The sequence below is a fragment of the Anaerococcus groningensis genome (assembly GCF_046365465.1).
Taxonomy (GTDB): Bacteria; Bacillota; Clostridia; order Tissierellales; family Peptoniphilaceae; genus Anaerococcus; species Anaerococcus groningensis.
Window position 1 is genome coordinate 230,686 of the sequence record NZ_JBGMEG010000003.1, and the last position, 57,671, is coordinate 288,356.

The window sequence follows — 57,671 nt, forward strand, 5'->3', positions numbered from 1 at the left end:
GTTCGTATTTTTTCATTGGACCAAAATCATTATCAAAGGCTATAATATTTACTACGAAAACCAAGGTCAAAATAGAATAAAAATTAAAGGGAATTGATCTTACAAATAACTCTATACCTGACATATGACTACTTTCGGCATATCCTGAAACAGCGGCTGCCCATGAAGAAATAGGAGCTATCATGCAAACAGGGGCAGCAGTTGCATCTATTATGTAGGCAAGTTTTGCTCTGGATACTTTGTGAGAATCAGTTATAGGCTTCATCACAGATCCACTTGTTAAACAATTAAAATAATCGTCAATAAATAGCATTATACACATACAAAATGTAGCAAGTTGTGAACCTTTCCTAGTCTTTATTTTTGAATTAGCCCAATCTCCAAAGGCTTTGGATCCTCCTGAATGATTTATAAGCACAACCATTATTCCAAGAACTACTAAGAATATAAAAATCCCTGAACTTGCTGAAATAGAAGTAATAAATCCTTCTTGCACTAAATTATTTAGAAAAACTGCAAATGATCCTCCTGATGCTAAAATCGCACCTGTAACAATCCCTAAAAATAAAGATGAAAATACTTCTTTAGTAAATAATGCCACAAAAATAGCTACTAAAGGTGGAAAAAGTGACCAAATACTCGCCTCAGTAGCCTCTCCTGTTATTGCAATATATATGGCAAGCCCTAGAGATAGCAAGGCGACCCCAAGGGCTGGTTTTAATTTTTTGGTATCCATAAAAAACCTCTCTATGAGTTTTAAATATTTATAAGAGTACTATTTTATATAATTAGCAAAAGCTACTGTTTGATTTGCTAAACCTATAATCACTTATAATTAAACTCAAATATTTTGACGTATGTTTTACATTATACTTATTTTTTTTATATATAAAAGACATCTAGCATTTAATAATGGAATAAAATTGCTCTAACAATTTCATAGCTTTTATAATAGGAATTATATACAAAAAAAGAAGACCTCTGGTCCTCTTCTTTCATTTCTATTAGCTTTTCTGCATTAAGGGAAATAAGTCCAGTATAAAAAATAACTACAATAGTATCACTACTTTTAAGATAGCTACCGTAATTACATTTTTTATACTAAAATAGGCTTATTATTCCTTAGATAGAGTAGGCCTACTATCACCTGTTGGATTTAATCCATCTTGACTTTCTCTAAATCCTGGTTCATCCAAAGTATCTGTAACATCAGGATCTGAGATAATATCTTTTACTTTCATAAGTCTTGCGATAGTTGCTCTCTCATTTTCTTCTAGTTTTGCTCTAATATACTTGATAGTTTCTTCCAAGTCTGGGATAGTACGGTACTCTAGAGCATTTACACGTCTACGTGTAGATTCTATTTCATCTGCCATAAGCTGGGTAGTTTTTTCAAGTTCTGCAAGTTTTAAAAGTTTTTCTGTAACTTCATTTAGCCCTGCAATTGCTTGGTCAAGGCCTGCAGATGTTTCTGCATAACCATAAGAATACATACTTGCATCCTCATTTTGCTCTACTTGAAACTCCATTTCAGGAATTCTAACACTCATGACATTTTTAACACCTATATCAACACCAACTTTTTGTGTAGGAAAGCTAACTGCTGCTTCCATTGATTCTGGGCTCATAAAGGCACTTGCAATAAGGAAGTCAGAAAAAGAATCAGACAGTTCTTTTTCTACTTCTTCTCTTAAAGTTTTATTTTCACGGATTAAAATCATAAATTGACGCATAAGCTCATCTTGCTTATCTTTTAATAATTTATAACCACGTTTACTAGTGCCAAGCCTTTCTTTTAAGGTGTTAAGATTCATCCTAGTTGGCGTTACTTTTAGTCTTGCCATTTTTATCACCTAATCCATATATTTTTCAATTAGGGCATCATCAATTCTCTTAAGTTCTGATTTTGGAATTAATTTTAGTAATTCCCAACCAAGATTTAGAGTTTCTTCGATAGTTCTATTTGTATAATATCCTTGGTTTATATATCTTTCTTCAAATTGCTTAGCAAATTCAGCAAATGCAAGGTCTGCATCTGAAAGTGCTGAGTCACCTAAGATTTTTTGTAGCTCACGAGCATCAACCCCTGATGCATAAGCTGCATAGATTTGGTTCATAGTACCAGCATGGTCTTCACGAGTTTTACCCTTACCTATACCCTTATCTTTTAGACGTGATAAGGATGGAAGGATAGAAACTGGTGGTTGAACACCTTGGTTATATAATTCACGGTTAAGGATAATTTGTCCTTCTGTGATGTATCCTGTAAGGTCTGGGATTGGGTGAGTGATATCATCTTCTGGCATTGATAAAATAGGAATTTGTGTAATAGTTCCTGGTTTACCACGAAGTTTACCAGCTCTTTCATAGATTGTAGAAAGGTCTGTATATAGATATCCTGGGTAACCACGACGTCCTGGTACCTCTTTACGAGCAGCTGAAACTTCACGTAAGGCTTCTGCGTAGTTAGTCATGTCTGTCATGATTACTAGTACTTGCATGTCTTTTTCATATGCTAGGTATTCTGCACAAGTTAAGGCCATTTTTGGTGTAGATAGACGTTCGATAGCTGGATCATCTGCAAGGTTCATAAATAATACAGAACGATCTAAAGCTCCAGTTTTTCTAAAGTCATCTAAGAAGAATTGTGCTTCTTCAAAAGTAATACCAATAGCTGCAAATACTACCGCGAAACCTTCATCATCATTAAGTACACGTGCTTGACGGGCAATTTGTGCTGCTACTTGGTTGTGTGGCAGACCATTTCCTGAGAAAATAGGAAGCTTTTGTCCACGTACAAGAGTATTTAGTCCATCAATGGTAGAAATACCTGTTTGGATAAATTCTGATGGATAATCACGGCTTACAGGGTTTATAGCTGTACCGTTTACATCACGTTTTTCTTCTGGAATGATAGCTGGGCCATCATCGATTGGTTCACCAAGTCCGTTAAAGGCACGGCCAACCATATCTTCTGAAACGCCAAGTTCTAGTGGACGTCCTAAAAATCTTACAGAAGTAGATTCAAGGTTAATACCTGTTGATCCTTCGAAAAGTTGGACCATAGCACGGCCTTCTTCTATTTCTATAACACGACCACGGCGGCGTTCGCCAGTATGCATTTCTATATCTACAAGTTCATCGAAGCTTACACCTTCAACACCTTCAACAAGCATTAGAGGCCCAACAACTTCGGTTACTGTTTTATATTCTTTTAACATTATGCCTCCCTTGATAATTGACTAATTTCATTGTCAATTTCTGCTTTGATGTCTGTAAGTTTTCCTATATCATCTTCGCTTACAAATTTCGCTCTTGTAATTCTTTCGTGTACTGGTAGATTTTCTAGTTTTTCAAGCTCCACTCCATTTGATAAAGCTTCTAGGGATCTATCATAGTTATAAAGAATTAAATCAAGCATGATGTTTTGTTTTTTAAGTGAACAGAATGTATCTACATCATGGAAGGCGTTTTGTTGTAAGTAGTCTTCTCTGATTGATTTTGTAACATTTAGTTTTAATTTATCATCATCACTTAGGGCATCACGACCAACTAGTCTAACAACTTCTTGAAGTGATTGCTCTTGAGCTAGTAAGCTCATAGCACGTTTTCTCATAGTTGAGAATTCTTCGTTGATATTTTGGTCAATATATTGGTCCATCTTATCTTGGTATAAAGAATAAGATGATAACCAGTTAATAGCTGGGAAGTGACGTTGGTAAGATAGGTCATAATCTAGTCCCCAGAATACTTTTACTATACGTAAAGTAGCTTGGGTAACTGGCTCTGAAAGGTCCCCACCTGGAGGGCTTACAGCTCCAATAACTGTGAGTGATCCTACTTCATCTCTATTTCCTAAAACTTCAACTTTACCACTTCTTTCATAAAAGTCTGCGATTCTAGATGCAAGATATGCTGGGAAACCTTCATCCCCTGGCATTTCTTCTAGACGACCAGACATTTCACGAAGGGCCTCTGCCCAACGGCTTGTTGAGTCTGCCATCATCGCTACGTTATAGCCCATATCACGGAAGTATTCTCCAAGGGTAATACCTGTATAAATACTTGCCTCACGAGCTGCTACTGGCATGTTTGATGTGTTTGCAATAAGGATTGTTCTCTCCATTATTGATTCGCCTGTTCTAGGGTCTATTAGTTCTGGGAATTCGTTAAGTACATCGGTCATTTCGTTACCACGTTCCCCACAACCTACATAAACTACCATGTCTGCATCGGCAAATTTTGCAATTTGGTGTTGTACTACTGTTTTACCAGATCCAAATGGTCCAGGGATAGCAGATGTACCACCTTTTGCAACTGGGAAGAATGTATCAATAACTCTTTGACCTGTAATAAGTGGTTCATTAGGGTCAAGTTTTCTTCTTGATGGACGAGCCTGTCTTACTGGCCATTCTTGAATCATATTGATTTCTTTATAGCCATCTTCTGTTTCAATTACTGCTACAGTTTGATCTACAGTAAATTCGCCAGATTTTATATCTTTAATTCTTCCGCTAGTTCCGTATGGAACCATGATTTTATGTGTAAGTACATGTGTTTCTTCAACTGTACCTAGGACATCCCCAGCAACAACTTCATCGCCTTCATTTTTAGTTGGGACAAATTCCCATTTTGTTTCACGATTTAGTGGTGATGCTGTAACTCCTCTTTCTAAGAATGATCCTGCAAGGTCTTCAAGTTTTTCTAGAGGTCTTTGGATACCATCGTACATGTGACGAAGCATACCAGGTCCAAGTTCAACTGATAGAGGGTGTCCTGTAGAAACTACTGGGTCTCCAGGTCCTATTCCTGTTGTTTCTTCATAAACCTGAATACTTGCAACATCTCCTCTCATCTCAATTATTTCGCCGATGAGCTTATCTTTTGATACCTCAACCACGTCATAGATATTCGCATCAGATAATCCGCTAGCTTCTATCAATGGTCCTGATACTTTAGTAATTTTACCTTCTTTCAAATTAAGCTCCTTTAATTTAGAATATTGGCTCCAACAGCCTTTTCTACTGATTTGTTGATATCAGCAAGACCTATGCCCATTGATCCCTTATTTCCAGGGATTAAAATGATAGCTGGAGTCATTTGATCTCTATATTTATCAATTGTAGATGGGATTTCTTTAGCAAATTTTTCTGTTATAAATATTACACCAACATCTTCTTTGGCTAAATTATTTATAGTATCTGCTGCTTCTTCGCCATCTATAACTGTATATACTTCTACACCGAGTGCCTTAAAGGCAAGGATAGAATCCTTATCCCCGATTACTGCTACTCTATGCATAAGTCTCACGCAACCTTTCTAATGTAAATTCTTTTGGTAATGAATTTAGTTTTGATACTAGAATGATCCTTAAGTTTTTAATCTCTGCTTCTTTAGAAATGATATAATTCATTAAAACTTCAGGGCCATAGGTCATAGATTTCGCAAGTCTTGAGTAATCCATTTGGTGATCATCAATTGCTTTTTCAAGGTCTAGTAAGTTTTGGTCTAATGTTTTATCATCATCTAAAGACCTTACTAGATATTTATTGATATTTTCATTTGATAGTTTTACCACAAGATGGTTTATATCTGCTGGTGCAAGTTCTACTAATCTTTCAGGGTCAATATAACCACCATCGATTAGGGCATCTTTTAAATCAGTTGCCTCTGTACCTTGAGCTTTGATACGTAAAAGTGTTTTAATATTGATTAAATCAATTCTTTCTTTTGTATATTTTGTAAGCTCTTCTAGGTCTATTTCCTTAGCATCTTTTAAAAGTTTTTCATAATATGACTTATCAAGGCTAATATCTATATCTTTTGGATTGTTAGTATCCCTAAATTTTGCTAGGGCAGTTTTACCATAATCTACATAAATATCATTGTCATTTACTGATTTATTAAATGGCTGATAGCCTTCGATTTCTAGACCTTCTAAAAAGCCTAGTTCGATATTATCACTTGATAAGTGTCTTTTGATATAAGCTAGGTCTATATTTCCTATATCACTATATAAATTTGCATAAGACTCATTTTGAACAATTTCTCTTACTAATACTTTAAGGTTATGAAAATTATATCTTTCTCTAAAGTATTGGAGAATATTGTCATCTCCTGCTGTTTGTTCTATAAGTTCATAGGAATTTTTTAGCTCTTGATCTAATATTTTTTCATATTCTTCTGGACGTCCTAGCTCTTGAATGGACTCTCTATAAGAAGAATCGTTTAAAGCACCTAGGACTTCACCTACTGAATCATAATCATTTAATCTTTCTAGGTCATTTCTAGTAAGGAGGTTATTTTCGCGTATTCTAGTTGAGATAGATCCACCTATATAGTTATCTCTATTCATAAACCCTCCTTAGTTAAATATTTCATCTGAAATTTGTTTTCTTATATCATCAATATTGTATTTTATTATTGAAGAAAATCTGTTATCATATTCGATTTTGCCAGATTTTACAACAAAACCATCTTCAACTGTTTCATCTGAGACTTTTAGTCCGCCAAAATCTGCATTTTTTAAAGCATCTTTATGGCCATCTGATAAGATAAGTTCTCCATTTGAAATACCAGATTTTTTCAAGGTGCTATCTATAAAAGTTTTATAGGAGTTGCTATCTAGATTTTTTAAGTTTTCTAAAAGTGCATCTACTATTTCATCGATTACCTTATTTTTTGCTGCTATTTCTATATCACGAGATTCACGGTTTGCTGAAACTTCTTCGTTTTTTATGATGGTTTCTGCTTCTTTTTGGGCTGAAGCTAAAATCTCAGCTGCTTTTTTATCTGCTTCGCTTTTTTTTGCATTTACTATTTCATATGCTTTTGCGTTTGCATCATCTAATATATTTTGACTTTCAGTTTTTCCTTCACTAATAATTGATTCTAATATTACTTCAAGATTATTCATAATCTTTTCCTAATATTAAGCGTTTAGTACTAGTAGTAGAGAGATTACAAAGCCTAAGATTGCGTATAACTCAACCATTACTGAGTAAACAACACCTTTAACGAATTCATCTTCGTTTTTAGCAAGAATGTTTACACCGGCAATAGCTACTCTAGCTTGTCTTTGTGCTGATGCATATCCAACAACTGCTACTGGGATAGCTGCCATTAGTAGGTAAAGTCCTTTTTCAAATGTGATTGCATCTCCACCAATGATTTGTTGGTAAATAAAGAATCCAATTACGAATCCGTAAAGACCTTGAGTACCTGGTAAAAGTTGTAGTACAAGTGCTTTACCAAATTTGTCTGGTTCATCTACTGTTAGTGCTGCTGTTGCCTCACCTGCCATACCTACACCTTTTGCTGATCCAATTCCACCAAATAATGTTGCAATCGCTGCTGCTAGTACTGCAAAAATTGTTCCACCGTTTTCAATAAAAAATTCACTCATTATTTTTCTCCTTTTCTAATGATATTTACAAAGTTTGTGTCTTCAACCATCTCACGGAACTTAATTCCGCCACCTTCATAGAACTTGTTAAACATTTCTACATAAATTAATCTAAGTGAGTGTACATAAGCTGACAAGTATGAAAGGAACATGTTAAATAGTTGGAACACTATAAATACTATAATTCCTCCAATAAGTCCGCCTATACCACTGCCTGCCATCATTTCTACAATTAAGTTTACAGAATAGGCTACGAATCCACCAGATAAAACTAGGGCCATAAGTCTTAAGAATGATACAAAGTCCCCAATCCATGAGGTGATTCCATAAAGTTCATAGGTACCGCTTGCAATTCTAGCTCCCCATGATTTCATAGCACGTCCTGCAAATAAAACGATGATTGCCATTCCTGCAATCATAACCCATTTTGCGATTGGGCTACCTGTAAGTGCTAGAGCAATTGCTCCACCTACTGCCATATACCAACTTATTACATCAAAGAATAAACCATCTGGGTGGCCATCTCTAATAGCCATGAATCCTTTTACTCCTAGGGCAAAGAATAAACTTATTGCCCCTATAACTATACTTAAAGTTATAAGCTGATTTATATCTTGGGTTGTATCAACCCAACCAAACGGTACATCTATTATTCCGCCAAATACGGATCCGAATATGAATCCAAATACACATGCTGAAATGGATATTCTAAGGAATAGCTTTAAAGTTTGTTCTGTTTCTTTTGGGAAATCTTTTAGTTTTAATGCAAGAAGTATTGCAATAACTCCAAGAAGTCCATAACCTAAGTCACCAATCATAAATCCGGTAAAGATTGTATAAAAAGGTGCTACGATTGCTGTTGGATCTAGCTCGCTGTATTTTGGTAAAGCATAGGTTGCAACAACATTTTCGTATGGTTCTATTAATTTATTATTTTTTAGAATTATTGGTACATTAGGATCATCTTTCTCTGCTGGTTTTACATCTAAGATGTATTTATCTGCTAAAAGTTGATCTAAGTCTTTTTTAAATTCTGCACTTTTATCACTAGGAACATAGCCTTCAATGATATTCATTTGACGAGTTTTTAGGAAGTTCTCACTTGAAGCTTCTTTTTTTCTGCAGTTGGTAACATAAGATTGATAAATGTAAAGGTCTGGCAAGTATTTTTTAAAGTCAGTTATTTGCTTATCTACTGCCTCAATTTCAGCATTTAATTCATCTTTTTGGCCACTTAAATCGGTTAAGTATGTATTAACTTCATTATCTGCAGCAATTTTTACTCTAGTAAAGCCAAATTCTCTTAAAATTTCAGAAAATTTTTCTGCTTCTTTGTTAGTTGAAATAGCAACTACATAATAATTGCCATCTTTTTCACTTATTTTATAAACCAAGGTACCATCTAAGTTTCTTTCTACAAGAGCATTTTGCAAATCTTCATAAAATTTGCCTGATATTGTTCCTGTCTCTAAGAAAAACCTGTCTGATTTATAAAGCTTATCTACATTAACATTTATATCTTGCCATGGAGATAAATCATTATACCTTTGGTTTAGGCTATCCCTACTTTGTACTAGTTTTTCACGTTTGGTAACCAACCCTCTTAATTTCTCATAAATCAAATCAAAAGTGAAGTTTGATCCACGTTTATTGACCTCATCTAAGGATAAGTCACTTACTTTATCATAAACTTCATCTGGTAAATCTTTTGTATAATCTCTTATTACATCAATTGCATAGTTTACCTTATTAAGTGATTCATCGATTTCAGCTAGTCTTTTTGTTTCACGGACTTCAGTTAAGTAATCATCATTTGGTTGTTTTACCAAATCGTTAAAATGTACGTAGTTAAAACCTTGCAAAGTGTCTAACAGAGTTGCTCTATCAGAGTCAAAGCTTAGCAAGTTAAACTTATCCATTTTAACTATTGCCATCTCTTACAATCCTTTCTGTCAAAGTATCGATAATAACTTTAACATTTTTGTTATCGGTGTTTAAAATATTACTTGAAGCCTCGCGTGCTTTTTGCAAGATAGGTTCTTTCTCGCTTAAAGCCTTGCGATTTGCTTCATCAATGAGACCGTTTGCTTTAGTATTTGCATCAGAGATTATTCTCTTATACTCACTGTCAGCTTCATCTTTGGCTTGTCTAATGATTTCTTGTGATTTTGCTTTTGCATCACTGACTTCATTAGAAGCAGCCTGTTCAGCCTCTTTGATTTTTAATAAAATATCATCTGCCATTTTTCACCCCCTAATTAACATTACCTCAATTATACCACAAATTTTCGTGTAAAAATAGGGCTAATTAATTATTTATCAATATTTTTTTTGAATTTTTTGTGGTAAGTGTCAGCTTATTTATGTGTATAACACACATATGTTTTTAATACCCAATATAATTAACACTTAAAATAATACTAAAAATTATTTATATAAAATTTAAGCAGGCCCAAATTTTCTATTATTTAGGCCCACTTTTTTTACTCACTATTTAATTTTTTGGATTATTCTTGATCTTGTTTCAAAGTCATCTGTACTTCCAGAGATTGAGTTATTTTCTTTGGCAAGTTTTGACATTTGATCTAGGATGTCACTTACTTTTTGTACATCACCTGTTTTATTTGATAGCTCATCAATACCTTGAGCTTTATAATCTTTTAAGCCTTGGGCAAATTCATGGTAACCTGCTTCGTATTTATCGCTACCTGCTTTTAGTTTACCTGTTGATTCGTTTAATTGGTTTAAGCCTGTGTTTAATTGCCTTAAGGCATCTGCTAATGGGTTAATAGCTGTTTGATTTATATTACTTAGTTGATTTAAAGACTTAGATTTATTTTTAAATTCTTCTAAGCCATTTGAAAGTTTTTGTGATCCATTAGCTAATTGAGCTGAGTTTTGGTCAAGTTCATTTATAGCACCTGATAATTTTTCGACACCTGCTGTATTTTGGATGGTTCCTTCTTTTAATTTACTTGATCCTGCTTTTATTTGGCTAGTAGCATCATCTAGCATGGCAATGGATTCTTGTAATTTTATTAGGTTTGATTCTGAAAAACCTTTACTAATTTTTTCTACACCTGCTGAAAGACTTGTTGATGCATCTACTAATTGATCTTGGGAATCAGAAAGTTTTGTAGAAATTTCTTTTGAACCTGCATTTGCTTTTTTAATACCAGCTGTAAGCCCTGTCGATGCTTGGCTTAGTTCAGATAAACCTGCTTGTACTCCAGCGCTAACTTGAGCACTTGCTTTTAAATTTTCAGCTTCTGCATATAGACTATTTCTAATTGCTGCAAGATTTTCGATTTGTCCACTTAAAGATCCATCTTCATTATTTGCTTCTAGATTTGCAATTACTGCATCAATAGAGTTTGCTTGGGCATAAATATTTTCTAAACTTCCTTGGACATTTATACCATTCGCTGTTTGGCTAAGGCTTGCTATACTTTCATTCATAGTAGCTGATGCATCTGAAAGTTCAGATAAGCCACCATTAAGTTCATTAACACCACTTGCAAGTGGGCTAAGACCTTTTCCTAAATCATCTAAGCCTTTTTGTAATTGGCCTAAAGAATCTGTAAGTGAGCTTGCTTTTTCATCTCCTTTTTGAGAATTCATAGCAGTTTTTTCTTTTAATTCACTAGTTGCTTTATTAAGTTTTGCTAGACCATTATCAAGTTCTGTTGCTCCAGCTTGTAGGCTTTTAGCTCCTTCATTTAGGGTTGGCATATTTTGATTTACTTGATTAACTCCTGCTGTGTATTTATTGATACCAGCATTTAAGTTATTTGATCCATCACTTAATTGATTTACAGCATTGGTCATTACTGAAACTTTGCCTGGAAGATCAGAAAATGCGGCTGAAAGTTTTTCAAAGTTTGCTAGAATTTGGGCTGAACCATCTGATAATTTTCCAGCACCAGCACTCAATTGATTGATACCATCATTTATTTGATGACTTCCATTTGCTAGCTCATCTGAAGCATCCACTAGTTTTGCCATATTATTTTCTAGTTTATCAATGCCGTCATTTAGATCATCTAGAGAAGCTAAATTAGCATCTTCTTGGAAAAACTCGTTAGATATTAGAGTATAAATTTCAGTTGGTTTATAGTCTGTAACATCCATTTCTACTTCTAATTTTTCTTTAAACTTATCTAGCTTATCTTCTTCTAGTATGTCAGAGAAATTTTCTCTAAGTCCTGGAGTAAGTAGACCTGTTACGATTTGATTTTTACCATCTTTTACAATTTTTCCATCACTTGTTGTGATATTTGCTACCTTATCTCCATCAAAGACCATAGCAGTAACTACTGCATATGGAGAATAGACATTTGTTTCTTTGCCATCAATTTTTGCTGTCTCAGACTTTTTATTTGTAGCTTCTGCCACAATTTTTAAATGGCCAGATTTTCCTTCAAGTTCACTTGCATTTACTTTTTTGCCATCTAGAAAATAAATTATTTTTACATCTACTGGCAGTTCTCCATTTGCTTTTCCTTGGTAGTAGATATCTTTATCTTCTGCATCCCAAGTAATATATCCATCATTTGCTTGGATTTTTTCATCTGTTTCTAGGTTTTTGATATCTTTAAGGTTTGATTTATCTTTTATTTTTATATTTTCATCTGAACTTAGCCAAACTGATGCAGTCTCATCTGTTATCTTGCCATTTTCTTGAGTTACATATATGGTTTCATTTTTCTTTACAGGTTCTGTAGCCGCATATGATACGTTGCTAGCAAGTACTGAGCCTACAGTTACTGCTGCAAGAACTTTTACAAATTTTTTATTCATATTTCCCTCCTAGTTTAATCCTTTTGTTGTTTTCTTTATGAATGGGAATGTTACACTAATTATTGCAGGTAGGAAAAGAATAATTACTAACATAGAAATTATTGCTCCTCTTGCTAAAAATATACATATAGTAGATACTATCTCCATTTTTGAATACATACCTACACCAATAGTTGCTGCAAAAAATGCAAGGGCTGATGTAACAATTGATTTTGCTGTCTCTTTTGTTGCTATTTTTAAAGCCTTGTTTTTATCCTTGTTTTTCTTGTATTCGAATAAAAACCTATCTGTCATTAGGATAGAGTAGTCGATAGTAGATCCTAGTTGAACTACACCGATTATTATTGATGTGATAAATGGTATGGTTTGGCCCATATAAAATGGAAGCCCCATATTTATAAGTATAGCTAGCTCTATTGCCGCAATTAATACAATTGGTAGGGCAAAAGATTTAAATACTATTGCTATAATTATAAATACCACCCCAATGGATGCAATATTTACCATTTTAAAGTCACGGTCAGATATTTCTGTTAGGTCATCAGTAAGAACTGCTTCTCCTGTCAAATATCCATCTGGATCGTGGTCTTTTATAATTTTATTTATCTGATTTATTTGATTTTTCACTTCTGGTGATGCTGTTTGATACTTAGAATTTAGCATCAGCATTTGGTAGCCATTTTTTACAAAGTTATCTTTTAGTTTATCTGGCAATACACTAGATGGTAGGGTAAGACCTGTAGCAGAATTGACACTAAGGACATTATTTACTCCATCCACATCTTCTAATTCTCCTACCATGCCATTTATAGATTGCTTGCTCAAATCATCTTTTACTACTATAAAATGAGTAGACGCCATGTCATAATCTTTTTTCATTTTGTTTAGGGCAACTATAGAGTCAAGATCTTGAGGTAGTGACCTATCTAGGTTGTAGTAAAGGTCTGTATGGGTTGACCCATAAATTGCTGGTATGAAAAGAGCTAAAAATACAATAAATAAAGTTTTTTTGTATTTTAAAGTAAAGTTTGAAGTCTTCTCGAAGGATGGCAGTAAAACCTTGTGGTTAAATCTATTGACCCATTTTTCTGTAAGCAAGATCATTGGAGGTAGAACAACCACTGTTGATACTAATCCTAAAAGCACACCCTTACTCATTACAAGACCTATATCTTTACCAAGACCTAGTCTCATTAAAAGTAAAACTAAAAATCCTGCAAAGGTAGTAAGTGATGAAGCAAAGATAGATGCTACTGTAGATTCAATAGCCTTAGCCATAGCTTCATTTTTGTTTTCATTTTTTTGTTTCTTTTCTACATATCTATGATATAAGAAAATAGAATAGTCTGTTGTAACAGCTAATTGAAGTACTGCCGCAATAGCCTTGGTAATATAAGAAATCTCTCCTAAAAAGATATTTGTACCAAAGTTATACAAAATTGCATAGCCAATGTTTAGCATAAATAAAAATGGTATGATTGTAGACTCATTGGTAAAACTTAAAACTATTAGGGCAAGAACTACCGCCAGTGCTACATATATAGGTGTTTCATGGTCTATTAAGTCCTTGGTATCTTTTACCAAGGAAGAAATACCTGATAAAAATTTTTCTTTAGATTCGATTGCCTTTATCTGATCTATTGCCTCCATAGTCTTAAAAGAAGATGAAGACTCACTAAATTTAACCATCAAGAGAGTAGAATCTTCTGCATAAAATGCATCTCTTATCCCATCTGGTAAAAATTCATTTGGTACTGTATCTCCCACAATAGAAGATTTTGAAATAACATCTTCTACCCCATCAATTTCTAGAATCTGCTTTTTTAACTGGTCTGCATCATGGTCATCACCCTTTAAAATCAACATGCCAGTTGCAGCATTTTTAAAATCCTTATCTAGAATTTCTTGGCCCTGGGTAGACTCAAGGTCAGCTGGTAAGTAGGAGAGAATATCATAATTTACACCAGTATTTTCATAGCCAATCCAAGAAGGTATAAGTAATAAGGTCATTATAATTAAGACTAATTTTGGATGGTATGAAATAAATCTTGATATTTTTTTCATTTTATTTCTCCTGTCTATTAAATATTTTTTTTATAACAGCAAATAAAACAGGTTTCATTTCATTTATAGATAGAGTGGAATCCTCCATCAGGGCGCTCTTACAAGTAGACATCATGATATCAAAAGTCATAGCAAGGATATAAAGTTGTTGGGACTGGCTATAAGATTTAGAAAATAAATTTTCGTACTTATTTAAAATAAATTGTAGGGTCGAATCAGCCTCAGTCAGTCTTTCATCATGCTCTATTTTTGTATATAAGGCCCAAGTGATATTGCTACTTAAAAGCTCAAGCTCAAAAGGATTAGCAATTAGATAATCAATTATGTAATCCACAAATGAGATATATCTTTCAACAGGGTCTTTACCCTTACAATTTTCTTCTGCTTTTATAATAATATCCATGGCCTTATTTAAAACAATTTTTTCTTCTAGGTCATTTTTATCCGTGTAATAAAGATAAAAAGTTCCTAGACCATATCCTGCCTCCGCCATTATCTCTCTTACAGAAGCCTTGTCTGGCCCTTTTTCCTTAAAAACTTTTAGAGCAGCCTCCATGATATCTGCTTTTTTTCCACCGATAGATTTAGTGGTCACATCTAACCCCCTTTTTAATAATGAACGTTGTTCATTTGTTGTTACAAAATATATTTTACGCTTAAATGAACATTGTTCAACTATTGGTTTAAATATTTTTATTATAATTTTATTTTAAAAATTTTTGGTGAATAAGTATATTCCTTCTACGTTTGATAAGTAATCTAAAAGGTATCTTTGAAATTTCTGGTAAGTTTCTCTTTTATAAGAACTAATGTTTTTAGAAACTAATTGAAAGCAGTATTTATTAGGTATTTTTATATCCAAGTCAATAATTATTACTTTATCTATACCCCATGACTTAATTACGCTTAGAGGAGCTATCGTCCAACTTCCATCTACATCTTCTAAATATTTAAATAATAAGTTTCCTGTGTTAACATTTATATAGGGATTCACTTTTATATTCCAATGATTTGAAAACCATAAATCAAATTGTGGAGACCACTTTAAATATATATTTTTAGATCTTTCAAATTCTAAATAAGAGCGAGCTTTCTCTTCATCTTCTTTTCTTTTAGATGTTACTAAATACATGGGTTCACTAAATAATGGTTTAGATATTATCTCCTTTGAAGGATATCTAGAGTAAGTAAATGCCATATCTAATTTTTTAGTTTCCATCAAGTTAAAAAGTTGATTTGAATGATGAGTAAAAATATTTAATCTTATATTTTTATTCTCCACTAAATCTTTATAGAATGAATAAAATATATGAGAATTGACAATATCTATCCCTCCTATAGTTAAATGATCAAAATGATTTGTTACTTGTATTGACTTTATTCTATCGAATATATAGATATATTGATTAGCTAATATTAAAAATTCTTCTCCTTGCTTAGTAATATTTATATTTCTAATACCTTTCTCTCTTTCAAATAACTTAATATTAAACTCATTCTCAATATTTTTTATTCTTTGGCTTACAGTAGATTGCGATACAAATAAAGTTTTAGAAGCATCTGTTATATTTTTTTCATTTGCAACAGTTAAGAACGTTACTACCTCATCGTAATTCATATAGTCTCCTTAATATCGGTTTTTTCGATATTATAATTTTAAAAGAATCATTTTTCAACAGACTTATTATATGTTATATTTTTGTTATCAAATTAACGGAGGTATATATGATTAAGAAAACGATTTACAACGACTATGAAAGATTGAGCTTAGAAAAAATTGATGAGCTTAAAAATTTAGAATCAGCTCATATTGATGACGTATTAGGTAGAAATAGAGCCATAAGCTCTGAATTTAAACCAGTTAACAATAAAAGACTTGCCGGAAATGCTTTTACCGTGAAAACTTCAGCTGGTGATAATTTATATATTTATGCTGCATTTGATTATGTCAAAGAAGGAGATATCTTAGTTGTTGATGCAGAAGGATACAAGAATCGTGCTGTTATGGGCGAAATCTTAATGAGATTTTGTATAGCTAAAAAGCTTGGTGGTGTTATAGTTAATGGAAGTATAAGGGATTATGAAGCACTAAAATCTCTAGACATTCCAATTTATGCTACTGGGGTTAACCCAAATGGACCATACAAAAATGGACCAGGAGCCTTAAATGTACCAGTAACTTTAGGAAGTATCGCTATAAATCCTGGAGATATTTTAATTGGAGATGGTGATGGTGTGGTAGTAGTAAAACCAGAAGAATTGGATAAAGCTGTTAAAGAAACATACATATTAATTGAAAAAGAAAAAGATATTATCGCAAATTTTGAAAACGGAATATTGCCTGACACATCATTTGCGCACGAAAAAATAAATGAATAGGAGGCTTTATGGAATTAGAATTAGATATGCTACAAACACTCTCAGTAGCTGTAATAGTTTACTTACTAGGAGTATTCATAAGAAACAAAATTAGTCTTTTTAGAAAATATTTTATACCAGCTCCAGTTATCGGAGGTATTATTTTTAGTGTATTATCATTAATTTTTACTAAATATCTAAATTTTACAATATCCCTAGATACAACTCTTCAAGATTTTTTCATGAATATATTCTTTACTACAGTAGGTTTTACTGTTTCTGTTAAGATTTTAAAACAAAGTGGTAAGCAAGGTTTAGTCCTTGGGATTATTGCAGTAATTCTTTTAGTGTTTCAAAATCTAATTGGTGTTGGTCTTACAAAAGTCTTTAATATCCATCCACAACTAGGTGTAGCAATGGGATCTACTGCTATGAGTGGTGGTGTAGGATCGGCTGTAGCATTTGGTCCAACCTTTGAGGCAAATGGAGCTTTAAATGCAACTACTATTGGTACTGCAGCTGCAACATTTGGCTTATTGATGGGATCATTAGTTGGGGGACCTGTTGCGAAAAGATTAATTGATAAATACCAATTAAAAAGTGCCTATACTAATAAAGAAATTAAGAATGATGATGTAAATAAAGAAATTGTAACTGATAATGTAAAAATCTTTAATTCAGCGATATCTATCTTAATAGCTGCTGGTATTGGAACAGTTGTCGGTAAAATTTTAAATATGACTGGAGTAACTTTTCCTTACTATGTAGGTTGCTTATTTGGTGGAGCTATAGTCAGAAATCTATCAGATATAAATTTATTTGAAATAAGGATGAAAGAAATAGATATGATAGGGAGTGTATCATTGAACCTATTCTTATCATTGGCTCTAATGTCATTAGATTTGCAAGCTTTAGTAAGCTTAGCTTTACCAATGATAGTAATCTTACTATCTCAAACTATTTTTATGATGCTATATGCTTCATTTGTAACATTTAAAGCTATGGGAAAAGATTATGAAGCTGCTGTTATGGTCGCTGGTCATTGTGGAGTTGGTTTAGGACAAACTCCTAATGCAATTGCAAATATGTCAGCAATAATTAATCAAAATGGTCCAGCACCTAATGCTTGGTTCGTTTTGCCAGTTATTACAGTTGTTTTAATCAATCTTGCGAATCCACTCATTATAACATTTTTTATAAATATGTTCTCATAAAAAAATCCACCTTTTTGGTGGATTTTTTTATCTATAAGTCATCTTCTATAATAGATGATTTGGAATATGCGGTAACTTTTGCTTCGAAAAAGTCTGTTTTTACTTGGTTAGGGTCAGCGTATTCTTCTACCCATTTCATAGAATCTGGTACTTCTGTATAGCCTTCGTAAAGATTTCCAAATCCTAGACCCTTAGCCCTTAGATTACCTAGGTATTTTATATAATCTTCTATCATTTTTCCATTTAGTCCTGCTATATTATCACCAATAGCGTATTTTCCCCAGGCAATCTCTTGTTCTACACCTTCTTTTAGCATAGCTGTGTAGTATTTGATGTGCTCTTCAGTAAATAAGTCTGGTCTTTCTTTTTTAAGATCATTTATAAGAGACCTAAATAACCATAGGTGGGTATTTTCGTCACGGTTGATGTATCTAATTTCTTGGACTGTTCCTGGCATTTTTCCGTTACGGCCTAGATTGTAGAAGAAAGAAAATCCTGAGTAAAAATAAATACCTTCTAGGATATAATTTGCTACTAGGGCTTTCATAAAGTTAAATTCATCATCTTCTTCTAAGAAATCATTGTATTGCTCACCTATGTATTCATTTCTACGTAGCAAATGGTCATCATCCTTCCACATGTAAAGAATGTTTGTTCGCTCCTCTGGTGAACAAATTGTATCTAGGATATATGAATAAGATTGGGAGTGGATGGATTCTTGGTAGGTTTGGATTGATAGGCAAAGGTTGATTTCATTTGCTGTAACATAGGTTTGCAAATTTGGGAGATTTGCAGTTTGGATTGAGTCAAGATATGTTAAAAATGAAATAATCCTATCAAAGGCAAACTTTTCGTGTTCATCAAGATTTCTATAGTCTTTGATGTCTTGGTTTAAATTTATCTCTTCTGGTATCCAAAAGTTATTCATAGCTTGGCGGTACCAATCGCTAGTCCATGTATATTTTAAGTTGTTAAAGTCGTTTAGATTTGTAGTATTTCCTTGGATGATTTTTCTTTTAGCGAGGTCTAGGTCACCCTCTTCATTGAAAATACCACGTTTTTCAACTTCTCTTTTTTTGCTATCTTCCATTTGTCTGCTCCTTGTATTTTATATTAAAGAGTACCTAATAATAGATTTATTTTATTTTTGCTCTTATACCTGTACTATACAAGTCTATTAAAAAAAGACTATTATTAATTACTTTAAATTAAAGGAAATGAAGAGAAGTCCGATAGGAACAATTATCAATATTTGAATAAATATTATAAATTTATTAGCTTTCTTTATGATATTTATTAGTTGTGTAGCTATTTTAAAATTCTTAAGGCTGGTTTTAGTAATTTTGCTTTACTTGTATTCACTTTTCTTATATTCAAACAAAGATAAAAAAATGGTCATATCAAGCTTTCATATGACCATTAATGTAGGAACTCTAAAATTTTTAATTTATCCTATTTATTTTTCTAAATGCCTATCGTAAACTTCTTTAAATCTCTTTAGGGCATCTTCTATTACCTTAGTAGGAGCTGCCAAATTCCATCTTTCAAAGCATTCCCCCTCTTCTCCAAAAATATATCCTTCATCTAAAAAAATTTTAGCTTCTTTTTTGTTCATTTGTTCCAATTGTTTATGGGTAAATCCTAATTTTGAAAAGTCCATCCACATTAAATAGGTTGATTCAAGATCAAAGACCTCAATTTTAGGGTAGTTTTCATTCATAAAATCTTTAATAAGTTCATAGTTCTTATAAATGATTTCTATACATTTATCTAGCCATTCCCTACCTTCATTATAGGCTATTTCAGTAGCCTTGTATCCTAGGATATTACATTTAGGGTTTGATGTGGTTGTTCTTATATGCCCATAAAACCTATCTCTTAAGTCTTTATTTGCTATTATCACACTTGAAGTTTGTAAGCCTGCAATATTAAAACTCTTACTTGCTGATGTAAGTATGACTGATTTATCCTCATATTCCTTGCCAATAGTTGCATAAGAAACGTGGGTATGGCCTGGCATTATTAGATCATTGTGGATCTCATCGGAGATAACTAAAACATTATATTTATTACAAATATCTCCTAGTTTTTTTAACTCTTCTTTGCTCCAAATCCTACCTGATGGATTGTGAGGGCTGCATAAGATAAACATAGTATTGTTCTCATCTTTACATTTATTTTCAAAATCTTCAAAGTCTATCTCATACCTATTGTTATTTAGTTTTAACCTAGATCCTACAATTTTCCTATCGTTATTTTCTATGGCTTCATACATAGGATAGTAAACAGGTGTTAGCAAAATTACACCATCACCTTTTTGGGTGTAGCAGTTAACAGCTGAGAAAAAGGCATCTACTACTCCATGGGAAGGAAGTATCCATTCTTCTTCAATTTCCCAATTATGGACATCTTTTTGCCAATTTATTACAGCTTCTTTAAACTTCGGGCTTGGGTTAGAATATCCTAGGGCTGTATTTTGTACAAAATCACATATGCCATCCTTTATCTGTGGGGCTAATTCAAATTCCATGTCGGCTACAGAGAAGGGAACTATATCATTATCTCTTCCATATAAGCTTTCTACTTCATTCCATTTGCCAGAACCAAGTCCATATCTAGGGCTTATAGTTTCAAAATCATATTTTGTCATATCGTCTCTATCCTTTCTTAATTTTCTATTGCTCCAGTATAGTTAACCAACAAGTCATCTTCTAAGATAACATTTTTGCCATAAGTCTTTACAAATATTACGACAAATAATACTAAAAGACCAATAAATAAGGCTACATATAGTGGCAAGTTTAACAATAAGGAAGAAGATAGTAATATTAAGATGCTTATACCAGCTACCGAAATTATTTTAGCTCCCTTTGCTGTAATCTTCATTGTGGATTTGTTGAGTATTTCTGGCCTATCACTTGCAAGTTTATATAAGGCTAAGCAAACTAATATCTTTGATAACAGAGAGTTGGCTGTTACAAATTTAGTTATAAATGAAATATCATATCCTATTAGTAAAGGTATGATTCCTATTAGGTAAAAAAATGTTAATAGCTTGTATGGTACACCGTTTTTAGAAACTTTTCCTAAAGACTTTGGTAGTAATCCATCATCACAAGCTACTAAAAGTGGCTTGGTTACCCATGAAAATGATGAATTGATTGTAGATGCTGTTGACCCTAGGGCTGCTCCTATTACAAATATATAAAAGGCTGCCCTTGGCATTGTCTTTTCAGCAACTAATGTAAGTGGTTTATCTGCCACTACTTCTATAGGTAGGTTTCCAGCAGCCACCATAGATATTAAAACATAAAACACTCCTACACCTAGGGTAGATAGGATGATCGCCTTTGGTATATCCTTACCTGGATTTTTTACTTCACCTCCATATTCTGCTAGACATTGGGCTCCTGCTGTAGCTGATGATAAAAGAGCTAAGGTTGATATGAATGCAAAGCTACCATTCTTAAATAGATTACCTGGATCAAATACATACGAAAAGTCTGTTTTTGGCAAACCAAATGCTACAAACATAGCAAGTCCACCTATGAGGATGAGCGTTATAACCTTATTAAAGTTAGCAGCAGTTTTGGTACCAACCAGATTTGTTAGAAAAAATATAGTTAGTGTAACTATAGCTATTATATGTTGATCCCATCCTGAAACTAAACTTACAAAGTAAGATGCAAAGCTTAGCGCCCATTGAGCAAACGATATATTCATAGTTATATGTAACAATAAGTATATCATTCCTGGAACTTTACCTAATAGCCTGCTGGTATATCTATAAGGTCCACCTGTTGCTGGTACTGCTGATCCAAGGACTGTTGAAGGGAATATGCTAATAGTTGTTAGAATCGGAGATAGTAAGAAAGCAAGCACAACTCCTGTACCAGTCATCCCTATAGCAACTCCCGTTGTCGACATAATTCCCGCTCCTATAATTTGGCCTATTGCAATGGCCATTAGGTCCCAGAAGCCCAGATTCCTAATTAATTTGCTTTCCTGTCTCATTTTAAATTCTCCCTTAGTTACTCAATAATTTCGACACACTCTTTTTCCGTATCGATGAGAACTTTATCACCTGATTTTATCTTTTGGTAAAATTCACTATCCACATCTGTTATTAGAGGTATTTCCATAACAATAGCTGCAGAAACTAGAACTGTACTAGCATGCTCAATTATTAGTCCTTTTGGCATATTTCCGTGTTTATTCATCTGATATAGGCTATCCATTTGAACTACAGAACTTCCCTTATCACTTGGAAAAACTAATATCTTATCAGCTATACTTTCTCCCTCTAGATTGTGGCCCGCTTCAAACAAAACCCCACTTTCAGGCTTGACTATATAAAAATTAATAGGATCTTTTGAAATTAAAACTTCTCCTTTTGCCCTACCTTCTGAGATTGGAAAAGCTTTGTATTTTAAATTGCTCATCTTATTTCTCCTGATAATACAGCTTCTATACACTCTGGGATGCTTCTAACCTTAAACTCTAAATCTCTTCTTGTAGTATAATAAGCACACTTTGGTGATTCAGTAACACCACTACCACCTTTTAGATGGCCCCAGATAGGTTGGTCAACACATGAATTTATAATAATATGTCCACCTGCATCCTCAATTTTCTTTAATAGACCCATCCTATCAGCTAAGTCTTTTGTAGTTGATGACGTAAATAAATACAATTCACCTACCAGCTTTCTACCATCAACCATATTAGCAATTTCCTTAACAGTGTTGATAGTTAGGTGAGGGCAACCTAAAATAGCAAAATCTACTTTTCCGGTTCTTCTTGAAATTTGATTATAGGCTTTTTCCATATCTTCGTTGGTTATCTCTATTACATGTTTAGGATTACCGTCTACAAAAGCATCTTTCATCGTATTAGCTTCAGGAGTAACTCCTAAAATCTGAAACATAGGCACTACTCCATGGATGTTTAACTGTGTACCTATATCCATCAAGGCCTCATCAGATGCTGTAGCCTTATCTATGCCTGAAAATACTGGCATATTATACTCAGGTCCCATCTTAATTGATGTGTAATATCCTAATAGCTCATAATCAAATTGAGTCTTTATATCTGCCTTAACATCTATTAGAATATCTCCCTTTCTATTTTCATCTAAAAGCATGCCATACTCTGGTGTGTATCCTGTGATAGCTGAGCACATGGCTGATTGAGCCGCTTCTCTATTTGTCCTAGCTCCTATTACTGAGTTAACATATACAGAACCCCCCGATGCAGAAAAGGAACAAATCTCTCCAAATCTTGGAACGTTTTGCTCGAAAAATGGTGTACAATCAAAAGTTAATATAGCTCCCAATTTTCTATAAGTATCTATAGTTCTTACAATGACATCCTTATCATGTCCGTCTATATCGGTGATTTTACTGAAATACTCATAATCATAGGCTGGATTTACTGTAGGTGCTACTCTACAATGTGCTCCTGCCTTATATAGTTGTTCTACAAACCACAAGTCTCCTTCTTGGTTGGATAATGATATATGGGCCTTGGAAACTTCAACCATCCTTTTGGCACCAAAGGCTTTTCCTATTCCCATAAGTATTTTGAGAGCCTTAGAAGCCCCCTCTCCAAACTTGCCATCATACATTTCTTTTTGATCTTTAGTTAGAATCATATATGATAATCCCCCTATTTTTTATTTAATAACTACATCATATCATGTTACTAGTTATTATCAAAATTTTTTTAATAATATTTTATATATATAAATTTACATATCTTTTTTTTGTAAAAGTTAGATTTACATTATTGTGATAAAGTGCTAGTGTGATAGGTCGTAATATAAGCTGCTTAGCTAGATTTTATAAAAGATCTTAAATATAACGATATCTATGAATAAAATAGGAACACAGACCTTTAGAGAGCTAAACCACAGTTTCATTTAAGGCCTATCTTTTAATAAAAAATTCCTAAACTATGAGTATCTGATAAAAACTTATATAAATATTTGGGGTAGAACTCAAAATAGGGACTTTATGGGCCATATATTATTTATTTAGATCTAAAACTAAGTTATCAATAAAATATTAATATAGTACTAAGATTTGGATTAAGAAAAATTAGCTTATTAAAAAATCCCCTACAATCTCTAATTAAAGATTGTAGGGGATTAGTTTTGCTTATTCGTTTTTATCTATGAATCCTAATACTAAACTTACTATAGGCATCCATATATAGCTTCTAATATTCCATTCTTTCAAGTAAATGTAGTCAAGTCCTACACAAAGGATAAAGGATGCCATTAATAATATTATTGAAATCTTACCTATTTTTTTTAGATAAATCTACTTCTCTCATAATTAGCTCGCACAAGAATCGCAATCTTCTACTTCAAGGCTTTTGCCTCTTACGTAGTAAATACTTTTTACTCCTGCTTCCCATGCTTTGATATATACATTTAGTATTTGACGCATGGTGTATTCGTTAGTGATATAAATATTTATTGATTGGGCTTGGTCTATATGTCTTTGTCTTACTCCTGCCATTTCCATTGAGATATTTTGGTCAATATCGTGGGCATTTTCATATAGCCAGAATGTTTTTGTAGTTAGACCTGGGGCTACTCTTGGTACTATGGCTCCTTTTTTCTCTTCTAGGAAGTATCTGCTCATGATTGGGTCAACTCCTGCAGATGTTCCTGAGATAATTGATGTAGACCCTGTTGGTGCAATTGCCATTAGGTAACCATTTCTTAGGCCATTTTCAGCAACTTGATCTTTTAATTCTTCCCAACGCTCACTGTTATAATCTCTTAGGTCAAAATATTCACCTGTTTGCCAGTCAGATCCTTCAAACTCGTCATAAGAGCCTTTTTCTTTAGCAATTTCCATTGATTCTAGGATTGCATAATAGTTTATATCTTCATAAACCTTGTCTACAAATTCTGCATGGGCTTCTCGGTTGGACCATTTGATATCATTTTTAACTAGCATATGGTGGTAGCCACTTGTTCCAAGACCGATGGCACGGTATTTTTTGTTGGTTACTTCTGCATATGGGGTTGGGTAGTAGTTTAAATCTATTACATTATCTAGGGCTCTTACCACTGTTCTAACAGTTTCTTCTAAATCTTTTTGATCTGTTACATCAAACCTACCTAAAGTTAAACTTGCTAGGTTACATTCTACAAAGTCACCTGGTTTTGTTTTATTTACTATGATTGTATCGCCATTTTCATCTACTATTTCTGTAGAAATTGTTTCTGATGCACTCATATTTTGGGCAATTTCTGTACATAAGTTTGATGAATAAATCATACCCTTGTGTTTATTTGGGTTATATTTATTTACTGCATCTCTATTAAATACAAATGGTGTTCCTGTTTCTGTCCAAGATTTGATTAATAGACGCACCATTTCTTTTACAGGCATAGTTCTTCTTGAGATATTTTTATCTTCGATAAGTTTTAGGTAAAATTCTTTCCACTCATCACCATAGGTATCTTCTAGAGCCTTACCGTATTTTTTCTCAACCTCGTGTGGGTCAAACATATACCAAGTTGCATTGATATCATCACGGCTTAGCTCCCAGAAATAGTCAGGGAAACAAACACCAGGGAATATATCGTGGGCTTTCATCCTATCATCACCGTTGTTTGTTTTTAGTCCTAAAAATTCTGGCATATCTTTGTGCCAAATATCTAGGTAACAAGCAACTGCCCCTTGGCGTACTCCTAATTGGTCAACTGCAACTGCAGTATCGTTGGCAAGTCTTATCCAACGGATAACTCCACCAGCAACTCCTTCAAAGCCACGGATATCAGATCCATTTGCACGAACTTTTCCAAAATATAAACCCATGCCGCCGCCGTGTTTAGAAACTTCAGCGAAGTTTGTGATTGAACGATAGATTCCTTTTAAAGTATCTGGAACTGTATCTATAAAGCAAGATGAAAGTTGGTTAAATGGCTTTCTGGCATTGGTCATAGTTGGTGTAGCCATAGTTGCTTTAAGACTTGATAAGATATCATAAAGTCTTTTTGCAAAGGCTACCCTATCTTTTTCTGGGATTGCGAGATGCATGGCAATACCCATAAACATTTCTTGAACACTTTCTATAATATCACCTGTAAAGGTGCGGATTAGATAGCGTTTTTTAACAAGATCTAGGCCAGAATAGGTAAATAAATCATCACGGTCTTTTTTTAGATAAGCTTCTAGCTCATCAATGTCATCTGATGAATAGTTTTCTTTGATATACTCACCGTAAAGGCCAGCATTAGTTAGATAATCAATCTTTGATTTGAAATCTACTATATCAAATCTTTCTTCATTTCTTTTTATTTCAAGGTCAATCTCATGCATCAAAAATCTGGCTGCAATAATTTCCCAGTCTGGAGTTTCCTTGCTGGTTAGCTCACTTGCTGCACGAGTTAGGGCGCTTAATAGTTCTTCATCGCTCATATTTGCCTTGGTAAATGACTCGAATTTAAAATATAGAGAATCTATTGGATACCTTTGGTTATCAAATTCGTTTTGTACTTTGGTAAGTATATCAAGGATTTCTTTATCTGTTATATACTCTTCAAAATCACTCATCACCTTGCGGTCCATATTGTGTTTGGCACGGTAAAGGATAAAGGATTTTACTTCCCTATAATAGTTTTCATCTATAAGAGTAAGCTCTACCAAGTCTTGGACTTCTTCTACACTTACTGTGTGATCTTTAGGATATTTTTCCTTTATAGTAGCTACAATCTTATCACCCATTTGCGATAATTTTTCATCAGAAACTAAACTATCAACAGAAGCAAAAGATTTTGCTATAGCTCTTTCAATTTTTTCTTTTTCAAATGGAACACGCGTTCCATCTCTTTTAATAATATCCATAAAGTACCACTTTCTAATTTTATCTATTTTTCTAAATTACATTATAGGAGCCATAGCACTATATATAGTACTATGACTTCCAATACTTTTGATATTATACCATATATAGTATTCTTTTAAAAGAAATGACAAAACAAAAACAAAGCCTACATTATGCAGGTTTGCACAACATAGGCTAAGGTTTTATATATATTTATCTATATTTATAAAGATTTATAAAGTTTCTTTAGTACTTAGATAATATTCGTAAGCATTATTTTTTACAACAACAGTATCACAAATCATATCCATTAGAGATTGTTTTTTTGGGGCAAAGGCAACCAATACGTATAAAAATAATAATTTGTTTTGTACATATCTACCGCATGTTTCACGTGAAACAACTTGACTAAAAGTTAATTTTTCTGATTTTGTAGGGATGACTCTGATATTAGTAACCATTTTCCCTAGGGTTTGGCCATGGTTAAAGTAGGTCATTAGTGTAAAATATGCCAGTGTTATTAACCAATAAATTATAGCAAAGGCACTAATGGTTTCTGTTAATTGAAAGTCTGTACCTATTAGGTTTTTTATTATGTTTGCTATAGAATTTGTTACAAGCATATCTATGGCAAAGGCTAAAAGTCTTATAAAAAAACCCGCGTAGTAAAAGTTAACTGCTTGCTCATGTTTTTTTTCTACTACTACTTCACTAACTTCACTCATAGTAACCTCCATATAAATACATTGGTTTGTTACTTTCTTTTTCCATAAATTCTTTTAATATTGCAAGATCTGATTTTGGGTTATCTTTATTTGTTGAAAAAGCTGGTAGGTATCTAGCAAAGGCATTTGCTAGTTCATTTTTTTCAACAACCATAGGATCTGTTAATTTCCCGTTTTTAGTTATATCAGCGACAGCTGCATCTAAATCACCAATTTCATCTACTAATCCATTTTTTACCGCTTGGCTACCATCATAGATTCTACCATCTGCAAGTTTTTTAACATCTGCTTCTGACATATGGCGGCCATCAGCAACTACTTTTACAAATCTAGAAAAAGCGCTATCTACTAGGGCTTGAAAATATTCTTTTTCTTCCTTGTCCATGTCACGGCCAGTAGATCCAGCGTCCTTCATTTTACCAGTGGTTATATTTTGCTCTTTTATTCCGTATTCATCAAAGAGTCCTTCTAAAGAATATGATTGCATGATTACACCAATAGAGCCTGTGAAGGTTTCATTTGATGCGTAGATTTTATCGCATGGGGCCGATATATAGTATCCACCACTGGCAGCTACTTCTTGCATAACGGAATAAACTGGTATATTTTTTTCTTTTACCTTTTCGATTTTCTTGGCAATTTTTTCGCTGGCATAGACTGATCCACCTGGTGAATTTATATGAAGGATAACTCCTTTTATAGTGTCATCTTCTAAGGCTTCATCTAGTTTTTCTACTATATAGTCATTTGAATCGTCATTGGCAATTACACCATCTACATTTAAAACCATTATCCTTTGAGCTGGATTTGTTCCATATAAAACTTCATCCTCTGCTCCCATAAATCTTTCTCGAGCTTGGTCATAAAAATTCGCCTGCTCGAACTCTTTAATTTGACTACCTGCATTGGAAAATGCTGCTAGTAAAAATACTACTAGGGCAAGGCCTGCCGCTAGCCATCTTTTTTTGTTATTATTTTCCATACTTCCTCCTTATTAGTATTTATTATAAACTATTGTTAATAGATTAACATAGTATATAATTGTTTTATTTACTTTAAAAAGTATAATTATAGTGCATGACAGTTATCGTTAACACTAAGAATAATTGTAATGTATAGGCCTTACGGCCTATTTTACATATCTATGTAATATTATATCCAAATTAAAAAACTGCCCAACATTTTGGGCAGTTTTTTATATCTCTTCGCCTGGATTACTATCTGGGTTATTGCCCTCGATATCATCTGGATTTTCATTTATTGGTGGTAGATCATTTAATTCAGTTTCTTCATTATCCAAATCATTTAAATCTACATCTGTGTTTTTTCTAACCTCTTCTTTATCTACTGGTTGTGCATCTTTACGGTTTAATATTTCCATAAATTGTTCGCCTGTAATGGTTTCTTCTTTTAGTAAGAAGTCAGAAATTTCATGAAGCTTATCCATATTTTCTTTTAGGATGTCAATTGCTCTCATGTGGGCTTGGTTAATAATTGATTGAACTTTCTCATCAATTTTATTACCTGTTCCGCTTGAAACAATTAGGCTTCTTTCTCCACCTAAGTATCTACCTTGGATTTGTTCTAGTTGCATAAAATCAAAATCTTCATCCATACCATATATGGTAACCATTGACCTTGCCATAGCTGTGGCACGTTCTATATCATTGCTTGCACCAGTAGTTTTTGTATTAAATACTAGCTCTTCTGCAGAACGTCCACCAGCAAAGGTACAGATCTCATCAAAGAGTTCTTGCTTGGTCATGATATATTTTTCATCTTTATCAACTGTCATGGTATAACCCAATGCCCCACCAGTTCTTGGTACTATAGTTATTTTTGTAACTGGAGTTTTGTGAGTTTGAATAGCTGCTACTAGGGCATGGCCAACTTCGTGGTAGGCAATAATTTTCTTTTGATCATCAGAAATAACTGCATTTTTCTTTTGTTGACCTGCTATTACTACTTCTATTGACTCTTCTAAGTCCTCTTGGGTTAACTTTTTACGGCCTTCACGCACTGCACGTAAAGCACCTTCGTTTATAATATTTGCTAAGTCTGCCCCAGATGTTCCTGCTGTTCTTCTTGCTATTTCTTCATAATCGATATTATCTTCACGTTTGATATTTTTTGCATGAACTTTAAGGATATCTTCACGGCCTTGTTTGTCTGGTAGTTCTACTTGAACTTGTCTATCAAAACGGCCTGGACGTGTAAGGGCTGGGTCTAGGATTTCTGGTCTGTTTGTTGCAGCTAAAAGTACTACGCCCTCTGTTGCATCAAAACCATCCATCTCATTTAATAATTGGTTCAATGTTTGTTCACGTTCATCATTTCCAGAAAAACCACCTGTATCACGTTTTTTACCAATAGCATCAATCTCATCGATAAATACTATACATGGAGCTTTTTCTTTTGCTTGTTTAAATAAGTCACGTACCTTACTTGCACCAAGACCTACAAACATTTCTACGAATTCTGAACCTGAGATACTAAAAAATGGTACACTTGCTTCACCGGCAACTGCTTTTGCTAAAAGAGTTTTACCAGTTCCTGGAGGTCCTACTAAAAGTACTCCCTTTGGAACTTTTGCACCAATTTCTTTGTACTTGCCTGGATTGTGAAGGAAATCTACGATTTCAAATAAGCTATCTTTGGCTTCTTCTTGGCCAGCTACATCACTAAAGTTTTTTCCTGTTTTATTTTCTACATAAACTTTGGCATTTGATTTACCAAAATTCATAAAGTCTGCGCCACCACGGCCTCCCATGGTTTTTGTAAGAGATCTTGAGGCAAAATAAAAGATTGCCCATAGGAATAATAAAGGCAGGATAGATGTTAGAAATATAGTTAACCATGGGTTCATAGTTGTTTCTATTTCTTTTGAGAAATTTAGCTTACTATTTTTCTTTTTAGCTTCTAAAAGTCTATCTGTTATATCTGTATCTTCCCATAAACCTGTTTCAAAAGTTTTTTCTTCACCATCTTCAATAGCTTTGAAAGTGTATTTAGTTTTATCTTTTGAAACTTCTGTAACCTGATCATTATCAATCATGGTTACAAACTGGCTATAGCTTACTTCCTTAGCCCCATCTTGGCTAATAACTGGATTTAGTGCAAATCTAATTACTATATAAACTACAATTGCAATTATCCAATAATACAAGAGGGGTCTATTAGGTCTATTTTTTTTCTCACTCATCTTATAGTCCACTCCTTGAGATATAATTATCTAAAAGTATATCAAGGCCTTGTAACTCATCAATTATTGTTTGTAGGTTTACATCTATATTATCAGTTGGTATATCTGATCTTATTTGGTCAAAGTAGCTACCTACCTTATCAGCTGCAGCGCTTCCCTTATCAGTTAGCTCTACATTTACAACTCTCTCATCTTCTTCAGATCTAACTCTTGTTACAAATCCTTGTTTTTCAAGTTTTTTGCAAATATTTGAAATATTGCCGCCTGTTACGCCAATAGCTTTTCCCAGGTTTCCTATAGAAACTGGTTCCTTATTAGCATAAAGGGTGATTAACATTTTTAGTTGCAAGGTAGTAATGCCCAATTCTTGAGCTGTATCTTGCAATAGTATATCAATTTTATGTGATATCTCTCTAATCATAGAGAAAATTGAATTATTAAATTCAAAAAAATCAATATGTTCTGTTGCCATAACTCCTCCTGGATATATATAGTCTATTAGATTATTTTACATATAATTTTATATTTTTCAATCAAAAAAATATTATTTTTAATATCCATTAATTAAAAATAATATTTTATATTTTTACATCTATCAACTTTTACCAATTATCCTTATCAAACTTACCTTCTTTAACTAAGGTAATATATTTAGCTGCATCTAGGGCTGCTACTTGTCCTTCACCTGCAGCCTTATTTATTTGATAAGGTCTACCAGCTATATCTCCAGCTGCATATAGGCCACGAATATTAGTACGGCAGTTTTTATCAACTATTATATGCTCTTTATCAGTTTTTATAGATGGCACAAGCCTTTCAGGTTTTGAAGAATCACGGATTATGAAAAATCCATCAGCATCAATCTCTTTGCCAGATTTAAACTTTAGGGTTGTTGGATTTACATCTCCTATAAATTCTACTGGGACTTCTCCATTGATTACTTCTATATTATCATTTAACTCAGGGTTTTGTTTATACATATTTATATAAGTAAGTTTATCTACTACTTCTGCTGTATAATTTGCTTCTTCTACTGATTCTTCGTTATAGCCTATTAGGACAACTTCCTTGCCCTTATAAAAACTAGCATCACAGGTTGCACAATAAGAAACACCCTTGCCAAAAAATTTATCTTCACCAATCAAATCTTTTTTAAGCTCTATACCAGTTGCTACTATAACAGATGTAGCTTCTAGCATCTGATCACCTTTTAATATGATTGCAAAATAATCGCCCATGGCATAAATTTGTTGGACTTTTTCATTTGATCTTTCTATATCATGGCCTGATAAAGTTTTCTTAAAATTTTCATTTAGCTCTTCACCACTGATAGTTCCAAAACCTAAATAATTTTTTATCCCTTCAGTTTTAGAAATTGCTGGGGAATCGCTTCCAAAAACTATAACATTTTTATTTCTTATACTAGCATTAACAGCAGCGCTAAGTCCTGCAGGACCAGCGCCGATAACTGCTAAATCATATCTCATTATAAATATTTTCCCACTGCTTCTTCTAAAACATCTTTTGATTGAAAGCCTACAAGTGTTTCTAGTAGTTTACCATCTTTAAAAATCATAAGGCTTGGAACTGCATTTACATTATATTCACTTGCAATTTCTTCTACTTCATCTACGTCTACTCCATAGATAGGATAATCAACTTCGCTTGCTAATTCCTCTAAAACTGGCGCTTGCATCTTGCATGGTCCACACCAAGTAGCATTAAAATCTACAAGGCAAAGACCCTTGCCAGATTCAACTTCATCTCTAAATCCTAATGTATCTAATTCACGCATAATTTTCTCCTTTTTCTTTTTTAGTTATGGTTATAAGTTGCAGAAGTTTTTATTTTGAAAATTAATTTTTACTATCGTACTACTTATTTTCTTATCTCCTACTACTCCTAATAATCTAAATTTTAACTATCTAAAACTAGTTTTGCTCAACTAGTCCCCTAACTTCCATAACTGGTAGCGAATATATTATACCCTTATTTTCTTCATCTAAATTCATTTGCTCATAAATAGCATCTTTGATTTTTCCTACTAGGTCTTTTTTTACCAGCATTATTACTATATCTTTTTCAGGTTCTATATTCATATTTAGCAAAATTGATTTTACTTCTTTGGCTGAGCCTCGGCCATGGACTAGGGTTGCACCTCTTGCACCGTTTTCTTGGGCAATTTGTACTGCCTTTTGGCCATTGTGCCTGTCTACTATTACATATAAGGCTACATAATCTATTTCAAAATTCAAACTTTCTTCTCCTTTATAATCAAGTGGGGATGTAAATGCTATACCTGTATTTGTTTTATCTAATTTACCACTTAAATCACTTAATACTTTTCTAACACTTTCATCATCTAGGGTTGCCATAACAATTTCTTTTTTAATTTTATCTATATGAAGCATACTTGATATGGTATCATTGGCTGATCCATAACCGTAGACACATGAAATAGCGTAAGCTCCATCATCTTTTAAAACTTTCATAAAATCACTACCAAGGCCTCTTGGCAATATTACTCTTAAAAGTTGCATTATCTTATTCCTTTCTTATAAAGGTAGCCTAGGACCATTATTGTAAGGACTGGCATCATTGCCACAAAGGATATTACTCCAAAACCATCTGCCACATTTCCTGCAACTCCTTGGCAAAAGGCAAGAATAAAAGTTGCTGTCATTGGCCCTGAGGCAACTCCACCTGAGTCAAAGGCTATTCCTACAAATATTTGTGGGACTTTTAATGATAATAATAGAGAAATTAAAAATCCTGGCACTATTACCATCCATAGGGCAAAATTATCTGAATTTATTCTTATAATTGCAAGCATAACTGCTGTTGCAACTCCTATGGATAAGGCCCTTAAAATACTTTTTCTAGGAATAGACCCACCTGTTACATCTTCCACTTGTTCAGCCAAAACTGCAACCGCAGGTTCTGCAAGTACTACTACAAGTCCCATTATAAAACCAATTAAAGGTAAGAATTTTGATCCACTTAGTCCTTCACCTAAGACTCTTGCAAGCTCCATAAAGCCTGCCTCAACTGAAGTTAAAAATATTATAAGACCTAGATAAGTATAAAACAAACCAAATAAAATTTCTGTTAATTCTTCTTTATTTAGCTTAAAATACTTAAAATTCATCACGAAAAATACTATGGCAATAGGAACTATTGCAAAGCTAGCATTTTTTATTCCAGATATAAGGGCTGATGTATGGGCAGAAGCTTCTATTTCTAAAGCTGTATCACCAACTGACAAACTCATTAAAAGTCCTGCAAGGATTGGCCCTGCTGATGCTATTCCTACCAAACCAAAAGAGTTATCCTCACTGTAATCCCCTTTTAAGTTTGCTACTCCAAGACCTAGGGCAATTATAAAAGGAGTTGTCATAGCGCCTGTAGTTGCCCCTGATGTATCAAAGGCAATAGCATGGCCCGTTTCATTTGAAAGTATCATTAGTCCAAAAATAAGAATATAAATTACCCACATTAGTTTTGAAATACTAATCTCTTTAAATATCCTATATAAACCTATAGAAATCATAAAACCCACACCTAGAGAAATTATTGCAACAATACTCCATGGTGAAAGGCCAATGGCATAAGTTACTTGGTTGGCCAAAATCAATAAGTCAGGTTCTGCCATAGAAATTACAAAGCCGATAAAAATACCAAAAAATACTACCTTGATAATCTTATCAAACCTTCCTAAAAAATCTCCCATCATGGTCCCGATTTTTGAAATAGAAAGGTCTATTCCTGATAAAAATATAGATAAGCCTAGGATGACACCCAGTGATCCTAAAACAAAATTAATAAGCAAAGAGCGCTCTATCCCTACAAAAAAATTGAGGATAAAAACTAAAACCACTATTGGCAAAACAGCCTTAGTGTTCTCTTTTATATAATCTAAAAATATAGACTCCTCCTTTATATTTTTAAAAAAAGAGGCAATCTTTCGATTGTCTCTTTCTTAATTAAATGTTTAGTTGCGTATTGTCTTATTCAGCTGCTGCTTGGCTAGCAGTTATAATTGCTGTTTCGTAAACGTCATCTGCAGAGCATCCACGAGATAAATCATTAACTGGTGCGTTTAATCCTTGAAGGATAGGTCCTATTGCCTTGTATCCACCAAGTCTTTGAGCTATTTTATAACCAATATTTCCTGCTTGAAGGTCTGGGAAAATAAATACATTAGCTTTTCCTGCTACATTTGAATCTGGAGCTTTTTTGCTAGCTGTTGTTTCATCAATGGCAGCATCAAATTGTAATTCACCATCAATTGCAAGGTCTGGAGCAAGTTCTTTAGCTTTTACTGCTGCTTCAGATACTTTATCAACTAGTTCATGTTTTGCAGAACCTTTTGTTGAGAATGATAGTAAAGCAACTTTTGGATCAATACCAAATAGTTTTGCAGTTTTTGCTGATTCTACTGCAACTTCTGCCATTTCTTGAGCTTCTAGAGTAATATTTACAGCTACATCAGAGAATACATATTGTTCTCCATTTGGTCCTACCATAATCATAACACCAGATACTCTTGATACACCTGGTTTTGTTTTGATAAGCTGTAGGGCAGGTCTAATTGTATCACCTGTTGTTCCAACAGCACCTGATACCATACCATCTGCAAGACCAGTTTTTACCATCATAACACCATAGTAGTTAGTGTTTTGTAGCATTTTTTCTGCATCTTCTTTAGTATTTTTACCTTTTCTAAGTTCTACGAATTTTTCTACAAACTCATCAAAGTGGCTATCATTTGCTGGATCGATTATTTCTAGGTCATTTAATGTCAAGCCGTTTTCTTCAGCTGTTTTTTCTACTTCTTCTTTATTTCCAAGTACGATTGGTTTAATAAGTTCATCTGCTTGGTGGCGGATAGCAGCTTCTAGGATTCTTTTGTCAGTCCCTTCTGGGAATACTATCTTAAGGTCTTTTCCTTTAACTGCATTTGTTGCTTGTTGTAAAATTGTTGAGCTCATTTTTCCTCCTAAAAATTAAATAAAGTCTCTTCTATTATATATACCCAAAAATCTACAAATTATTTTTAACTTATAGATTATTAAGCCACTTTAACCACGGGCCTTTTGTAAGGCCGCTTCTTCTTGTTGGGATATATCTCCCCTTGTTTGACCATTAGTAATTTCTTTTAAATATACATTTGATCCATCACTTCCATAGATACTTGTAAGAATAACTCCATTGTGGAAACTATCTAAAAGACATAGGCAGAATGAAAGTTGATTTGTATCACCATCAAAGGCATTAAAATGTACAACTGCCATATTGCTAATAGCACCCATTGTTGTATCTTTTGCTTCAAGAGATCTTTGATCGACAGATAATAACTGTTTATTGGAAGATTCTATCTGGTCATTTAAGGTTATAAGTAATTCTTCTAAATTTACATCTTCGTTAGAGCCTCTTAGTAAATGGTCGTAGCGTTTTTTTTGTCTTCTTAATTTGTTATTCATTGACTGAATCATAGCAAATTCTACTATTACTAAAACTGCCATGATACCAAGTATTACATATACTGCTGTCATTGCTTCCTTCTTTCGATAATTTGTTGGTTTTTAATATAAAGCTTATTCGCCTCATCTTTTTTACTGGCCAGATCAAAACTTTCTCTAGTCATGTCTAGGTTTAATTTTATAGTAGGTAAAGATGAGATTAGAGCTTGGTAGAGCAAGTCGTTGGCTATTTCCCCATCCGTTATTGTAGATTTTTTTCCATTTTCTAAAAAGAAACTTATTTTATCTAGGGCTACTATATTTTTTTCTACCATATTTAATAAGGGTGTTGCAGCTTCTAGATAATCATCTTCACTAGCAGATTTATCTTTTATCCTATCCATCAGATGATTAAATTTATCTACATCATCTTGCATATAAGTTTCATAATCTTTTGAAATTTTCAAAAGTGTTTCACGTGAAACATTTGCATCTTTTTCTAAATTTTCAAAATGTTTTTTATCCATCATAAGAGCCAAATTTATTGCAAGATTAGAAACTAGAATTAAAATTGCTCCCCCACCTGGATTTGCATCTGCTTGTCTACTTTGGTAGATAAGCTTAGCCACATCCATATTAATTAGATTCATTTTTTATCCTATCGTATAATTTTTCTATATCATCTATGCTATAACAATCAATAGTTACTTTATATGATTTGCCATCTTTATTAATAGCAACTTTTGATCCAACTTGGTCCATAAATTTTTCTTCCAAATCTTCAACTAAGATTTGGTCAATATTTGGACCATAAGTTTGTTTATTAGTTTTTTCTGTAGATTTTTTTTCTTTTTTCTTAGTGACTTTTTTTTCTACATTTCTTATATTCGTACTACCATTTATAAAATCATTTAAAGTTAAACTTCTTTGGTTTTGGTCAGATATTGATAATAAGGTTCTAGCCTGGCTTGGAGAAATTTTTCCATCATCTAAGGCCTTTTTTTCTACATCAGTTAAGTTTAGTAACCTTAAAGTATTTGCAATATAAGACCTAGACTTACCCATTGTTTTTGCAATTTGTTCTTGGGTCATATTGTGATTTTCTGATAATTTTTTGTAGGCACGGGCTTCTTCTAAAGTTTTTAAATCTTCCCTTTGCACATTTTCTATTAGGGATAAGATTTCAATTTCTCTATTAGAATAATCACGAACTATGGCATCAATTTCTTTTAGCCCTGCAATCTTACTTGCACGGTATCTTCTTTCACCAGCTATTATTTCATAATTATTATCTACCTTTGAAACCACAATTGGATTTAGTAAACCATATTCTTTTATGGAAGCTGCCAAATCATTTAGGGCTTCTTGGTCAAAGTGTTTTCTAGGTTGGTTGGTTCTAGGTTTTAATTTTTGGATGTTAATTTTTTCTATTTTATCTCCAGGTTTTTGTTGGTCAATCTTTTTAACTTCATCTTTTATAGCTAGTTCGTAGTCAGTGTTTAAAGAATAATTTAAGTTTTTACCTGCTGCTTGTTTTTCCTTTTCCTCTACTTCTGGAATCAAAGAATGTAGGCCACGTCCTAGGGTTCTTTTACTTGACATCTATTCTCCCTTTCTGTTTTCTTGATTTTTTATTATTTCATTGGCAAGAGCTATATAAGCTACTGATCCTTGTGATGTGGAATCATATTCTATAGTTGATAAGCCATGACTTGGGGCTTCTGCAAGTCTAGGATTTCTTGGAATCATAACTTTAAATACATTGGTTTTAAAATATGATTTTACTTCTTCAACTACTTCATAAGAAAGAACGGCCCTTTTATCAAACATGGATAATAAAACACCCTCAATTTCTAATTCTTCGTTAAGTTGTTTTTTTACCATATTATATGTATTCATCAGCTCACTTACACCTTCTAGGGCATAGTACTCAGTTTGGATTGGAATAATGATTGAATTGCTAGCTACCAAAGCATTAATAGATAAAAGTCCTAGGGATGGTGGACAGTCAATTAAAACAAAATCATATTTATCATCATCTATGAGATCAATGATATTTTTTAATTGCTTGGTACGTTCTAAGGCATCTAACTCAACTAATTCTACTTCTAAACCTGAAAGAGCAGATTCTGAAGGGATGATATCTACCCCAGATTGGGTTTTTGTAATATACTCATCTATATTAATAGTAGTTATTTCTTCTTCTAAGGCCTCTTGGATTTCCTCATTTTCTACTTCTGTTTCTGATGTTTCATCTTGTTCATTTTCCTCTTCAGTAGATTCTTTTATATTTTCTTCTAAATTTTCTTTTTCTTCAGAGCTGTCCTCATCACCCGCATAAAATAATTCATATAGGGAATTATCTATATTATATTTATCTAGGCCAAGACCTGTTGTTGTATTGGCTTGAGGGTCTATATCTATAACTAAGACTTTCTTATCCAAGTAATTTAAAGCCACAGCAAGGTTTACAACACTAGTTGTTTTTCCGACCCCACCCTTTTGATTAAATACCGATATTGTTCTCATATTTACCTCTCATTACAAGTATAGCTGTATCTATAATATTTATTTTTGTACGAAGCCTTACTCTATTCCTATCTCCATTTAATTGTAAATGGTCAGTATATTTTTTACCATTATATAGTACACCCATCCATACTTCACCTGTATGGGCGTATCCGGTGGTTGCCAAGCATAAATTTGCACCTGTTTGCTCATACAATCCATCTAACATTTCATTTAAGACTTCTTCACTAACTACACTGTACTCTTTTATTGTTTCACGTGAAACATTTAATATTTTTTCTTTCACTTCATCAGCATAAGTTACATAAGCTTCTGATATTACATCGGATGCGCCAGGTATATCAATAATAGAAGATGCTATCAATCCACCAGTTATTGATTCTGCTGTTGATACTTTTTCATTTTTCTCTTTAAGTAGGTTAATTAAAACTTCTTCTTTTTTTATATTCTCGGTAGTGATTACAAAAGGTCCTAAACTTTCATTTACTATCTTGACCCCTTCTTCTAATTGGCGGTCTACTTCTTCTTCTGTATCTGCTTTAGCAGTTATCCTCAAAATCGGACCCTCATCTGTTATATATGGGCTAATGGTAGGATTAGTCCTATCAAGGTCTAAACGTCTAGCCATATCCCATTCACCTAATAGGGCTATTTTAGCAATTTTTGATTTTATTATATCAGTTCTTGTTATATGTTTAACAACCTCGTTATCAAACATAATTTTCATTTCATTAGGTGGGCCAGGCATTAAAATATATTTGGTCCCTTGGGGACTGGTCAATATACAGCCTGGGGCAGTGCCTACAGAATTTTCTAATATAATTGCAGATTTTGCAAATTTAGCTTGTTTAATATTAGCATTTGCACTTTTTTGATCTCCATTAAAAAACTTCACTAGAGCATTAAAGGAGTTTTGATCAACTTCAACTTCCTCTTCTAAACCACAAACTCTAGTTGCAATTTCTTTTGATAAATCATCTGGTGTAGGGCCAAGTCCTCCACTGGTAATTACATAATCAACTTTGCCATCGCATTCTTTAAAGGCTGCAAAAAGTCTATCAGGATTATCCCCTATGGTTTCCATTTTATAAAGATCAATACCATGCTCCATCAATCTTTGAGCAATATATTGAGAATTTGTATCGACAATATTTCCCAGCAAAATTTCTGTTCCTATTGAAAAAATTTGTGCTTTCATTCTATCTCCATTCTAAATTAACTTAACTTTATAGAATTATTTTAAAATTAAATTTCTTGATCACTTACTTTTTTATAAGCTGCTTTACCATTTTTTATTATTTTATAAACCATATAGATAGCTATTATTAAACTAATTATTAATAAAACACCAATAATACTTGCCGCTTGAGGTAAAAACGCAGATATGATAGCTATAGTATTATTAGCTGCATGTATAAGAATAACATCAGAAATGTTTCTTCTATAATAATATATAGTAGCAAGTAACATTCCTAAAATAAATGTATTAATTCCTTGCAGTAAATTCATATGATAAATTCCAAATACTAAACCATTAAGTACTATAGCACTAGCAGGACTAAATCCCTTTCTACTCTCAGTAAAAATATATCCTCTAAACAAATATTCTTCTACTATAGGAGCAATTATAGCGACTGATAAAGTTTGTAAAATAATGGTAAAAGGATTTGAAGCATTAAATACTGTATTGACTAAGTCTACACTATCCTTTACTAAAGAATTCTCGCCTAACATTTTAATTACTATAGACAATAATATATTACCAAAGCCTGCCGCACCTAGTCCGATTATAACCATTTTCCAAGAATCTTTATTTAACCCTTGATTATAAATATAAGGACCGGCTGTTCTTTTCTTTCTTATTCTAATTAATAGGTATGTAGTTAGACCTATAACTGCCTGTGATATTAATAGTATATATGTAGTTGCTCTTTCATTATTAACATCTAAGCCAAGCGAAGTTAAAATATAAACTATTAATAATGCAAATACATTTATAAAGATTAAAATTCCCGTTGTTTTTAAAATCCATTTAAATTTTTCCATATTCACCTCTTTTTTAATTATACCTTATGTTTCATATGAAACATAAAAAAGAATCCTATAACGGATTCTTTTTAGGTTGGTTTTTGCCTCTAGGATATATTTTTTTAGTTGGGTGGACTTTTTCTACTACTATGTTTACTCTATCATTATCATCGATATTAAAACGATCAATTTCTATTACCTTACCACCCAAAATTTTAATAGCGTTCGCAGCATTTTCTAATTCTTCATCTGCTTTCGGCCCCTTAAGAGCTATAAAAATTCCACCTTGTTTTAGAAAAGGAATGCAAAGTTCAGAAAGTGTAGCCATATTAGCTACTGCACGGCTTACTACAACATCAAAACTTTCCCTATTTTCTTTGGCAAAATCTTCAGCTCTGGTATGGATAGCACGGGCATTCGTTAGTTCTAGCTTTTCTATTACTTCATTCATAAAATTTACTTTTTTATTTACACTATCTATTAGGGTAAGGTCAAAATCTTTTTCTATACGGAGTGGTATGCCAGGAAAGCCTGCACCAGCGCCAATGTCTAAAACCTTGTCTCCTTCCTTTATATAGGATAAAACAGAAAGTGAGTCTTCAAAGTGTTTTACTTTTATTTCTGCTGGATCTGTAATTGTTGTAAGGTTGGTGTGAGAGTTTACTTCTATTAAATAATCAGTGTAAACTTCATACATTTTATTCTTGTCCACTTACTTCTCCTGTCTTTAATCTAATGAGTAATACATTTATATCCGCTGGACTTACTCCAGAAATCCTACTTGCTTGACCAACTGAAGATGGTTTTATTTCATTTAATTTTGCAGCAGCTTCTTTTTTAAGACCTTCAATACTAGTGTAGTCAAAGTCTGCTGGTAATTTTTTCTCTTCTAGTTTCTTAAATTTATCAATATCCGCCATTTGTTTGGCTATATAACCTTCATATTTAATTTCAGTTTGCACTTGGATTTGTTGGAATTTTGGAAGTTTTGGTCTGTCTTTATCAAGTACTTCTACCATAAAGTAATCAAGCTCAGGACGTTTTAATAAATCATAAAGGCTTACACCAGTAACTAAAGGGGTAGATCCTAGTTCTTCCATAATTTTATTCGTTTGCTCTGTTGGTGTTAAGATTATATTTTTTAGACGTTTTTTCTCATTTTCAATATTTTCGTATTTATGAACCATTTTTTGGTAGCGTTCCTCACTAGCCAATCCAATATCATAGGCTTTTTGTGTAAGCCTTTGATCAGCATTATCTTGGCGCATGGTTAGTCGATATTCACAACGACTAGTCATCATACGGTATGGTTCATTAGTTCCTTTTGTGACTAGGTCATCTATTAAAACTCCAATGTAGGCATCTGACCTATCTAGGATAAATGGATCTTCGCCTTTTATTTTTAAAGCTGCATTTATACCTGCTATTAGTCCTTGGCCAGCAGCTTCCTCATAACCAGATGAGCCATTTATTTGCCCTGCAAAATAAAGACCAGAATAAGCTTTTGATTCCAAGGTAAGATTTAATTCACGAGTATCTATCATATCGTATTCAATAGCGTAGGCTGGACGCATAATTTTTGCTTTTTCTAGACCTAAAATAGTTTTATAAAAGTCCATTTGTACTTCTTGAGGTAGGGATGAAGATACACCTTGGACATATATTTCATCTGTCGATAATGATTCTGGTTCTAAAAATACTTGGTGGATATCACGGTCTGGGAAACGAATCATCTTATCTTCTATAGATGGACAATAACGAGGACCAATTCCTTTTACCTTGCCCCCATATATTGGAGAACGGTCAATATTATCCATAATAATTTGCTTGGTTTCTGGAGTAGTATAGGTTAGATAACAATCGTATTGCTTATGATTAGAAAAATCTTCTCCTTCATTGGCAAAAGAAAATGGAACAATCTCTTCATCACCAGCTTGAACTTCAGTTTGACTAAAGTCTATTGTTTTGCGGTCAATTCTTGCAGGTGTTCCTGTTTTAAATCTACGTAAGAAAAATCCCATTTCTTCTAGGCAATCTGAAAGATAAGTTGCCGCTGACAAACCGTGAGGGCCAGAAACTTTTTCAAAATCACCCATCAAGATTTTTCCGTTTAGATATGTTCCTGTACAAACTATAACAGCCTTACAAGGGAAAATTGCTCCCTCGATTGTTTCACATGAAACAATTTTACCATCTTCATAATTTATTTTATCTACTTCTTGTTCAAATAAATCTAAGTTTGGCTCATTTTCCAAAACTTTTTTCATTTCTTCGTGGTATTTTCTTTTACCAGCTTGAACACGTAAAGAATGCACCGCTGGTCCCTTGGAAGTATTTAGCATACGAGATTGAATAAATGTTTTATCAATCACTTTTGCCATTTCTCCACCTAGGGCATCTAGTTCACGGACCAAGTGGCCTTTTCCTGTACCTCCAATATTTGGGTTACAAGGCATATCTGCTACTGATTCTAGCGATGTAGTAAGAACTAAAGTTTTCATTCCAAGTCTTGCTGCAGCAAGACCTGCTTCACAACCAGCATGGCCTGCACCAATGACTACTACATCATAAGTATCTTGTATATATTTATTATTATTTTCCAACACAAAACTCCTTAAAGACCTTATCCATTATTTCGTCAGAAACTGAATCACCAATTACAAGTCCTAAATCATCATATGACCCTCTTAAATCTACTTCTACCGCATCAAGAGGGATTCCCATTTTTATATCAGTTAGTGAATCGTTCAATTTTTTATTTGCTTCATTTAATAATCTCTCGTGGCGAGTATTGGTAATTAAAATTGACTCACGATTAATTTCGCTCGTATCAAAAATATCTGTTATAGTTTCTTCTAGCTTATCAATACCGATATTTTCTGTCATAGATGTTTCTATAATAGGTAGGTCAACATTATCAAAAATAGTCCTATCAAACTTTTGGTCAAGGTCTGTTTTATTTAAAATAATGATAGAATTTTTACCTTCAATAAGGTCAAGAATTTTTTGATCTTCCCTATCAAATTCTCTTGATGTATCAAAAAGGGCAATGATTAAATCAGAAGATTTTGAAAGCTCGATTGACTTATCAACACCAATTTTTTCTACCACATCATCAGTATCGCGGATACCTGCCGTATCATTTATTTTAAGGGTAAAGGACCCTAAATTTATATACTCACTAATCAAATCACGAGTTGTACCAGGAATGTCAGTTACAATGGCACGGTTTTCCTTTAAAAGCGCATTTAGTAAAGATGACTTACCCACATTTGGTTTTCCAAGAATGGTGGTATTGATCCCTTCTCTAATAATTTTCCCCTTATTAGAAGTATTAAGAAGTTTATCAATTCTTGCCTTAGCTTCTTCCATATATTTTATAATTTCATCAGGAGATAGGTCTTCGCCATCTTCTGTAAAGTTTATAGAATATTCCAAACGAGATAGGGCTTCTAATAGAGATTTACGAATAGTTTCAATTTCATTTCTCAAAGACCCATTTAATTGGTTAATCCCTTGGGCTTGGGACAAATCATTTGTAGAATTTATTATATCTAAAACTGCTTCTGCCTGAGATAAATCTATACGGCCATTTAAAAAAGCACGTTTAGTAAATTCACCCGGTTCAGCCAAAACTGCTCCCTTATCTAGGATAAGATTTAAAATCTTTTTTACAGATATAAAAGATCCGTGGCAGTTAACTTCTACTATATCTTCTCTGGTATAGGTGCTAGGACCTGCCATAAAATTTACCATAACTTCATCGATAATCTCACCATCATCGATGATATTTCCATAGCGCATCCTGCGGTTATCTTTTTTAACATCAATTGGCCCACCGTGGATAGGCTCAAATATTTGATCAATTATTTCTTTGCTTTTATCCCCACTCATCCTAACAATGGATATACCACCAGTACCTGTTGGAGTAGAAATAGCTGCAATAGTAGCTTCACTCATAAAATTTTCCTTTCATAGTACGATTGTATCCACTACTTTGACTAGTGGTTATTAACATAAAGATTATAGTGGAAAATTAGTAAAAGTCAACATTTGCTAGCAAAATATAAAAAATTGTATGTAAAATATGTGTAAAATATGAACTAATTATGTTGACAATGTGTAGGAATGGGTTTATACTTATATCATAATCAAATATGGAGGAAATATGTAGATCATGAAAAAAGCACTAATAGTAGCCTTAGCAGCTGGTTTAGTCTTACCAGTAAGCTCTGCTGATGCAGCCCAAGAAAACCAAGATGTATTAGCTGAGATAGTAGATCCAGTGGCAGCGGAAAATAAAGATATAGCTCCTGCTAACTTGGAAGAAAAAGCTCCAGAAGAAAAACTAGTAAAAGAAGCACCAGACCTTAAGGCTGATATTACAAATAAGGATGTAAAAGAACTTATAGAAACCCTTGACCGTAATACAGAAGAAATTAACAAAATTTTAGATGAAGAGCCAGAAGAAGATATTGAAGAAATCTTAGAAGAGGAAGAAACTGGTGTAGAATATGTAAGTGATCAAAGGATAAAATTTGATGGTGTGGCAAAAACAATTGATAAAGTAAATTTACAAGTGTATATCCCATGCGGGTCAAACTTTGATGTAGTTAGTATCAAAGAATATGCAAATGCGGTAAAAGGCTCAAAGCTAAACTTTGACTTTATTGAGGATGGCAAATACATCTACCTAACTAAGGGCAAAAACTACCAAGGTGGTGCTTACAACAAACTTGATAAAGAAAATTCAACACTCACAAACCACTACCAAGGATTTTTAGTAGTTGATGGCAAAGAAATCCCTATTACAATTTATAAAATAAATGGTGAAACCTATATCGATACCTATAAAATCGATGAAGCGCTAGCCTTTAGAACAAGAAAAAACCTAGAAGATAGGGAAGAAATTTTAGTAAACTCAGATAAATCTGATATCAAAGTACCAAGTATAGATGAATTTCACCAAGAAATCAAAAAAGCGGACCACACCATATTATTTAACTGGGCTCCATGGTGCAGAGACTCCCAACATGAGATAAAAATCTTAGAAAGATATGCCAAACGCCTAGAAGAAGAAGGCAAAGGCAAGGTGCAAATTTTAGGAATGATAAAAGATTCTGACAAATACACCAACGAAGAAATCTCTGTATTATTTAAAGAAAAAAATCCAGCATGGAAAAATTTTGGAACAAACGAAGAAATAAATAATGAAATACTAAGGCTAATGGGCAAGGTATATGTAGCAGATAGGGATTCTTACTTTGATATAAAAGATTTAGACTCTCTAAAAACTGACCTTAATGATCCAGATTATTATATAGGCGAGCCAGAAAGATACTACATGTCTTATCCAACAAGCTTTATAGTAGATAAAAACTTAAAAATGCAAGGTAAAACCTTTGAAGACTATTACGAAGAATATTTAAACTTATATCTCGCAAAAAATAATATGACTAGGGAAGACTATGATGATAAATATATTTATGATCAAAATACCTATTGGCGTTATCGTGAAAAATTAAAAGACCGTCCACTTGATGATAGTATTAGAGAAATAATTTACTCAAATTTCCTAGATTATGCCTTAAATAACAAAAAAGTTTCCCTAGCTGATAGGAATCTCCTAGTAGAAAAACCAACAAATGTAGATCCTATAAAAGTTCCTAAAGCAAGCCAAGTAAAAACAACTACAAAATCAAAAACAAACCCAAAAACAGGAGTTGGATCAATTACAGGAATATTTGGCCTCCTAAGTGCAGCAGCCCTAGGACTTAAGAAAACAAAAAGAGATTAGTAGATAAAAAAGCAGTCAGTAACGACTGCTTTTTCTTATAAAACTGTTTTAAAATTAACTTTAATCTTATCCTTAAAAGTATTATAAATTAAAGTCCTTTTTAAAACTTCATCTAAAAATTGGTCTAATTCTTCTCCCTCTAAAAATGAAAAAAAGTAAACATCTATATCTAGTTTTTCTATAAGGCCAGGATCTTCATAGCCTATTACATTTAGTAGGTACATGGGGTTTGAGATTTCTAAATTTGCCTTTGCTTCTATATCTTGAAGGATTTCCCCACGTTTTTTTGCTACTTTCATCATGGTTAGTAAAATCTCTGAAACAATAGATGATACAAATAAGTCTATAGATGTAAATTCTTCTTTTTCCGAATCAAAGGATATGGCTTGGTCTATACTAACAGATGTTTTTTCATTATAAACTTTAACATCTCTATCAAAAACTACAGCCCTAAACGATTTGGAAAAATAATTTATATCATCATGCATAGTCTGCTCTCAATCTATCCCTTGCTTCTACCATGGCGCCTACTTTGGCTCTAATATTCTCATATTCATTAACCGGTCTGTTAGAAAAAGTTGCAAAACCACAATCTGGATTTAGCCATAGATTTTCTTTATTAATGTAAGTTAAAGCTTCCTTGGCCCTATTGTAGATTACATCTACATTTTCTTTTTCATCAAATCTAGGATTTAAAACTCCAAGCCCTAAAATCAGCTTATTTTTTATTCTTTCATCTGCTAAAAGAGATTTTAGTTCCCCAGCCCTTGGTGTGGAAAACTCTAAAGCTAGTAAATCTGCATTTATATCTGCAAATAAATCAAGAAGAGGTGTATAAGGTCCTGTTAGTAAAATACTTTCATCTTTACTCCAATTACCCCTACAAACGTGCATAGAAGCTATAGATTTTTCTCTATCTATACCATCCATAACGCTTTTTATAAGATGAGTTGCAAATTCTAATTCTTCTGTTGGATCTTTTCTTTGGGATAGGGAAGCACACATAAAGGTCCTTGGCCTTCCTTCTGTGAAAACTATCTCTGTTAGAACTGGCTCATCAAATTGGATGACATCTACACCTATTTCCTGCAATGTCTTTATCTCTTTTTTAAAGATTTTTATTATATCTTCGCCCAAGTCTTCCTTACTATCATAGTAATTTGAGCTAACATTTGGTAACCACATACTACGAGTTACCAGATATGGACCTGGTAGGGTGATTTTTACTGGTCTATTGGTAAAAGATTTTAATTTTTCAAGCTCACTTGCTACTATATCTCCTGTATATTCCACCTTGCCCGTACAAATAGCATTTTTTATGGAAGAAGCTGGGACATCTAGGGTATTTAAAATATTTTCAAATTCTCTTTTATCATCCACATAGTCAAGCATCTCTGCCATAGACATTTGAGAAACTCCGCCAAGTTTTTCAGATATAAATGATACATAGTTATCACGGCCTATTTCACCACTTGTTATGATATCAATATCTAAGTCTTCTTGAAGTTTTACTACATCCTTGGTTTTTTCATCTACTAATTTTTCATAAGTTTCTTCATCTATTAATCCTGCGCTAAGTTTCCTACGGGCCATTAATATTTCATGGCCCCTAGGCATGGATCCTATAAGAGCAGTGTTAAATAAATTAGTTTTCACTATTAAAGCCTTCGATAAAGTTTCCTAGATATTCATTTGCCTTTGTAATTTGTTCAAAACCTTCGCGTCTGCCTGGCTTCCATTCTGTAAGGCCTTCTAGGTCCATGATTTCCTTATCTTCTTCTTTGTTATAGTCCATTTTAAACATAATGTCATCAAATTCTTTGATATCTTCATCAGCTACTTCTGGGTTAAAGGTAAAGATGCAGTGGTCAAAGTAATCTGTTTTTGATAAAACTTCTACCTCATTTTTATCAATTGTTCCATCAGCAATCCAAGCATCATAGTTTAAATCAAGACAAAAACTTGCATCTACATCATCATTTAAAAGTGCCTTCATACTATCAAGCTCACCACCAACGTGGTCTCCGTGAAGACCAACACCTATATCAAATCTTTTTTCTTCATAGTCTTTTTCAAATTCTAGGCCGTTTTTGTGTAAGTGATAAATTGGGATTAGTCTTGCTTGAGGAGAATCTATAGCGCCAAAGCCAATAGTTTTTCCCTTTAGATCAGCTAATTCATTAAATTTATCTTTTTTAACTACTAGATAAGTTTGACGATCTCTGTCTGTATCCCTCATGCAAGCAATTTTTTCTTCACCTTCTGTTCTAAGGTGCGCATCAAGGTTGGCAAGTGGAGAGTTCCAAGCAACGTCTATATCTCCATTAACCAAAGCATCTACTTGGAGTTTATAGTCTTTAAAGAAAACTGGCTTAATTTCAGCACCATTTTCTTTATAAAATTTTTCTATCATTTCCCAAATTACAGTAACTCTTGGAGCGTAAATTACAGCTCCTACTTTTAATTTTTTCATTATAAACCTTCCTTATATTTAAAATGCAACAATTAAAGTAGTGGTTGGCCTGTGATTGCTCTTCCTAGCCAAACATTTAAGATATCTAATGATGGAGCCATGATTTGTCCTGCATAGGCATCTCTCATTAGTCTTTCTATTTCTGACATTCTATTATAAGTTTTTCCTCCACCCACTCTCATAGCAAGGTTAGATGATTCAATTGCCCTATCTATTGAACAAACTCTAGCTGCAATTATTTTTGCAACTGCATCTTCTTCTCCATCTACTAAAGATCTAGCTGCAAGCTCTGTTACTGCCTTTGAGCTTAGAGCGTCTGAGTAAATTTTTGCTAAATGTACTTGAACTGTTTCTATGTTTGATAGGTTTGATCCATCTGGATATTTTCTATTTACTGCATAGTCATTAGTTACTTGTGACAATCTTAAGTTTAGTCCTGTATAAACACTAGCAAGACCTAAAATAAAGTATGGAGCTACTATATTAAATACTTGGTCTTCTCCTGATCCTTCTTCACCTATACGATTTACCTCTGGTAAAGTTACTCCATTTAATTGCATAGGGCAAGAAACGTTTCCTTTCATGCCAAGGCCTTTCCAGTGTTCCATTTTAAATTCTAAGCCATCACTATCAATTGGAACTAGCCAGTTGTTGATAGCTCCTTCTTTTTCAGTTGATGGGGTTAAAATTAAATAATAACTTGCATGTGTTGCGCTTGTTACCATGGATTTAACACCATTAAATACAAATTCGCCGTTATCTTTCTTTTCTACTTTTACTTCTGGGATATAAAAGTGAGTTCCTGTTCCAAATTCAGAGTAAGCTAGGGCCATGAATACATTATTTTCTACAATATCATTTACAACACGTTTTTTAATCTCTTCATTGCCTTCATTTAAAACTGTCATTAGGGCTACGTTATGCATCATATAACATAGGCCTGCTGTCGGGTTACTTTCAGCAAAGGCCATTACTGCTTGTTGGTGCTCTACTGCAGTTTTTCCAAGTCCACCCATTTCTTCTGGGATTAGTAGTTTAAAATAACCCGCTTTTCTCATTTCCTCAAATGATTCTACTGGAAATCTGCTCTCCTCATCACTGCTACGAGTATAAGGCTCAATGTGTTCTTTAGCAAATTGTTTTGCTTGTTGGTAAAAATCCATATTTAACCTCCTAAAAAATATCGTTTACATCTCTATAATAACAAGATTATGTTAAAATGTCTACAATTTTATCCAAACTTTTTTGTAATATCTTTTAAAAGTTTAACTAAATTTAAAAGGTAAGTATACAAATAATTTAATTTTAAAGACAAAAAAAGCAGCCTTATGGCTGCTTAGTTTTATTCTTCATCATCCCAAACATAGTCAACTACTACATAGCGTTTTGGCTCTTGGCCTTCTGAGTGGCTGGCTACATTTGGATATTTGCTGATTTCTTCGTGGGCTAGTCTTCTTTCGTAGGAGTTCATGTATTTTAAGTTCCAAGATTTTTTGCTTCTTTGAACTTTTCTTGCTGTATCTGCTGCAAGTTCTATGATTTTTTCATCCCTACGTTTTTTATAATTATTGATATCTACATTTACTCTTAGGTTATTAGACCTTGAATCAATAGATTTTCTTACTAAAAGCTCAATGGCATCTAGGGTCGATCCACCTTTTCCAATAGCAATGCCAGTATCTTCTTCAGCAACTTTTGCATCAAGTTTTATAATTGATCCTTCTAAGTTACCTATTACACTTGAGTTTTCAAAGTGCATTTCTTTTAGGATATTTTCTAAAAATTCTTTAGCCTTATAAAATTTTTCTATGTCTGTTTGTTGCTTTTTTTGGGCAAGGTTTGGTCTTGCTGCTACTTTAAAGTCACTTGCTGAATCATCGGCTTCTTCTTTTTTTATTTTAGATTCTTCAGATTGTGCTGGGTTTGACTCAAAAGTAAGTTTTGATGAGCTATCTATTACCTTGTAGGTATCTGCTATTGGTTTTTCTTTAACAAGCTTGTCTGCTTCATCTCTAAAATCTATATTTTCAATAGTTTTTGGGTTTTCAGCACTTTTTTCTTCTTGCCCTTCCCATGGGTCGTTAACTTTGATATCTAGCTTTTCATTGTTATCGATTTGGCTAATTTTTTCATCCAAATCTTTTGTTAAATCAACACCTTGGCTGTGGTAATTACTGGAGTTTTCTTCAAAACTTTTTATTTTTTGTAGTCTTTCGTATTCTCCATAGTTTTCATCATCATCTGTGATTTCATGGATGCGATCTTCAAAGTCTTGACCTTCTTTGGCGTATTCATCATAGGAATTGTGGTCATCTTCGTAGACTTCTTCGCTTTGGTAGTTAGCACGGGCTTCATCTTCGTAGTATTTGCTACGGTCTTTGATGTTATATTCTCTATCAAACTCGCCACTTGTTAGGGAATCACGTTTGATTTCATTTTCTAAATCTATCATGGCTTCATTGATATCTTCATCAAAGCTTATTCTAACTACTGCATCCTTGGCACCTAGACCTAAAAATCCACTGCTACCTGCTTCTATAACATCAATATCTACTTCTGCTCTAGTTTTACCAATTTCTGCTAGGCCTTTTCTTATAGCTTCTTCTTTATTTTTTGCTTGTTTTATTATTGACTTTCTCATTTTTTACCCCTATGTTATCCTTGGACTTGCCTAGGCTTTTTGATTGTAAAGTGCATTATAACCATAATTATAAGTCTAATTACAGAACTCATTGTATAATAAAGTGGCAGACCTGCTGGTAAGTTTCTAAACATAAAGAAATATAGGATAGGCATCATCAAAAATGTCTTATTCATACTAGCCATAGGTCCTTCAGACATTTGTGGGTTGGTTTTAATTGAAAATAATTGCACTAAAATTTGTGATACACTTGTTGCAAGTGGTAAACCAAACCAATATGGATCTTTATTTGTCAAATCACTTATCCAATAAAAATCTTTTCTAATTCCCTCAATACCTTCTGGGAATACATATTTGGTTGTATCTTGCATTACCCTAAATAAGGCAAGGATTATTAATAATTGCAAAATCATGGTAAGACATGAGGCAAGACCTGGGTTAACATTTTCCTCCCTATAAAGCTCTTGCATTTTTTGCTGCATGATTTGAGGGTCATAGGAATATTTTTTTTGGATTTCATCCATTTTTGGTTTTATTTTCCTGGTATTTTCTGCTTGTTTTTGTTGGGAAATGGTAACTGGGATAATAATAAGGCTAACAAGCAGGGTCATTAGGATAATTGAAATAGCATAAAAGCTTATATTGCTAGGTTCCACTTGACTTGCGGCCAGTGAATCATAAATCCACCTCATTAGTTTTCCTAATAAGGAAGCTAAAAAATTTATCATATTCTCTCCATTTTTCTAATAAATTCTCGTATGTAGGACTAATAGGATCATCTTACAGGGTCATATCCGCCCTTGGAAAAAGGATTACATCTTAAAATTCTCCACAAAGACATAAAAAATGCTTTAAAAAATCCATATCTTGTAAAACACTCAGTAGCATATGCTGAGCAAGAAGGATAGTATTTGCATTTTCCAAAGCCTAATTGTGGAGAAATGTAAGTTTTGTAAAAATTTATAATTTTTATAAATATTTTATTTAACATAAAAAATCTTATTCTTTTTAAAAGCAATACTCATCACATGACCAAAAGTCTTTTTTAAAGCTAGGTAGTCATAGTCTGTGACATGTTTTTTAGGGATAACTACTATATCAACCCCGTTGAGGTTTTTATAATTGTTCCTTACTATATCGCGCAGTTTCCTTTTAAGGGCATTGCGCTGGTTAGCCTTGCCGATTTTTTTGCTAATAGAAAAGCCAAATCTAGGATGGTTAAGGCCATTATTTTTAATTAATATAGTAAAGTCCCTATTATAGAAAGCATTACTTTTTTTGTAAACTTTTTGAAAGTCAGTATCTTTTCTTAAACTAAGTCGCTTTTCCATCTACGTCCTAAATTTCTAAACGTGCTTAAAAGCTAGGCAAAAGATGCCTATAATTAAGCTGTTAATCTTTTTCTATTTTTTTTACGACGAGCTTTAATCACTCTTCTTCCACCTGGAGAAGACATTCTTTTTCTAAAACCGTGATCTTTTGCTCTTTTTCTTCTATTTGGTTGATAGGTTCTTTTCATAGTTACACCTCCTACTTATAATTTTAGACTCATACTATTATATGAATAAAGGGCTATTTTGTCAAGATTATTTAGAATTTTTACGCTAGATGTATAGCTAATGTATAAGAAATGCATAGTATTTTTTATAATAATTCATTAATCCCTAAAATAGCTAAATAAATATACAATGTGGATAAGTTTTTTATGCAAGATTTTATGCACAGCTTTTTAACAGCTTTTAGCCTTGGATATTTATTAGCAAAAGTGATTGTAAAAAATCATTTATCCCCAATTATTGGGCTAAGCCAATATTAAATATAAATAATTTTAATAAATACACAGACTTATCCACATATCAACAAGTGTTTTAAAATTTACTATTCTTAAATTTAGAGTTTTCCCAAAATTTATCAACAGAATGTGGATAAGTTGTCAAAACATTCAAATTATAGTATAATTTGAGGTGTAAAACCCAGGGGAAAAGCTAAAAACTTACTTTCATAAACAAAAAGTTTGTGGAAAACTAAAATTATTATAAGCTATTCCTATAATTTTTTCTATAAAACCCTTGAAAAACAGGTGAATTTTTTATAAACAATAAGTTATCCACAATTTAATCCACAGGTGTGGATAAATAAAAAAACCTTAGCTAAGCTTTGATATATAGACTTTTTACCAATGTGGATAGATTTTCTTATGAAAGGCATGGTAATGATTAGTTTAGAATACATTACAGATGAATTAAAAAATGAAATGAAAATGAATATTGCCGATCAGTCGCAATATGATACATGGATAGACATATTAAAACCTCTAAATCTCTTTGAAAATACCCTTTATTTAGAGATACCAAAGTCAGAAATGATGTTTGTTTACGAAAAAATCTGGACACCGGCCCTCCAAGAGACCCTAGATGAGATAAATAGGGAAAATGACTATGACCTAAAGGTTGTAATAATAGCTAAAGATAGTGATAGCTATAACAGGGTCCTTGCTATGGGCAAAAATTACGAGTCTGATGGTCAGATGAGACTAAAGGAAGTAAATAAGTTTCCAAAACCAATTCTTGATCGAAATTACACCTTTGAAAATTTTGTTCAAGGTAAGTCAAATCAATATGCCCACGCTATTGCAAGTGCTGTTACCCAAGATATTATTAATGATAATCCAAGTAAAAATTATAACCCTCTATTTATATATGGAGAATCAGGTTTGGGGAAAACTCACTTAATGCAAGCTATTGCCCACAAGATTTTAGAAGAACGCGATGATTTATATGTCATGTACATATCCAGTGAACGATTTACAAATGAGCTTATAGCAAGTATCCAACCAACTAGTAAAAATAAAAACCAAAACTTAAACCAAGAGTTTAGAAATAAATATAGGTCAGCTGATATCCTTTTAATAGATGATATCCAGTTTTTATCTAATAAGGAAGGAACTCAAACCGAACTTTTCCACACTTTTAATGATCTTTACTATGCAGATAAGCAAATTGTCCTATCATCAGACCGTCCACCCCTTGAGATAAAAGACCTAGAAGATAGGTTGTTATCAAGGTTTTCATGGGGAATTACAGTAGATATTGGTAAACCTGATTTTGAAACCCGTGTGGCAATTTTACAAAAAAAATCAGATGAACTAGGGGCCTATATAGATAATGAAATCCTAACCTATATAGCAGAAAATATAGATACTAATATCAGAGACCTAGAGGGAGCCTTATCTACAGCCATCGCCTATGCCAAGGGAGATAATAGAAATGCTGTTAGCATAGAAGATGCTAAAAAGGGTGTAAATACTAGGAGTTTAAATAAGCAAAAACATGTAAATATAGATGATATCCAGCAGTTTGTAGCTGAGAGATATAATGTAAAAGTAGCAGACTTAAAGGGTAAGTCTAGGAAAAAAGATATAGTCCACCCTAGGCACATATCAATGTATCTAGCCCGTGATATCCTAGATGATAGCCTAGTTACTATTTCCAATGCTTTTGACCGTGACCACACCACAGTTATGCATGGGATAGATAAAATAAAAGATGAAATGGATTTAAATCCTGATTTTAAGGAAGAAATAGAAGGTTTAAGAAAGTCAATTACCGAGTAAAATGTGTATATCTTTGGGGATAGGCTTGTGGATAAGTTAAAATATTTATTTTTTAATTTTTCCTAAAAGTATATGTGGATAAAGTCTAAAGTTATCCTTGGCTTTTCCTAGAATGATTTTGGAAAAATTATAGCTATATTTAAACATTAGCTTAACTTATCCACATATATACACCCCCTACTACTAATACTACTAAATATATATAGTTATATGAGGAGCAACTATGAAAATTGAAGTAAAGCAAAATGAGCTAATGAATGCTATTAATATAGCAAGCAAGGCCGTAAGTAAAAATACCAATATACAAATTCATGAATTAATATACTTCGAAGCTAAGGATGATAGACTCTTACTGACTGCTTTTGATGGAGAGATAACAATCTTAACTTCTATCCCAGCCCTAGTAAAAGAAGAAGGTGAGATGGCTGTAAAGGCCAACCTATTTTCAGGTATCATTAGAAAACTACCAAATGATACTGTAAAAATAGGAATTAAAGATGGCAAGATAAATATCAAAAGTCAAAACTCAAACTTTAACCTAATTGCTTTTGAATATTTTGAAAAACAAGATTTGACCCTGCCAGATACTGATCCTATAGAAATAGCCAATGATAAATTAAAAAGATCCATCCTTCAAACAGAATTTGCAACAAGTATAGATGAAACAAAGCTTGCTCTAACAGGAATTTTGTTTGAATTAAAAGAATCTTACTTAAATATGGTAGCCCTAGATGGTTATAGGGTGGCTTTAAAGAAAAATAAGATAGACTATCCATCAGCCTTTGAAGATAGTGAATTTATCATTCCAAAAAGATCTCTTATGGAGTGGTCTAGAATAATTTCAGATGATAATACAACCTACATTTATAAAAATGAAAATGACATAGTATTTAAAAGTGAATCCACTACTATGTATTGCAGAGTAATAGATAAAAACTTTATAGATTATAGAAATATAATAAATGATATTTCAGATACATCCGTAACCCTAGATAGAAATAGCCTAGCCCGAGCTCTTGACCGTGCGCAAGTATTATCAGATCCAGGTAAGGCAAATCTTATTAGAATAGAAATAGCAGAAAATCACATGGTTATAAAATCTAACTCAGAAGTAGGGGATGTAAAAGAAGTTATAGAAACAGAACAAAGTGGTGAAGACTTAGACATTGCCTTTAATGCTCGTTACATGCAAGAAGGTGTAAAGGCCAATGAATCTGATAGGATAAAATTAACCTTTAAATCTTCCCTAAATCCTTGCCTTATCTATCCAGTAGATAGCAAGTACGAAGATGAAGAATTTACCTACCTTGTTTTACCAGTTAGACTAGCAAACTAAAAGGGAAGATTATGGAAAATTTAGATTTTGAAGCTGAGATGATAACTCTAAAAGACCTCCTAAAGGCAACTCAACTTGTGCATTCAGGGGGTCTTGCAAAACTTATTATCAAAGAAGAAGGTGTTTTATTAAATGATGAGCCTTGCTTTATCCCTGGCAAAAAATTATACAAGGGAGATAGGGTTATCTTTGATGATATAAGTATAACAATTATATAATGTGGATAAGTGAAATAGAGATTAAAAATTTTAGAAATTATCACAATCAATTTGTAAATTTTAATGATGGTATAAATATTTTTTTGGGAGACAATGCCCAGGGTAAGACTAATCTTTTAGAATCCCTCTACTACCTAGCCAATGCCACCAGCTTTAAAAAAATCCGCGATAGGGACATCATAAGTTTTGGCAAAGAAGAAATGACACTTAAGGGCCTTATTAGAAAAGATAGGTATTTTAAGAAGGTTTTGGTAGATATAGAGGATGGGGAAAAGAAAATTTGTGTAAATGGAGTAAAATATGAGAGAAACAAAGATTTAAAGGCTCTTTTTTCATTGGTCTTATTTACTCCAGAAGACCTACTAATTATAAAGGAAGGTCCAAACCTTAGGCGTGATTTGATAGATGAAATCATAATATCAATTGATTTTGCCTACAAAACCACTAAAAAAGAATATGATAAATTAATTTATCAGAGAAATAAGCTTTTAAAAAATCAAAAATCTCCTTATTTTAACCAGCAATTAGATGCTTATAATAAGGAACTTACCAAGTATGGCTTTAAGATTTATAAACGCAGGGCCAAATTTATAAAAATAATAGATCAATTTGCAAATCAATACCATAGTAAACTTTCAGCTAGCAAGGAAGATTTAAGATTAACCTATAATCCAGATATTGCTGCTAGAAGCTATGAAGATTACTATAATAAATTTATAAGTGCAAGAAATGATGACCTAAGATATATGACCACCCAAAGAGGAGTTCATAAGGATGAGATAGACATATCCATAAATGATAGGCTAATCAAAAACTTTGGATCTCAAGGCCAGCAAAGGTCAGCCATTTTAAATATCAAACTTGCCCAAGTAAAACTAATAATGGAAGTGACAGGTGAAAAATCTGTCATTTTGTTTGATGATGTTTTCTCAGAACTAGATGAAAAAAGATCGCACTTT

General features: G+C 33.0%; 54 protein-coding genes (2 of these 54 only partly in view). 7 read left to right on the forward strand and 47 right to left on the reverse strand.

The window, feature by feature from the left end; all coding sequences use genetic code 11:
• From AB9Q04_RS02715 to AB9Q04_RS02780, 14 genes are all read right to left on the reverse strand, one after another.
• Nucleotides 1–736: the 5' end (the start) of a Na+/H+ antiporter NhaC family protein gene (locus AB9Q04_RS02715; protein WP_410023845.1), read on the reverse strand. The gene continues 869 nt to the left of window position 1, outside the view; the window shows 736 of its 1,605 coding nt (coding positions 1–736); its start codon is at nucleotides 734–736; its stop codon lies off the left edge, out of view.
• Between the two features lie 379 nt (nucleotides 737–1,115).
• On the reverse strand, nucleotides 1,116–1,844 hold the full coding sequence (locus tag AB9Q04_RS02720) for a V-type ATP synthase subunit D (RefSeq protein WP_410023846.1): 729 nt from the start codon (nucleotides 1,842–1,844) through the stop codon (nucleotides 1,116–1,118).
• Between the two features lie 9 nt (nucleotides 1,845–1,853).
• Entirely contained in the window at nucleotides 1,854–3,221 is a 1,368-nt protein-coding gene (locus AB9Q04_RS02725; RefSeq protein WP_410023847.1) for a V-type ATP synthase subunit B, read from the reverse strand.
• A complete protein-coding gene (locus tag AB9Q04_RS02730) occupies nucleotides 3,221–4,978 on the reverse strand; it encodes a V-type ATP synthase subunit A (RefSeq protein WP_410023848.1) in 1,758 nt (585 codons plus the stop codon). The genes AB9Q04_RS02725 and AB9Q04_RS02730 overlap by 1 nt, the downstream gene beginning before the upstream one ends.
• 11 nt (nucleotides 4,979–4,989) lie before the next feature.
• Nucleotides 4,990–5,301, reverse strand: coding sequence for a V-type ATP synthase subunit F (locus AB9Q04_RS02735; RefSeq protein WP_410023849.1), 312 nt, complete (start codon nucleotides 5,299–5,301; stop codon nucleotides 4,990–4,992).
• Nucleotides 5,294–6,355, reverse strand: a complete 1,062-nt coding sequence (locus AB9Q04_RS02740; RefSeq protein WP_410023850.1) for a V-type ATPase subunit — start codon at nucleotides 6,353–6,355, stop codon at nucleotides 5,294–5,296. The genes AB9Q04_RS02735 and AB9Q04_RS02740 overlap by 8 nt, the downstream gene beginning before the upstream one ends.
• Nucleotides 6,356–6,364: 9 nt before the next feature.
• A complete protein-coding gene (locus AB9Q04_RS02745) occupies nucleotides 6,365–6,916 on the reverse strand; it encodes a V-type ATP synthase subunit E (RefSeq protein WP_410023851.1) in 552 nt (183 codons plus the stop codon).
• A 15-nt stretch (nucleotides 6,917–6,931) separates the two neighbouring features.
• Nucleotides 6,932–7,405 carry a V-type ATP synthase subunit K gene (locus AB9Q04_RS02750; protein ID WP_410023852.1) on the reverse strand — a complete coding sequence of 158 codons (474 nt, stop codon included), beginning with the start codon at nucleotides 7,403–7,405 and terminating at the stop codon, nucleotides 6,932–6,934.
• Nucleotides 7,405–9,339, reverse strand: coding sequence for a V-type ATP synthase subunit I (locus AB9Q04_RS02755; RefSeq protein WP_410023853.1), 1,935 nt, complete (start codon nucleotides 9,337–9,339; stop codon nucleotides 7,405–7,407). The genes AB9Q04_RS02750 and AB9Q04_RS02755 overlap by 1 nt, the downstream gene beginning before the upstream one ends.
• Nucleotides 9,326–9,649, reverse strand: a complete 324-nt coding sequence (locus AB9Q04_RS02760; RefSeq protein ID WP_410023854.1) for an ATPase V — start codon at nucleotides 9,647–9,649, stop codon at nucleotides 9,326–9,328. The genes AB9Q04_RS02755 and AB9Q04_RS02760 overlap by 14 nt, the downstream gene beginning before the upstream one ends.
• 246 nt (nucleotides 9,650–9,895) lie before the next feature.
• Complete coding sequence (locus tag AB9Q04_RS02765; protein WP_410023855.1) at nucleotides 9,896–12,205, reverse strand: hypothetical protein; 2,310 nt, start codon at nucleotides 12,203–12,205, stop codon at nucleotides 9,896–9,898.
• Between the two features lie 9 nt (nucleotides 12,206–12,214).
• The gene (locus tag AB9Q04_RS02770) at nucleotides 12,215–14,269 is read right to left on the reverse strand and encodes an efflux RND transporter permease subunit (RefSeq protein ID WP_410023856.1); all 2,055 of its coding nucleotides are present in this window, start codon (nucleotides 14,267–14,269) and stop codon (nucleotides 12,215–12,217) included.
• Nucleotide 14,270: 1 nt separating this feature from the next.
• Nucleotides 14,271–14,825 (reverse strand): TetR/AcrR family transcriptional regulator, encoded by a 555-nt coding sequence (locus tag AB9Q04_RS02775; protein WP_410023924.1) that lies wholly within the window; start codon nucleotides 14,823–14,825, stop codon nucleotides 14,271–14,273.
• A gap of 153 nt (nucleotides 14,826–14,978) precedes the next feature.
• Nucleotides 14,979–15,887, reverse strand: coding sequence for a LysR family transcriptional regulator (locus AB9Q04_RS02780; protein WP_410023857.1), 909 nt, complete (start codon nucleotides 15,885–15,887; stop codon nucleotides 14,979–14,981).
• A 107-nt stretch (nucleotides 15,888–15,994) separates the two neighbouring features.
• Here AB9Q04_RS02780 and AB9Q04_RS02785 point away from each other — a divergent pair, with 107 nt between their 5' ends.
• On the forward strand, nucleotides 15,995–16,648 hold the full coding sequence (locus AB9Q04_RS02785) for an RraA family protein (protein WP_410023858.1): 654 nt from the start codon (nucleotides 15,995–15,997) through the stop codon (nucleotides 16,646–16,648).
• Between the two features lie 8 nt (nucleotides 16,649–16,656).
• Complete coding sequence (gene gltS, locus AB9Q04_RS02790; protein WP_410023859.1) at nucleotides 16,657–17,841, forward strand: sodium/glutamate symporter; 1,185 nt, start codon at nucleotides 16,657–16,659, stop codon at nucleotides 17,839–17,841.
• Nucleotides 17,842–17,872: 31 nt separating this feature from the next.
• Here the strand turns inward: gltS and AB9Q04_RS02795 are convergent, their stop codons facing one another.
• The 24 genes from AB9Q04_RS02795 to mnmE all read right to left on the reverse strand — a co-directional run bounded on the left by AB9Q04_RS02795 (nucleotide 17,873) and on the right by mnmE (nucleotide 44,594).
• A complete protein-coding gene (locus tag AB9Q04_RS02795) occupies nucleotides 17,873–18,931 on the reverse strand; it encodes a ribonucleotide-diphosphate reductase subunit beta (protein ID WP_410023860.1) in 1,059 nt (352 codons plus the stop codon).
• 366 nt (nucleotides 18,932–19,297) lie between these two features.
• Nucleotides 19,298–20,491 (reverse strand): MalY/PatB family protein, encoded by a 1,194-nt coding sequence (locus AB9Q04_RS02800; RefSeq protein ID WP_410023861.1) that lies wholly within the window; start codon nucleotides 20,489–20,491, stop codon nucleotides 19,298–19,300.
• A 17-nt stretch (nucleotides 20,492–20,508) separates the two neighbouring features.
• Complete coding sequence (locus AB9Q04_RS02805; protein WP_410023862.1) at nucleotides 20,509–21,855, reverse strand: APC family permease; 1,347 nt, start codon at nucleotides 21,853–21,855, stop codon at nucleotides 20,509–20,511.
• 17 nt (nucleotides 21,856–21,872) lie between these two features.
• Nucleotides 21,873–22,283 carry an aconitase X swivel domain-containing protein gene (locus AB9Q04_RS02810; RefSeq protein ID WP_410023863.1) on the reverse strand — a complete coding sequence of 137 codons (411 nt, stop codon included), beginning with the start codon at nucleotides 22,281–22,283 and terminating at the stop codon, nucleotides 21,873–21,875.
• Nucleotides 22,280–23,494, reverse strand: a complete 1,215-nt coding sequence (locus AB9Q04_RS02815) for an aconitase X catalytic domain-containing protein (RefSeq protein ID WP_410023864.1) — start codon at nucleotides 23,492–23,494, stop codon at nucleotides 22,280–22,282. The genes AB9Q04_RS02810 and AB9Q04_RS02815 overlap by 4 nt, the downstream gene beginning before the upstream one ends.
• A 685-nt stretch (nucleotides 23,495–24,179) precedes the next feature.
• Entirely contained in the window at nucleotides 24,180–26,708 is a 2,529-nt protein-coding gene (locus tag AB9Q04_RS02820) for a ribonucleoside-diphosphate reductase subunit alpha (protein WP_410023865.1), read from the reverse strand.
• Nucleotides 26,709–26,921: 213 nt separating this feature from the next.
• Nucleotides 26,922–27,413 carry an RDD family protein gene (locus AB9Q04_RS02825; RefSeq protein WP_410023866.1) on the reverse strand — a complete coding sequence of 164 codons (492 nt, stop codon included), beginning with the start codon at nucleotides 27,411–27,413 and terminating at the stop codon, nucleotides 26,922–26,924.
• Nucleotides 27,406–28,395 (reverse strand): signal peptide peptidase SppA, encoded by a 990-nt coding sequence (gene sppA, locus AB9Q04_RS02830; protein ID WP_410023867.1) that lies wholly within the window; start codon nucleotides 28,393–28,395, stop codon nucleotides 27,406–27,408. The genes AB9Q04_RS02825 and sppA overlap by 8 nt, the downstream gene beginning before the upstream one ends.
• Before the next feature lie 213 nt (nucleotides 28,396–28,608).
• Nucleotides 28,609–30,615 (reverse strand): ATP-dependent zinc metalloprotease FtsH, encoded by a 2,007-nt coding sequence (gene ftsH, locus AB9Q04_RS02835; RefSeq protein WP_410023868.1) that lies wholly within the window; start codon nucleotides 30,613–30,615, stop codon nucleotides 28,609–28,611.
• A gap of 1 nt (nucleotide 30,616) precedes the next feature.
• A complete protein-coding gene (locus AB9Q04_RS02840; protein ID WP_410023869.1) occupies nucleotides 30,617–31,087 on the reverse strand; it encodes a MarR family winged helix-turn-helix transcriptional regulator in 471 nt (156 codons plus the stop codon).
• 130 nt (nucleotides 31,088–31,217) lie between these two features.
• Nucleotides 31,218–32,102: an NAD(P)/FAD-dependent oxidoreductase gene (locus tag AB9Q04_RS02845; protein ID WP_410023870.1), complete on the reverse strand. Its 885-nt coding sequence runs from the start codon at nucleotides 32,100–32,102 to the stop codon at nucleotides 31,218–31,220.
• Nucleotides 32,102–32,410 carry a thioredoxin gene (gene trxA / locus AB9Q04_RS02850; protein WP_410023871.1) on the reverse strand — a complete coding sequence of 103 codons (309 nt, stop codon included), beginning with the start codon at nucleotides 32,408–32,410 and terminating at the stop codon, nucleotides 32,102–32,104. The genes AB9Q04_RS02845 and trxA overlap by 1 nt, the downstream gene beginning before the upstream one ends.
• Nucleotides 32,411–32,546: 136 nt before the next feature.
• Nucleotides 32,547–33,155, reverse strand: coding sequence for a transcriptional regulator (locus tag AB9Q04_RS02855; protein WP_410023872.1), 609 nt, complete (start codon nucleotides 33,153–33,155; stop codon nucleotides 32,547–32,549).
• A complete protein-coding gene (locus AB9Q04_RS02860) occupies nucleotides 33,155–34,492 on the reverse strand; it encodes a DUF1538 domain-containing protein (protein ID WP_410023873.1) in 1,338 nt (445 codons plus the stop codon). Before AB9Q04_RS02860 ends, AB9Q04_RS02855 begins: the two co-directional genes overlap by 1 nt.
• A gap of 130 nt (nucleotides 34,493–34,622) precedes the next feature.
• Entirely contained in the window at nucleotides 34,623–35,606 is a 984-nt protein-coding gene (pta, locus tag AB9Q04_RS02865) for a phosphate acetyltransferase (RefSeq protein ID WP_410023874.1), read from the reverse strand.
• Nucleotides 35,607–35,696: 90 nt separating this feature from the next.
• Nucleotides 35,697–36,170 (reverse strand): DUF4446 family protein, encoded by a 474-nt coding sequence (locus AB9Q04_RS02870; protein WP_410023875.1) that lies wholly within the window; start codon nucleotides 36,168–36,170, stop codon nucleotides 35,697–35,699.
• Complete coding sequence (locus AB9Q04_RS02875; protein ID WP_410023876.1) at nucleotides 36,167–36,727, reverse strand: cyclodeaminase/cyclohydrolase family protein; 561 nt, start codon at nucleotides 36,725–36,727, stop codon at nucleotides 36,167–36,169. The genes AB9Q04_RS02870 and AB9Q04_RS02875 overlap by 4 nt, the downstream gene beginning before the upstream one ends.
• The gene (locus AB9Q04_RS02880; RefSeq protein ID WP_410023877.1) at nucleotides 36,714–37,679 is read right to left on the reverse strand and encodes a ParB/RepB/Spo0J family partition protein; all 966 of its coding nucleotides are present in this window, start codon (nucleotides 37,677–37,679) and stop codon (nucleotides 36,714–36,716) included. The genes AB9Q04_RS02875 and AB9Q04_RS02880 overlap by 14 nt, the downstream gene beginning before the upstream one ends.
• Nucleotides 37,680–38,606, reverse strand: a complete 927-nt coding sequence (locus tag AB9Q04_RS02885; RefSeq protein ID WP_410023878.1) for a ParA family protein — start codon at nucleotides 38,604–38,606, stop codon at nucleotides 37,680–37,682. It abuts the gene before it with no gap.
• A complete protein-coding gene (locus tag AB9Q04_RS02890; RefSeq protein WP_410023879.1) occupies nucleotides 38,584–39,804 on the reverse strand; it encodes a CinA family nicotinamide mononucleotide deamidase-related protein in 1,221 nt (406 codons plus the stop codon). The genes AB9Q04_RS02885 and AB9Q04_RS02890 overlap by 23 nt, the downstream gene beginning before the upstream one ends.
• Before the next feature lie 47 nt (nucleotides 39,805–39,851).
• Entirely contained in the window at nucleotides 39,852–40,652 is an 801-nt protein-coding gene (locus AB9Q04_RS02895) for a CPBP family intramembrane glutamic endopeptidase (protein ID WP_410023880.1), read from the reverse strand.
• A 55-nt stretch (nucleotides 40,653–40,707) separates the two neighbouring features.
• The gene (gene rsmG, locus AB9Q04_RS02900) at nucleotides 40,708–41,331 is read right to left on the reverse strand and encodes a 16S rRNA (guanine(527)-N(7))-methyltransferase RsmG (RefSeq protein WP_410023925.1); all 624 of its coding nucleotides are present in this window, start codon (nucleotides 41,329–41,331) and stop codon (nucleotides 40,708–40,710) included.
• A gap of 1 nt (nucleotide 41,332) precedes the next feature.
• Complete coding sequence (gene mnmG / locus AB9Q04_RS02905; RefSeq protein ID WP_410023881.1) at nucleotides 41,333–43,240, reverse strand: tRNA uridine-5-carboxymethylaminomethyl(34) synthesis enzyme MnmG; 1,908 nt, start codon at nucleotides 43,238–43,240, stop codon at nucleotides 41,333–41,335.
• Nucleotides 43,227–44,594 carry a tRNA uridine-5-carboxymethylaminomethyl(34) synthesis GTPase MnmE gene (gene mnmE / locus AB9Q04_RS02910; RefSeq protein ID WP_410023882.1) on the reverse strand — a complete coding sequence of 456 codons (1,368 nt, stop codon included), beginning with the start codon at nucleotides 44,592–44,594 and terminating at the stop codon, nucleotides 43,227–43,229. Before mnmE ends, mnmG begins: the two co-directional genes overlap by 14 nt.
• A gap of 217 nt (nucleotides 44,595–44,811) precedes the next feature.
• On the opposite strand from mnmE, the gene AB9Q04_RS02915 reads away from it, so the two are divergent.
• Complete coding sequence (locus tag AB9Q04_RS02915; protein WP_410023883.1) at nucleotides 44,812–46,431, forward strand: hypothetical protein; 1,620 nt, start codon at nucleotides 44,812–44,814, stop codon at nucleotides 46,429–46,431.
• Between the two features lie 35 nt (nucleotides 46,432–46,466).
• Here AB9Q04_RS02915 and AB9Q04_RS02920 read toward each other — a convergent pair whose 3' ends face one another.
• The 9 genes from AB9Q04_RS02920 to rpmH all read right to left on the reverse strand — a co-directional run bounded on the left by AB9Q04_RS02920 (nucleotide 46,467) and on the right by rpmH (nucleotide 53,064).
• A complete protein-coding gene (locus AB9Q04_RS02920; protein WP_394010787.1) occupies nucleotides 46,467–46,919 on the reverse strand; it encodes an OsmC family protein in 453 nt (150 codons plus the stop codon).
• Complete coding sequence (locus AB9Q04_RS02925) at nucleotides 46,912–48,087, reverse strand: 5-methyltetrahydropteroyltriglutamate--homocysteine methyltransferase (RefSeq protein ID WP_410023884.1); 1,176 nt, start codon at nucleotides 48,085–48,087, stop codon at nucleotides 46,912–46,914. Before AB9Q04_RS02925 ends, AB9Q04_RS02920 begins: the two co-directional genes overlap by 8 nt.
• Nucleotides 48,077–48,904: a phosphate/phosphite/phosphonate ABC transporter substrate-binding protein gene (locus AB9Q04_RS02930; RefSeq protein WP_410023885.1), complete on the reverse strand. Its 828-nt coding sequence runs from the start codon at nucleotides 48,902–48,904 to the stop codon at nucleotides 48,077–48,079. Before AB9Q04_RS02930 ends, AB9Q04_RS02925 begins: the two co-directional genes overlap by 11 nt.
• 32 nt (nucleotides 48,905–48,936) lie before the next feature.
• Nucleotides 48,937–50,067 carry an acyl-CoA dehydrogenase family protein gene (locus AB9Q04_RS02935; protein ID WP_410023886.1) on the reverse strand — a complete coding sequence of 377 codons (1,131 nt, stop codon included), beginning with the start codon at nucleotides 50,065–50,067 and terminating at the stop codon, nucleotides 48,937–48,939.
• Between the two features lie 179 nt (nucleotides 50,068–50,246).
• Nucleotides 50,247–51,545, reverse strand: a complete 1,299-nt coding sequence (locus AB9Q04_RS02940; protein ID WP_410023887.1) for a Jag family protein — start codon at nucleotides 51,543–51,545, stop codon at nucleotides 50,247–50,249.
• 14 nt (nucleotides 51,546–51,559) lie between these two features.
• On the reverse strand, nucleotides 51,560–52,273 hold the full coding sequence (locus tag AB9Q04_RS02945) for a YidC/Oxa1 family membrane protein insertase (RefSeq protein ID WP_410023888.1): 714 nt from the start codon (nucleotides 52,271–52,273) through the stop codon (nucleotides 51,560–51,562).
• A 47-nt stretch (nucleotides 52,274–52,320) separates the two neighbouring features.
• Complete coding sequence (gene yidD / locus AB9Q04_RS02950) at nucleotides 52,321–52,536, reverse strand: membrane protein insertion efficiency factor YidD (protein ID WP_410023889.1); 216 nt, start codon at nucleotides 52,534–52,536, stop codon at nucleotides 52,321–52,323.
• The gene (rnpA, locus tag AB9Q04_RS02955; protein ID WP_394010795.1) at nucleotides 52,526–52,876 is read right to left on the reverse strand and encodes a ribonuclease P protein component; all 351 of its coding nucleotides are present in this window, start codon (nucleotides 52,874–52,876) and stop codon (nucleotides 52,526–52,528) included. Before rnpA ends, yidD begins: the two co-directional genes overlap by 11 nt.
• Nucleotides 52,877–52,929: 53 nt before the next feature.
• On the reverse strand, nucleotides 52,930–53,064 hold the full coding sequence (gene rpmH / locus AB9Q04_RS02960) for a 50S ribosomal protein L34 (protein WP_394010796.1): 135 nt from the start codon (nucleotides 53,062–53,064) through the stop codon (nucleotides 52,930–52,932).
• Between the two features lie 693 nt (nucleotides 53,065–53,757).
• On the opposite strand from rpmH, the gene dnaA reads away from it, so the two are divergent.
• The 4 genes from dnaA to recF all read left to right on the forward strand — a co-directional run.
• Complete coding sequence (dnaA, locus tag AB9Q04_RS02965; protein ID WP_410023890.1) at nucleotides 53,758–55,158, forward strand: chromosomal replication initiator protein DnaA; 1,401 nt, start codon at nucleotides 53,758–53,760, stop codon at nucleotides 55,156–55,158.
• Between the two features lie 223 nt (nucleotides 55,159–55,381).
• Complete coding sequence (gene dnaN / locus AB9Q04_RS02970; protein ID WP_410023891.1) at nucleotides 55,382–56,494, forward strand: DNA polymerase III subunit beta; 1,113 nt, start codon at nucleotides 55,382–55,384, stop codon at nucleotides 56,492–56,494.
• A gap of 11 nt (nucleotides 56,495–56,505) precedes the next feature.
• Nucleotides 56,506–56,712 carry an RNA-binding S4 domain-containing protein gene (locus tag AB9Q04_RS02975; RefSeq protein WP_410023892.1) on the forward strand — a complete coding sequence of 69 codons (207 nt, stop codon included), beginning with the start codon at nucleotides 56,506–56,508 and terminating at the stop codon, nucleotides 56,710–56,712.
• Nucleotides 56,712–57,671 carry the 5' portion of a DNA replication/repair protein RecF gene (recF, locus tag AB9Q04_RS02980; RefSeq protein ID WP_410023893.1) on the forward strand. 120 nt of this gene lie beyond the right edge of the window, so 960 of the gene's 1,080 nt are visible here — the first part of the coding sequence; the start codon lies at nucleotides 56,712–56,714; its stop codon lies beyond the right edge, outside the window. Before AB9Q04_RS02975 ends, recF begins: the two co-directional genes overlap by 1 nt.

What these genes read in the sequence shown, in the direction of transcription:
- AB9Q04_RS02720 (WP_410023846.1), bottom strand. Translation starts at nt 1,844, where the DNA reads ATGGCAAGACTAAAAGTAACGCCAACTAGGATGAATCTTAACACCTTA.
- AB9Q04_RS02725 (WP_410023847.1), bottom strand. Translation starts at nt 3,221, where the DNA reads ATGTTAAAAGAATATAAAACAGTAACCGAAGTTGTTGGGCCTCTAATG.
- AB9Q04_RS02735 (WP_410023849.1), bottom strand. Translation starts at nt 5,301, where the DNA reads ATGCATAGAGTAGCAGTAATCGGGGATAAGGATTCTATCCTTGCCTTT.
- AB9Q04_RS02740 (WP_410023850.1), bottom strand. Translation starts at nt 6,355, where the DNA reads ATGAATAGAGATAACTATATAGGTGGATCTATCTCAACTAGAATACGC.
- AB9Q04_RS02745 (WP_410023851.1), bottom strand. Translation starts at nt 6,916, where the DNA reads ATGAATAATCTTGAAGTAATATTAGAATCAATTATTAGTGAAGGAAAA.
- AB9Q04_RS02750 (WP_410023852.1), bottom strand. Translation starts at nt 7,405, where the DNA reads ATGAGTGAATTTTTTATTGAAAACGGTGGAACAATTTTTGCAGTACTA.
- AB9Q04_RS02755 (WP_410023853.1), bottom strand. Translation starts at nt 9,339, where the DNA reads ATGGCAATAGTTAAAATGGATAAGTTTAACTTGCTAAGCTTTGACTCT.
- AB9Q04_RS02760 (WP_410023854.1), bottom strand. Translation starts at nt 9,649, where the DNA reads ATGGCAGATGATATTTTATTAAAAATCAAAGAGGCTGAACAGGCTGCT.
- AB9Q04_RS02765 (WP_410023855.1), bottom strand. Translation starts at nt 12,205, where the DNA reads ATGAATAAAAAATTTGTAAAAGTTCTTGCAGCAGTAACTGTAGGCTCA.
- AB9Q04_RS02770 (WP_410023856.1), bottom strand. Translation starts at nt 14,269, where the DNA reads ATGAAAAAAATATCAAGATTTATTTCATACCATCCAAAATTAGTCTTA.
- AB9Q04_RS02775 (WP_410023924.1), bottom strand. Translation starts at nt 14,825, where the DNA reads ATGGAGGCTGCTCTAAAAGTTTTTAAGGAAAAAGGGCCAGACAAGGCT.
- AB9Q04_RS02780 (WP_410023857.1), bottom strand. Translation starts at nt 15,887, where the DNA reads ATGAATTACGATGAGGTAGTAACGTTCTTAACTGTTGCAAATGAAAAA.
- AB9Q04_RS02785 (WP_410023858.1), top strand. Translation starts at nt 15,995, where the DNA reads ATGATTAAGAAAACGATTTACAACGACTATGAAAGATTGAGCTTAGAA.
- gltS (WP_410023859.1), top strand. Translation starts at nt 16,657, where the DNA reads ATGGAATTAGAATTAGATATGCTACAAACACTCTCAGTAGCTGTAATA.
- AB9Q04_RS02795 (WP_410023860.1), bottom strand. Translation starts at nt 18,931, where the DNA reads ATGGAAGATAGCAAAAAAAGAGAAGTTGAAAAACGTGGTATTTTCAAT.
- AB9Q04_RS02800 (WP_410023861.1), bottom strand. Translation starts at nt 20,491, where the DNA reads ATGACAAAATATGATTTTGAAACTATAAGCCCTAGATATGGACTTGGT.
- AB9Q04_RS02805 (WP_410023862.1), bottom strand. Translation starts at nt 21,855, where the DNA reads ATGAGACAGGAAAGCAAATTAATTAGGAATCTGGGCTTCTGGGACCTA.
- AB9Q04_RS02810 (WP_410023863.1), bottom strand. Translation starts at nt 22,283, where the DNA reads ATGAGCAATTTAAAATACAAAGCTTTTCCAATCTCAGAAGGTAGGGCA.
- AB9Q04_RS02815 (WP_410023864.1), bottom strand. Translation starts at nt 23,494, where the DNA reads ATGATTCTAACTAAAGATCAAAAAGAAATGTATGATGGCAAGTTTGGA.
- AB9Q04_RS02820 (WP_410023865.1), bottom strand. Translation starts at nt 26,708, where the DNA reads ATGGATATTATTAAAAGAGATGGAACGCGTGTTCCATTTGAAAAAGAA.
- AB9Q04_RS02825 (WP_410023866.1), bottom strand. Translation starts at nt 27,413, where the DNA reads ATGAGTGAAGTTAGTGAAGTAGTAGTAGAAAAAAAACATGAGCAAGCA.
- sppA (WP_410023867.1), bottom strand. Translation starts at nt 28,395, where the DNA reads ATGGAAAATAATAACAAAAAAAGATGGCTAGCGGCAGGCCTTGCCCTA.
- ftsH (WP_410023868.1), bottom strand. Translation starts at nt 30,615, where the DNA reads ATGAGTGAGAAAAAAAATAGACCTAATAGACCCCTCTTGTATTATTGG.
- AB9Q04_RS02840 (WP_410023869.1), bottom strand. Translation starts at nt 31,087, where the DNA reads ATGGCAACAGAACATATTGATTTTTTTGAATTTAATAATTCAATTTTC.
- AB9Q04_RS02845 (WP_410023870.1), bottom strand. Translation starts at nt 32,102, where the DNA reads ATGAGATATGATTTAGCAGTTATCGGCGCTGGTCCTGCAGGACTTAGC.
- trxA (WP_410023871.1), bottom strand. Translation starts at nt 32,410, where the DNA reads ATGCGTGAATTAGATACATTAGGATTTAGAGATGAAGTTGAATCTGGC.
- AB9Q04_RS02855 (WP_410023872.1), bottom strand. Translation starts at nt 33,155, where the DNA reads ATGCAACTTTTAAGAGTAATATTGCCAAGAGGCCTTGGTAGTGATTTT.
- pta (WP_410023874.1), bottom strand. Translation starts at nt 35,606, where the DNA reads ATGAGCTCAACAATTTTACAACAAGCAACAAATGCAGTTAAAGGAAAA.
- AB9Q04_RS02870 (WP_410023875.1), bottom strand. Translation starts at nt 36,170, where the DNA reads ATGACAGCAGTATATGTAATACTTGGTATCATGGCAGTTTTAGTAATA.
- AB9Q04_RS02875 (WP_410023876.1), bottom strand. Translation starts at nt 36,727, where the DNA reads ATGAATCTAATTAATATGGATGTGGCTAAGCTTATCTACCAAAGTAGA.
- AB9Q04_RS02880 (WP_410023877.1), bottom strand. Translation starts at nt 37,679, where the DNA reads ATGTCAAGTAAAAGAACCCTAGGACGTGGCCTACATTCTTTGATTCCA.
- AB9Q04_RS02885 (WP_410023878.1), bottom strand. Translation starts at nt 38,606, where the DNA reads ATGAGAACAATATCGGTATTTAATCAAAAGGGTGGGGTCGGAAAAACA.
- AB9Q04_RS02890 (WP_410023879.1), bottom strand. Translation starts at nt 39,804, where the DNA reads ATGAAAGCACAAATTTTTTCAATAGGAACAGAAATTTTGCTGGGAAAT.
- AB9Q04_RS02895 (WP_410023880.1), bottom strand. Translation starts at nt 40,652, where the DNA reads ATGGAAAAATTTAAATGGATTTTAAAAACAACGGGAATTTTAATCTTT.
- rsmG (WP_410023925.1), bottom strand. Translation starts at nt 41,331, where the DNA reads ATGTATGAAGTTTACACTGATTATTTAATAGAAGTAAACTCTCACACC.
- mnmE (WP_410023882.1), bottom strand. Translation starts at nt 44,594, where the DNA reads ATGAGTGAAGCTACTATTGCAGCTATTTCTACTCCAACAGGTACTGGT.
- AB9Q04_RS02915 (WP_410023883.1), top strand. Translation starts at nt 44,812, where the DNA reads ATGAAAAAAGCACTAATAGTAGCCTTAGCAGCTGGTTTAGTCTTACCA.
- AB9Q04_RS02920 (WP_394010787.1), bottom strand. Translation starts at nt 46,919, where the DNA reads ATGCATGATGATATAAATTATTTTTCCAAATCGTTTAGGGCTGTAGTT.
- AB9Q04_RS02930 (WP_410023885.1), bottom strand. Translation starts at nt 48,904, where the DNA reads ATGAAAAAATTAAAAGTAGGAGCTGTAATTTACGCTCCAAGAGTTACT.
- AB9Q04_RS02935 (WP_410023886.1), bottom strand. Translation starts at nt 50,067, where the DNA reads ATGGATTTTTACCAACAAGCAAAACAATTTGCTAAAGAACACATTGAG.
- AB9Q04_RS02940 (WP_410023887.1), bottom strand. Translation starts at nt 51,545, where the DNA reads ATGAGAAAGTCAATAATAAAACAAGCAAAAAATAAAGAAGAAGCTATA.
- AB9Q04_RS02945 (WP_410023888.1), bottom strand. Translation starts at nt 52,273, where the DNA reads ATGATAAATTTTTTAGCTTCCTTATTAGGAAAACTAATGAGGTGGATT.
- yidD (WP_410023889.1), bottom strand. Translation starts at nt 52,536, where the DNA reads ATGTTAAATAAAATATTTATAAAAATTATAAATTTTTACAAAACTTAC.
- rnpA (WP_394010795.1), bottom strand. Translation starts at nt 52,876, where the DNA reads ATGGAAAAGCGACTTAGTTTAAGAAAAGATACTGACTTTCAAAAAGTT.
- rpmH (WP_394010796.1), bottom strand. Translation starts at nt 53,064, where the DNA reads ATGAAAAGAACCTATCAACCAAATAGAAGAAAAAGAGCAAAAGATCAC.
- dnaA (WP_410023890.1), top strand. Translation starts at nt 53,758, where the DNA reads ATGATTAGTTTAGAATACATTACAGATGAATTAAAAAATGAAATGAAA.
- dnaN (WP_410023891.1), top strand. Translation starts at nt 55,382, where the DNA reads ATGAAAATTGAAGTAAAGCAAAATGAGCTAATGAATGCTATTAATATA.
- AB9Q04_RS02975 (WP_410023892.1), top strand. Translation starts at nt 56,506, where the DNA reads ATGGAAAATTTAGATTTTGAAGCTGAGATGATAACTCTAAAAGACCTC.